Genomic DNA, 57,671 nt, shown 5'->3' with positions numbered 1-57,671 from the left:
ATACATACATCAATTTTACTATTTTTCACACATTTACAACTCAATCTGGAGTGAAGGTAATTCTAAAAGGTATAGCGGCAGGCCTGTTTGTCACCGCACTTGTTAACCCATTGGTTGGGTTTTCGCAAACCGGTCCAGTAACGGCCGATGAAATAAAGAATGAACGAGTCAGCGACAATCGCTTACAAAGTGGCTATCAAACCTCGGTGGCGGGTTGGGTCGTTAAGCTGGGCGATACACTGACGTTTGGTAGAGGCACCATGCCCACTAAAGCATTTGCCTTCATTTACGATAATGCTGGTGGCGTGGGTGGCAAATATGTCAATGGTCAATTGGTGCGTACCCACCTAACATCCGATTACGCCGGTAAACGAGGCATTGTTAAAGAGCTGGTGCAGAGCGGTACGCGCAAACAGGGGTTCAGCATGGGAGTCGTCGTTGGGGTGGGCACCCTGACACGTTACTACATTGAACTGGAAAACGCCATTGCCGAAGGTGAAATCGCTTCATCGGCTGGTGCCAGACCTAAATCAGCCGGTTCAGTCAGTGTGGCCGATGAATTACTCAAGCTAAAACAACTGCTTGACGCTGGCGCGCTCACGCAGAAAGAGTTTGATGACCAGAAGAAAAAACTATTGAATCAATAGGGGGCGATGCCATTCGGGCTTCTCAGCAAACAGCTTCTGCAACTCATTCAGACTGTTTTTATACTAGCCTGCTCTACGTACCCGGCCTTCGTTGGGCCGGGTATTTTATCGCTTTTCAGGACAGCCTTTAAACCTAATTAGTCAATTAGCCCTACCTTCGTTGATTAGTAGATGCAAAAAGACTATGACGTTTGATGAACTGAATCTGAACAAACCGCTCCTGAATGCGCTGAACGATCTCGGATACACGACACCGACAACCATCCAGCAAAACGTGTTTTCGGTCGTTATGTCGGGAAGGGATGTTTGCGGACTGGCCCAGACCGGAACGGGCAAAACGCTGGCGTATTTGCTGCCTTGTCTGCGTCAGCTTCAGTTCTCGAAGGAAAAACTTCCTCAACTGATCGTTCTGGTACCTACACGCGAATTGGTCGTGCAGGTGCTGGAAACCGTAACGCAATTGACAACCTACCTGAATCTGGTAGCTGTAGGTGTTTACGGCGGTGTTAATATGAAGCCCCAAATCGCTCAGGTTCAGCAGGGTTTGGATGTATTGGTGGCTACCCCCGGCCGTCTGGTCGATTTACTATCGAATGGTATTTTAAAGACCAAGGCAGTAAAAAAACTAGTTATCGATGAGGTCGATGAAATGCTGGACCTTGGATTTCGGACGCAACTAAAAACCATTCTCGACCTGCTACCACCAAAACGCCAGAATCTGCTGTTTTCGGCTACTCTTACACCCGATGTCGAGCAACTGATTAATACGTTCTTCAATAACCCCGTTCGGGTAGAAGCGGCACCGATGGGTACACCCCTCGAAAACATTGTCCAGACGGCGTATGCCGTTCCCAACTTCTACACCAAAGTAAATTTGCTAAAGTTGTTGCTGCATCAGGATGCGAATATGACTAAGGTGCTTGTCTTTGCGGCTACCCGACAGTTAGCTGATCAACTGGAGGAAGAACTTGCCCCCACATTTCCAGCGCAGATTGGCATTATTCACGCTGGTAAAGCGCAAAATCATCGATTCGAAGCCGTTGAGAAATTTAAGTCGGGCAGTACACGGGTGCTAATCGCTACCGATATTGTTGCCCGGGGTATCGACGTTACCCAGGTTTCGCACGTAGTCAATTTCGACATGCCTGACGTACCGGAAGTCTATATCCATCGGATTGGCCGAACGGGTCGGGCCGATCAGCAAGGCATTGCCATAACCTTCCTGGCACCTACTGACGACGAACGACGGGAAGCCGTTGAAGCCTTGATGAACTATACCATTCCGGTACTCCCTTCTCCCGATGATCTGGTTATTTCCGATGAGCTGACAGACGCTGAACGGCCTAAAGTACACATGAGAGCCGTTGAGGTAAAAGTCCCTAAACGTGAGGATGTGGGCCCTGCTTTCCACGAAAAACTAGCCAAGAATAAAAAAGTAAATGTCCGGCGCGATTATGCGGCCGAAAAACGAGAAAAATATGGTCGACCCATTAAGCGAAGCGGAAAAAAGTAAGGTCACCTTTGCCTCACTTGGGCTATCGGAACCCCTGCTGAAAGCCGTGGAGGAGCATCAGTACACACGCCCCTACCCCATTCAGCGGGATGCTATTCCGCCCATTCTGCGTGGAAAGGATATTCTGGGCATCGCTAAAACAGGGTCGGGTAAAACGGCCAGTTTTGTTCTGCCAATTCTGGAGTTATTTCACCGAACAAAAACCGTTGGTAGTCGCTATGCCAGCGTGCTCGTGCTGGTACCAACCCGCGAACTAGCGAGTCAGGTAGCTGATGTATTTCAACAACTGGGCGCGCATCTGTTCCCGAAAGTAAAAACGGTAGCCGTATATGGTGGCGTATCCATTAATCCGCAGATGCAGGCCGTACATGGAGCCGATATTATTGTGGCTACACCAGGCCGGTTGCTGGATTTGCTCGACCAGAATGCCCTGCGCCTATCAGACGTTGAGATCCTGGTTCTCGATGAAGCCGATAAGATGCTTGCCCTGGGCTTTGCCGATGAAATGAACCAACTGTTTGATCGGTTGCCCAAAAACCGACAGACGATTCTGTTCTCCGCAACACTGGGTGATGCCATTGACGAGATCAATCAAAGCCTTCTGCGCACACCCGTAAAAATTGAAGTGGTCGAAGAAGCCACCAACCTCGAACTAATCGAGCAGGTTGCCTACAAAGTTGACCCAACCCGCAAAGGCCCGTTGCTGCGCTATTTGATCAAAACCGAACAGATGCAACAGGTGCTGGTCTTTGCTTCGTCGACCCGAACGGCCGACAATCTGGTCGTTAAATTGGCAAAAAATGGCATTCAGGCGGCTGCTATCCACGGCCAGAAAGGGCAGCAGGTCCGTACCGATGTACTCCACAAATTCAAGGCTGGTAAGTTGCAGGTGATGGTAGCCACAGATCTGTTGGCACGTGGCATCGATATTCAACTACTACCGTACGTAATCAACTTCGATCTGCCACGGTCGCCCAAAGATTATGTTCACCGCATTGGCCGGACAGGTCGCGCCGAAGCAACCGGAAAAGCCATTTCGCTCATCACACCCGACGACGAGCACCATTTTAAAATCATTCAGAAGAAGATGGGAAAACGGGTAGAGCAAATTGACACCACCGACCTGGATTTACAGGGCTACTGATCGTTATGTTCATTGTCTGGCCCAAGCAGGCATCAGGGAAAATACGGATTGATTGTCTGAATCATACTTACAGCTCCGATCGTTGGCTAGAGTGTAAGGCTCTTTTCAGCTTTCAACCGAGTCAGCTCACCCAGAAGCCGGGTTTTATTCGCCAGAGCAGGCTGGCCCAGCCGATCGGCCAGACGAGCTACGGCCAGGTTCAATGAATCAATTTCGGTTTCGCGACCCTGGTTAATATCGACCAGGGTCGAAATCAGTTGTCCTTCCGATCGTTGACTGATTTGCAACAGCCGTTGCTCTACTTCCGCCCGATTCAGCACGACACCTACTTTTTTTGCCACGGCCAGGCACTCATCGATAACCTCACGCGCCAGAGTCAATGCCGATGCATTCCGATGAAAAATTCCGTTATCGACGTCAAGCAGTGGACAAATAGCATTGAAAACACAATTGGTAATGACTTTCTCCCAGATAGCCTGCTGGATGTCAGCTTCTGTACGAAATGGAAACTGGGTGGTCGAAAGATTCTTCACCAGCTCTGCCAGCTCCGATTCAAGACCTCGAACGATACCAATGGGAGAAGCAGCTACGGGCTTGTAGCGAACCACATAGGGAGCCTGCACCTGGCTGGTTGCCAGTAACACGCACCGATAGAGTCGGGGAAAACCAGCCTCTAAAAACGGTTCTTCGACATCCAACCCATTTTGAAGCAAAACAAGGGGGGACTGGCCCATTTTTCCGGTCAGTCGCTGGGCCAGCCCCCGGTTACCGAACGATTTACTGGTCAGCAACACAGGTCCATTCAACGTCTTTATTTCTTCCAGAGAACGAACAGGTACTGTGGCCGATAGGCTAATGCTGTCAATGCAGTCAACTGTAATGCTTGCTTCGTCCGTTTCTGCCGGGCTCCCTTGCCGACCGCGTATCAGCGTGACGTTTTTACCAGCCTGCTTCAGCAACACGGCTAAGGTCATACCAATGGCGCCAGCGCCAATAATGTAGATGGGGTTGTTCATGAGGGATGAGTAGAAGACGGTTTAATAGCCACAAAACGTAGACGTTTATAATCAGCGAACCAGTGCCCATTGCCATAATTGGTCGATCGAAGCTGGTCGTTTACGGTCGATAAAACGCGTTGTCGATCGCTGGCAGAAAGCGAGTTCAACATATCCCCCGAAACATGGCCAGCCAGTCACTTATTCCGGTTTCAGGGTCAGCCAGGGGCGTATTGCGGTCGAAATACTGCATAAATGCAATGGAGAAACCAGCTGTTTCCAACATCGTTGCATACTGCCCTAAACTCGGAAAGTAGTTCGGACTGGCGGGTTCATGTATACCTAACGCAGCCAGAGCAGTTGTAAACGCGGTCAGGATGCGCTGCACGTTGCCCTGCCCACCCATCTCTGCCACAAAACGCCCACCCGGTTTAAGCGCGGCAAACACATTGCTTAAGACCTTCGGTTGTTCAGTTTCAGAAATCCAGTGGAGGGTAGCATTGCTAAAAACCGCGTCGAAGGGTTGGTCTGCAACCCACTGCCGCGCATCCGCCTGTTGAAAGCGAAGATGCGGGAATGATTGACGGGCTTTTTCGACCATCGAAGCGGAGGCATCGACCCCTGTAACATCTGCACCATGTTGAGCGATCTGAGCCGTCAGTTCACCCGTGCCACAACCCAGGTCCAGAATTTGCTCGCCGGGTTGCGGTTCCAGTAAACGGAGCACATCGGTTCCATAGTGAAAGACAAAGGCGTGTTTTTGCTGGTAGAGATCAGCATTCCAGGGGTTTTGCGAAGAATTCATAGTCAACAGACGAGGTAGCGATAAACGTTGAAACAAAGAGGTACTATAAAAGCCAGCTATCCGGCCCAGCGTCCTGACGAGCGTTGTTTAGAGGCCCATTGATTCATACTGCCAGTTGCTGGTGAATAAGTTGTCCGATGGTTTGCAGCCCCCAGGCAACACGCTCATTAAAAGGCATACCGTAACTTAGCCGCATACAGTTGCCATACTGTGGCTGGAGGCTGAATACACTACCGGGAAGAATACTGATTTTATATACCGCTAGCTGATCGGCCAGAGCTAGTGTATTAATCCGGGCATCTACCTCGACCCATAAGGTAAATCCACCCTGCGGCTCGCTGATGCGTGTGCCCTCCGGGAAGTAGGTACGAATGGTCTGTTGATAACGCTGGCAATTACCTTTTAGCCGCTGCCGAAGTCGGCGCAGGTGCAGTTCATAGCGATCATTGGCCAGGAAATTAGCCACTGCCTGTTGCGTTAGTCCTGGCGAAAAACCACCTTGATACCGCTTTATCTGAAACAGGGCCTCATAGTAACGTCCCGGAGCTACCCACCCTACCCGATAGCCAGGAGCCAGTGTTTTGCTAAAGGACCCACACCATAAAACCAGCCCTTGCCGGTCGAAAGCTTTACAGGGCAATGGCCGGTCAGGAGCAAAATGCAGGTCGCCATACAGGTCATCTTCAATGAGTGGAATCTGGTAGCGCTCCATCAGCCGTACCAGTCGTTGTTTGTGTGTGGCTGGCATACAGCAGCCGAGCGGATTGCTAAAGCTGGGCACCAGCAAACAGGCCTGCACCTGTCCTACTTGCAGATGCCTTTCCAGTACATCCAGGTCAACCCCCGTCAGCGGATCGGTCGGTAGTTCGAGCACCTTCAGTCCCAGCGACAGGATGGTTTGAAGAATGCCGAAATAGACAGGGCTTTCGACCGCAACGGTATCGCCCGGCCGGGTAACGGTTTTCAGACACAGGGTTAGGGCTGCCGTACAGCCTTCGGTTGTAATAATTTCCTCGTCGGTCAATTGACTACCCCAGAATAGGGCATAGCGGGCAATTTGTCGGCGCAATGCCTGGTTCCCGGTCATCTGCTCGTATTCAATACCCCCATGCGGCAGTTCGCGCTGAGCCTGCTGGAGCGCCTTCGACAACTTCTTTACGGGCAACAATTCGGGGGCGGGTACACCCAGCGACAACGGAAGCCAGCCCGGCTCTTGCTGCTGCCGCACCCGTCTCCGTAATACCGACTCCTGATCGGACAGGCTCGTCTGATGGGCCATTGCCTGCGGCTCCGATCGGTGCGGCACAGTGTCCATCCGATCAATCAGTGTCCGAGCATAGTAACCCGACTGAGGGCGAGCCTCCACTAAGCCTTCTGCCTCCAGACAATAGTAGGCTTGCTGTACAGTGTTGATGCTAACGCCCAGTTCCTGACTAAGCATCCGAACCGAAGGCAGTTTATCCCCCTCAGTTAACACCCCCAGCCGCAACTTATCGCCCAACTGACGAGCGACCTGCTGATACTTGGGCATCGATCCATTCATAGCCGGTTACTGATTGCGAAAGAGGTTTACACAACAAAAGTAGCGTACCCATCTGTACGGATTACCATACAGATTTCACGAAAGTGATCCGTACAGTTCCTCTGGTTCACCTAACAATTAATAAAGCCATCTGTACGATCCAGGAATCAATAAAGTGTATCTGTTTCCGTACAGTCTGGATTCCGTTTTTTGCCCCATGCAAATTCAGACAACTTCTTTTCCAGATCTCACCCGATTGCGGGCCGATACGCCCGGCTGTAAGGACCATCTTTTTATGAATAGCGCCGGGGCCTCTTTAATGCCAGAACCCGTTGTGAAAGCCATGATGGAGTATCTCCAGCAAGAAACACAGTTGGGCGGTTATGAAGTCGAACGGTTACGTAGTACCCAGATTGCCCGATTTTATGACGAAACCGCCCGGCTGCTGAATACCAAACCGGGCAACATAGCCTATGCCTACAGTGCCACCGATGCGGGCTTTCAGGTTTTGTCGGCCATACCCTTTCGAGCCGGCGATACGATTCTGACGACCACGAACGATTACGTGTCTAACCAATTGGCGTTTCTATCCATGCAACAACGATTAGGCATCCGATTGTTGCGAATCAATGATCTGCCCAACGGTGACCTCGACCTGACGCATCTGGATGAGTTGATCCGCACGCATCGACCCGCCCTGGTAGCTATTACACACATTCCAACCAACTCAGGTCTGGTGCTGCCAGCCGAAGAAGTAGGCAGACTATGTCGGCAATACGGCGTCTGGTACCTACTCGATGCGGCTCAGTCGGTGGGGCAATTGCCGCTCGATGTCACTCAGATCCAGCCCGATTTTCTGATCGCAACGGGCCGTAAGTTTTTACGTGGACCACGTAATACGGGGTTTCTGTACGTTTCTGATCGCGTACTGGAGGCCGGATTGGCTCCGCTCCTCATCGACCGTCGGGCAGCTAGCTGGACGGCGCCGGATGCCTACACCTTACAGACAGGTGCCCGCCGATTTGAACCCCAGGAAATTTCGCTCCTTAGCGTCGGGCTGGCCGAATCCGTTCGGTACGCCAACGAAGTAGGCCTGGACGCCATTAGCCAGCAGAACCAACAGTTGATGCACCGACTCCGAACGAGCTTGCAACAAATCGATGGGCTGACTCTATTGGACCGGGGCGCCCGACAAAGCAACCTCCTGACCTTTCATACCACCCGCCAATCGCTGGCTGCGCTGGATGCTTCACTCAGACGTGAGCGCGTAATTTTTACCGTACAATATGCCGCTGCCGCCCTGATCGATTTCCAGCGAAAAGGCATAGACTGGCTCATTCGGTTGTCACCTCACTATTTCAATACGCAGGAGGAAATCGATGCCGTCGTCGATGTCATCGATCAGGCGGTCCGATAAGCGCTCATTACCTTTGTCAGAATCAGCGCCGATTTTGTCCATAAACCAAGCTACCCCATGCAAAAGGATTATCTGAAAAGTGTGATCAGTCAGTTTGAGTACTATAAACTATTGGGTGACAAAACGCTGGCTCAGCTTCCCGATGAAGCGCTTTTCCGGCAGTATAACGCCGAAAGCAACAGCATTGCTACGATAATCAAGCACCTGTGGGGGAATATGTTGAGCCGCTGGACGGATTTCCTGACCACCGATGGCGAAAAAGAATGGCGTGACCGCGATGGGGAATTTGCCAATGATCTTCAATCCCGAGATGATGTGATTCAAAAATGGCAGGAAGGCTGGTCCGTGCTGTTAGGAACGCTCAGAACATTGCAGGAAGATGATCTGGCCCAAATCATCTATATCCGCAATCAGGGCCATTCGGTTCTGGAAGCCATCAACCGGCAACTGGCCCATTATCCGTATCATATCGGGCAAATCGTTTTTATCGGGAAAATGATGGACACTGATTGGGTATCGCTCTCCATACCCAAAGGAGAATCCCGGCAGTTTAATACCGATAAATTCGCAAAGCCCAAACACCGCGAACATTTTACCGATGAATTTCTGAAGCCGGAGCAGCCAGGTTCAGAGACCTAACTAAAGCCAGGAAAACACCATGACGCAACAACTAGCAACTCGATTTGCTGATGAATGGCTCAGCGCTTTCAACGCACACGACCTGACCGCCATTCTGGAGCATTATGCCGACGAACTGGAATTTTATTCACCTTTTATTCCACTCCTGAACGTCAACGACTCAGGCTGTATTACCAGCAAACGTGATCTGGAACGCTATTTTCAGATCGGGCTGGACACGTACCCCGATTTACATTTCAGCCTGCACAACGTGTTTGTTGGCATCGACACCTTAACGATTTATTACACCTCCGTTCAGAACCGACTGGCTTGTGAAGTATTTCGGCTAAATGCCGCTGGGAAAGTTGATCGGGTCTTCTGCCACTACACGACGGGCGCACCCTCCGATCAAAAAACAGCGAACAGCTAACGGCCTTGTTTTTCATGTAAACAACGAGCTACTAGCCCACCATTAAGGCGTTAGCCTACCGATTTAGAAAAGCGACCCATGGATCAGCCGAACCGTTTGGCACATTTACGATCAGTACGCATACCCGAAGCCCTAACCAAATTATCAATCACATGTATGATCTGGCCGTTAAAACAAAGAGCCTGATTACTGTACTGAAGGGCATATTAATTGTCCAGCGCCCCCAGTTCTGGATTTTGCGGGGAAAACAACCCGATTCATTGCGGCATTGCCTGAACTGGTCAGCACGATAGATGCCGAAAATGAACGTGACGTTCCTGGCTCATCACCTTAGAAACCCCACGTTCATTCAACGGCTTATCTAAGGCTTACGCATAGTCACGGATGAGGCTATTTATGCCAGTTTGCTCTTGAAGAAATCGATGGTTCGCTGCCAGGCAAGCTCAGCGGCCGCTTTGTCGTATCGAGGGGTTGTGTCGTTATGGAAGCCATGATTGGCATTTGGATAAATATAGGCCGTGTAGTCTTTCTTATTCTCCTTCAGTGCAGCTTCATAGGCTGGCCAGCCAGCATTAACGCCTTTATCTAACTCACCGTAGTGTAACAACAAGGGCGCTTTTATTTTAGGTACATCGTCAACAGGGGGCTGACCACCATAAAACGGAACAGCAGCCGCCAGATCAGGTATACGCACGGCCATCATGTTGGAAATCCAGCCTCCGAAACAAAACCCTACCACACCCACTTTGCCGTTGCAGTTCGGATTGGTCTTTAAATAGTCCGCAGCGGCTATAAAATCTTCCAGCATCTCGTCCCGGTTACGCTTACTTTGCAGCTCACGTCCTTTATCGTCGCTACCGGGATAACCACCCAGGGGCGACAGCGCATCGGGAGCCAACGTAACAAATCCAGCCAATGCCGCCCGACGGGCCACATCTTCGATATGCGGATTTAACCCCCGGTTTTCGTGCACAACCACAATTCCCCCCAACTTCCCCTTCGTACCAGCGGGTTTCGACAGCAGCGCTTTGATTGTACCTCCCCCTTTAGGCGACGGATAATTCACGAATTCTGACGTCAGGCGTGGGTCATCAGCCTTAATTTGAATAGCGCCTTTGTAATCGGGCATCAAAAAACTCATCAATGACGAAACGGTAAGGCCACCTACAGCATAGGCTGATAATTTCTGGACAAAATCGCGCCGATCGATGCGGCTATGGGCATAATCGTCGTAAAGATCAAATACCTCCTGTTTAATGTCTTCTTTTCGGATGGGGTTCATGGTCGTTAGAATACGTGTTTGGTTTAAATGTACGCAATTCCCCGCTTTTACGGTATTTTCTTAATAGAAGCTTAGTTTACAACGTAGTAGCTCATTGACTACCACCACTCATTCCTATATCCGCCCTCATCGTTGATTGCCTTCAGCCAACTTATAGCCAGAATGTATCAGGCCTATAAGCGACTACTACCGCCCCTAGATTCAGAGGTCAATTCCACTTAGGTACGATTAGCTCAGTGGACCAATACGGGCAAAACCCGCTGTAAATTTCAATTCCACTCAGGTACGATTAGAAGGACAACTGCCAATGCTACCCTGGGCCATTGGATAGATTTCAATTCCACTCAGGTACGATTAGAAGGGGAGAGTCCGATATAGTGGTCACCCTGGCTCATATATTTCAATTCCACTCAGGTACGATTAGAAGTCTGTTGGCGGCAGCTAACAATAGCAATCAGATCAAATTTCAATTCCACTCAGGTACGATTAGAAGTCGAACACGCTGCGGCCAACGATGGCCCCTATGCCAAATTTCAATTCCACTCAGGTACGATTAGAAGACCGTTACCATCGTGATACCAATAGTTCGCGGCTGTATTTCAATTCCACTCAGGTACGATTAGAAGACCTGAAACAAACGTAATGGACTTAACAAATACACTATTTCAATTCCACTCAGGTACGATTAGAAGGAGTCCGGTCAGGTGATCATAAATGGCAAATCCCTATTTCAATCCCACTCAGGTACGATTAGAAGGCTACTTGAATTACCTAACCGGACACTGCATACCAAATTTCAATTCCACTCAGGTACGATTAGAAGTATAGAGTCCATACAGGCTGTCCGTTTGGGTCTGTAATTTCAATTCCACTCAGGTACGATTAGAAGGCAGCGGTTTTTGCTGAATCTGGTGCCCGCTACCAAGATTTCAATTCCACTCAGGTACGATTAGAAGTCGTCGGCATAAGTTAAGCCTTCCTCTACTTCAAATATTTCAATTCCACTCAGGTACGATTAGAAGCATTGATCTTACCCCGGTTCTGAGAGCCTGCTTTAATTTCAATTCCACTCAGGTACGATTAGAAGATTCCGGTTGATGGCGAGGGGAATGCTGATGCAGAATTTCAATTCCACTCAGGTACGATTAGAAGGACCTAACAACCGCGTTTACTGGACTTATCGGCTTTATTTCAATTCCACTCAGGTACGATTAGAAGCAAACCTGCCCAGAAAACTATGACCAATCGGGAGTATTTCAATTCCACTCAGGTACGATTAGAAGGCGCAAAACAAGTTTGTATACGTCCGCTGTCCCAAATTTCAATTCCACTCAGGTACGATTAGAAGAGGAGTTTTTTGCCTACATCACGGCACCGCACTACATTTCAATTCCACTCAGGTACGATTAGAAGCGTTCGACGCGTATATCGGTGATTTCTAGAAACAGCATTTCAATTCCACTCAGGTACGATTAGAAGGTTAAAGCGCGCTGCATAGGCCCATGTATCCTCTTATTTCAATTCCACTCAGGTACGATTAGAAGGTTGGTTCCCCATAGTCTGAAAACTTACCGGGAATATTTCAATTCCACTCAGGTACGATTAGAAGCTTCGCCTTCCGGTCCGTCCCATTCAACGTTTAAATCATTTCAATTCCACTCAGGTACGATTAGAAGGCGAAGGGTACACGGTGATAACGCTCTACGTAGAATTTCAATTCCACTCAGGTACGATTAGAAGACCGATTCGCTGGGGTACACGCACATTTTCGACGGTATTTCAATTCCACTCAGGTACGATTAGAAGTCATAGAATGCCCACTTTATCTGCTCACCAACTTTATTTCAATTCCACTCAGGTACGATTAGAAGGGTAGGCTGTTTGCCCCATATATACCCAACCCTTACCATTTCAATTCCACTCAGGTACGATTAGAAGTTTTCGGCTTTGAGGTACTGTTCAATCAGCCGGAACATTTCAATTCCACTCAGGTACGATTAGAAGGTGATCAGAAGTCAGTGGCTTGTAGCCGAACCCCTATTTCAATTCCACTCAGGTACGATTAGAAGTCATTGGCTTGTCAAATATTTTCTTCCCCCACCCATATTTCAATTCCACTCAGGTACGATTAGAAGACTTTAGCAACGTAGGCGGCAGCGTCAGGGATTTGGATTTCAATTCCACTCAGGTACGATTAGAAGACGAGTTTGTTGCCAAAGCCCTGCCGGGCCTTACCTATTTCAATTCCACTCAGGTACGATTAGAAGTCTATCCGATAGAGCGATGCTTAAACCACACATTTAATTTCAATTCCACTCAGGTACGATTAGAAGAGAGATCGACCCACAGGGAGACGAGTACTACCTGACATTTCAATTCCACTCAGGTACGATTAGAAGTCAGAACGCCAGGTTGATTCACTCTGTAGCTTTATCATTTCAATTCCACTCAGGTACGATTAGAAGGACCTAGCATCTTCTTCTCTATCTCTTCTTTTTTGTATTTCAATTCCACTCAGGTACGATTAGAAGCCTTCTTATTAAGGAACCTGTCGATACTACACCCTAATTTCAATTCCACTCAGGTACGATTAGAAGGCCGACACCTTTATAAATATAGTTCGCATTTGCCCTATTTCAATTCCACTCAGGTACGATTAGAAGAATAGCGTCAGGGCAAACTTTGCCCAAAAAATGCGCATTTCAATTCCACTCAGGTACGATTAGAAGACCTCGCCCAACCGCTCGACTCGGTAAACCATTCCTTATTTCAATTCCACTCAGGTACGATTAGAAGCCCCGCGTAACAAACAGCACTTTATTGGCAACGTATTTCAATTCCACTCAGGTACGATTAGAAGTAACGTATTATTGTGCCCTGTCGTCAGTGCCACACATTTCAATTCCACTCAGGTACGATTAGAAGTCTACAGCATCAGGTATGAGTCGCATCACTTCGTATTTCAATTCCACTCAGGTACGATTAGAAGAATGGCGCAACGCACCCGGCCCTCAGTTTATACTCTATTTCAATTCCACTCAGGTACGATTAGAAGCGAGCTAGGCGAATACTACACAAAAATCAACGTCAAATTTCAATTCCACTCAGGTACGATTAGAAGCCTAAAGACGGAACGCCAATTTTGTTGACCGTTGCATTTCAATTCCACTCAGGTACGATTAGAAGTCAAAAGCAGGCCCCTAATCCGTCTGCCTACAGGCCATTTCAATTCCACTCAGGTACGATTAGAAGGCCCTTCGTATGATGGTCACTGACTTTTGGGACAACATTTCAATTCCACTCAGGTACGATTAGAAGTCTCCTTAGAAATGAAGCGGGTCCAGCTAGCCAGGATTTCAATTCCACTCAGGTACGATTAGAAGTTTTCCAGAACCAGAACACATAGCCCTGCTGAAGTATTTCAATTCCACTCAGGTACGATTAGAAGAAAAGGCCCACGGATTCCCGAACGGGCTAAAAAAATTTCAATTCCACTCAGGTACGATTAGAAGTACACCCCGAAATGCTTCAAGTAAATTCGATATATCAATTTCAATTCCACTCAGGTACGATTAGAAGCCAGTAGGTGCCGGGCTTACCACCCGTTACCCCGCATTTCAATTCCACTCAGGTACGATTAGAAGACGAGCTGATCAAATCCGAGGAGGGCCTAAACTCCATATTTCAATTCCACTCAGGTACGATTAGAAGCCGTGAAATTACGACTAAAAAAAGGGCTTTCCTTCGCCCTATACCACTTTTTATCCGCTCGATTGGAAGATAATTATCGTCTATCAGCAATAGTAGGAAAATAGCCCGCGATCGACGACACCTATAAATCAACCAATTAGCTCCAATTATCCCCAATTTAGCCTATAAATACCAGCATGTCAAAGAACGCTTTGGCGGGATCGACGATACGAAGCACTACAGAAAATCGTCTGTCGATTGCCGTTCTACCCCTACAATTTGCTTGTCGAGCCACTTCTGGTCCCGGTTTTTAAACAGAATCAGACTGTCCTCTTCTTCGTTCATAATGCGCCTTGCCTCATACAATAGCTCTTTCAACTGCACCTCCGTCAGTTCCCCTTCAAATACTGAATTCTGAATCCAGTTCAAATAACGCCGACAGAGCTTGAGCATCTTCCCAACGCGCTTCTGCCCCATGTCGTAAACTAAAATTACATACATAATTAAAGAGCGAAAGAGTGAATGAGCGAAAGAGTGAAATTTTCGCGTCAGCCTTTCGCACTTTCGCTCACTCTTTCGCTCTTTATAAGGCTACCACCAGGCTTTGAAGGGTTTGTAGGCATCGATGCCGAGTAGATGCTTTTGTAATTTATAGCATTCCAGTTTGATCAGGTGTTTGTAGCTGACACTGCGTCCCAGCGATCGATGTTTGATGGTTTCCTTCAACGAGGCATCGAACTCCTGCAAAAACCGCTTGCGTGCGCCCTCTTTCATCAAACAGCCGCCCACTTCCATTCGAAAATCCGACGGTTGTAGCTGCCGCTTGTTCACCATCCGAAAAATGAGTCGGTCGACCAGAATCGGTTTGAAGATCTCGGCCATGTCCAGCGCCAGCGAGTATCGACGCGCCCCCGGCTCATGCAGGAAACTGATGGTCGGGTTCAGTTGTGTATGATAGATCATGCTCAGACAGGCCGTGTAACAAAGCATATTCCCCAGCGAGATCATGGCATTCAGTTCATTCTGCGGAGGCCGTTTGCTACGACCGTCCATACAGAAGGTCTCACCCAGAATCGCGTCGAAACAGCTATAGTAGGTTTGGCGGATATTGCCCTCAATGCCCATCAGCGTGGGAACATCTGGCGCAGTGGGCACCGACGCCAATAACTGCTCGATGGTCGCGATGGATTCGGGCAGGCAGTTAGCTTTTCGACGGTCGGCGCTCCGATTATCGTAGTATTTCAATACCCGCAGAATGTTGCAGGCAGCTCCCTCTACAAACGCCTGGGCAATGACCATGCGTTTTTTGGTCGATACATAGTGCTTCGTTTGCTCTACCTGCATCTTGCCCGCCAGCAGGTACTCGCGGGGCATAAACGAACCGGTATAGTGCTCGTAGTAATCGAAGAAGTGGACGGCAATACCTTCCTTACCCAGAAAATTATACAGAGCCGAATTGGCATCTAAACTCCCGAATATATACAGGTCAGACACCTGCTCGACCGGCAAAAATCGGGGCTGGCCTTCGTTGCCCTCCTCGTCCACAGGGGTAAACTTAAGGGTGTTGTCCTGTCGGCTCAGTCGCCCCGGATTCATCAGGTATTTAGTCTGTTTCATAACGCTTCTATAGGGATCATCGATTCAAAAAATAATCGCGAAACGTAGCCAGTTCCTCCCGCTCGATTTCGAGGTATTTTTCAAAAATACGGTCGCCCACCTGTGTCCGTAAAGCTGAAATCCCAACATCGATCAGCCGTAAGCCCTGTTCGGTGAGCAGGATATTATCGAATGCCAAACCATCAAGGTCAGACGGACGCTTCAAATCCCGATGCACAAAGCCTGCCTGATGCAGTTGAGCCAGTTCATCAGCAAATACGTCGTACCATAATTCTCGGCGCTCAATTTCATAGGCTCTGTAGTCAATCGGACGAATCCGCTCCATCACCAACATTTCAGCTTGTAACGCTTCATTATAGTCCAGACGAACAAACCTGGCGACCAGATCATTGACCGAATTGGCAAATTTCATTTTCTCGGCTTCCGACCCAATGTCCGATCGTGTATCGCCTGTAAACAGTTTCCCCACCTCGGTTTCGGATAAGGCAATGACCGCATTGTTAGCTCCTGCCGATAATTGACGTGGATATTTCATAAGTGTACATGTGAAAGTGAAATTGTACCGTCTGAACAGAGCGAAACGTGAACGAAAGATACCCGCTACAAGCGGAAGTCCACTCATGCATCCGATTCTTCGGCATAACAAAAATCGAAATAACTACACGACCGGCATTTGCTTTTCGCGATCCGATCCGGGCATTGTTCGGAATCCACTATACGTTCGATGTCCTGTACCCAGGCTTCTACCCTTGGTACGTCTTCGTCGTCCAGCCGGACGGGCTGTGTCTGACGTAGTTTCGGATACTCGATCAGGCCGGTGGCCCCTTGCACGCCATTTCGCCGGAGCAGATACAAATAGAACTGCACCTGCGCCACATGCGAATGCTCGAGCTTGTCCGACTTTTTGATCTCATGCACGACTTTATCCACTGGGTCGTAGAAATCAATTCGGGAACCATCCAGCAGAATTTCGCGGTATCGCTCAGCGCGTTGCGGGTATGACTTCCCACCGATAAACGACCCTTCGGCCACCAGTTCCGAGGTATGCTCCATCTCAATCTTGTGATGAAACAACCATAACTTCCGGTGACAGACTTTATAGTATTTAATATACGTGCCGGTGATAGTCATGAGTCAAAAATCGAAACCCGATGTATCTATCCATTCCTCCTGCTGGTCATATAGTAACCCAAGTTCTGAGTCATATTTCTTGGTTAGAATGAAATACTTAATTTCGAGAAGTGACCCATCTTTCTTTTCTATACTATACGACTTTGCTTGAAGATTTTGATCGTTCTCTCGCATTAATTGAGCAAACTTATTTTTACGAATTTGCACCTTAAGGCTTTCTGCACCAATAAAATCGAATTGGCTTAACCGCTCTATGTACGCTTCTTGAAGAACAACCGGCAATACTTTGATTCCGTCAAATTGCTTGTAGAAATCCTCCTCTCCAAGCTTTGAGCGGTACATAGGAACAAGTCGTTCTGCTGAAACAAACAAACTGTTGTAGATCAAGTCAAACTGTTCTTTCTGCTTAGGCTGCCAGTCTGAATAAACATAGTCAATGTAATACTGTAGTTTCGCTTCGTCGATTATGCCATCATTCTCCACATTAATTTCCTCAAAGGCTTTGATCGTTAAGGTTATAGTTTCAGCAGGATAAATGTACTGATCTGTTGGGTTGGACTCCCGAAAAACTACTACTGGACTTACCCCCTTTTCTCGCTTACGATTTACTCGACCAAATCGCTGTATCAGTGCATCAATTGGTGCGGGCTCGGTGAAAATGACATCATAATCAATGTCTAAACTTACTTCAATGGCCTGCGTACCAACCAACAATTTGATTGATCCATTTTCTTCTCCACGCTTTAACTCTAATTCGTAACTATTCCTATCTCTTCCATTAAATGCGCTATGGAGAAATACGGCGTTTTCAACTCGCTCATTTAGCTCATTGAACACCATCTGCGCATTTTTGACGGTGTTACAAACGACTAGCACCTTTTTACCTTCAGCCAAAGTCTGTCGAATCAGATCAAGGCTATTTGTTAATAATCCGTTCTGTAATTGGAGTCGATGACGAACGAATTGGCTATACAATTTAGGTGATGCCTTTACCTCTGTAAACTTACCAATAGCATCTTCCAATTCTTTTTTCAGAAACGTCGGCATGGTTGCAGTCATAATCATTACCTTGACATGCAAACAGTTCACAGCGTATTGAAGCAGCACCTTAATCTGAGCAAAGACATCAGGACTGTAAGCGTGAATTTCATCAAAAATGAAATAGCTACCCACCATCTCAAATAAACCCTGCTCAAAGCCTTTTAGACCGAATAGGTGTTTTAGAAGCTGAAACGGCGTCACCACTTTTACGGGCGTAACCAGCGTCTTGAACTTATCTCTCAGTTCGTCAATTTTCTCTTTTTTATGGCTGAGTGAATATTGAAAATCATCGAAATAGTCATACAAGTAATCGCTCAGCTTACCATGTAACATCCCGACGTAAGGTTGCCCCATTTCCTTACCCAATCGCTCGTACATTGCATTTATGGACGCAGTAAACGGTAGGATATAGAAAACCCGTCCTTGTCCAAAATGCTTCATCTGCTCACGCAGCCAGATAATAGCACTTTCTGTTTTTCCAGAACCTGTAGGTGACGTTAGAATAAGGTTGCCTAAAACGTTACCACAAGCCAGTTGATGATCATAAAAATCACGGCCATTAACCTGTAGATCAATGCGTTTCTGATCTAAAAACCAAAACTGCTCATCCGAAATATGTAAAAGTTCACGAACTCGGGCAGAGCCCAAATGGTCACAATGCTTTAGGCCACCAAACAACATTAGTAAATCAAAATACCCCGGATTGGTCGTATTCATTTTACTGACTTGCCCTTGATAAGACAAAATTACCTGTTCTGGGTGCTGAATCGAGAACTTGCCAAGCTTGACTCCATACTCATTATCAGCTAGCTTAATCAGTAGTTTGTCGCGTACATTTCTACGAAATTCATCTTCATATTCAAGACGCCCGTCAGCGCCTGGTAATCCAAAAGCACCCCCGTCAGACTGGTAGAAATCACAGATATAGCGCAGCCAAAGTTGTTCATAATCTTTATGATGCCCAGCAACGACCAATCGGATTAGCTCTTTAATGCGTTTGTCTTCGTCAAGTCCTTCAATAAATGGCAAGGAAAATAATTCATGTCGTTGTTTACGCCATTGATTAGATTCACCACGTAGCACTTTCTGAAAGTCAACATGACCTTTTCCGAGGTCGTGGCAAACAATAGCCAAACGCAGCACTCGCCAAAAATCATACGAGAGTCGTAACCTGCTGATTTGTGGAAAATTCGTTTGTAATATTTCCCAAATCAGCAGGCAATCATCGATATGCTCCTGTAAGGTGAGTTTGGGTTCTGACTTAGCTAGAATTTCATCATAAGGCTTAGTCATATTCCGAGAAATCTAATTGATGTATATAGATGTCAATCCCTTGTTTCCCCACCTGTTCATCATGAATAGCAGGAAGATTACCCTTTACTGGTGTGAGGTAGCTAATGATTGAATACGGCTCTGTCCCCACGTTTTGCCGAGGAAACGTATCTGTAAAGTATTTGGGCAGTGCCTGGATTTGGCCAGCTAAATGGTTTTCCTTAAATGGCACCACCTGACCAGCGATACGTGATGAATACGCAACTTCAGGCAAATCCATAGTCGCCACACTGTCGACGGTTGCTAAATCGTTCATTCGCCCGAGTACTAAGGAATAATACGGTTGCCGGAAAAAATCAGCCAGTGTTTTGTCTGTCAGATAAATTTTCAAACGTGCGTTATACAAAAACTCGCGCCGAATAATATTTGACTTGGCATTGTTTGTAGCTCTGCCGTTACTACTATCAATTTGGTAGATCGTTTCCAGATCAGACGCTTTTGCCTCAAACTGAAAATAATAGCCCAGTTCAAGCTTCTGGTGGTTCAGATACTGTCCAGCGGCTGCATTAATCAACCCCAATACGGTACTAACTGGCGGTACTTCCAGCGTTGGTTGAACACCACTAATAAGATTAGGATACCGAAAGCTTGCCGTCCAACTGCTTATGTCCACTACATGAACTTGCATCAGGGTAGCTGGTTTTCAAGTTGAGCGCAATACGCATCAATCGTTTCGTTGATTGTTCCAAGATGAACAGTCGGATAGCCTTCCCCAAGCGTGAGCAGTTCTTTCAATTCATCGTTATACTCATTCAGAAATCCGCTTCGCTTGCCAATGAAAACCGTACCAGTAAATTGGTCTTTATAATCTTTCAGAACTTCTTTTAGCCCTTCTAGATTCAAGGTAACTCGATCATTATTAATACCTTCGCTCGTAACGATATGCGAAAACGGATGATTGCCACTGCTTGTCGTCGCCAACACAATGAACTTCGGCGTCACATCGCCCATGTTGTTTGTCTGCATGGCTCCGCCTGAAATCGTCTTCAGTGCCTGAATAGTATCTTTGGCCCGTTGCAGACGTATATCTTTAGGTAGCTGAACCAGTTTTTGTGGATTGCCTTTACCATCTTTAACATACGGGTCATCGATTTCCACTGCACCTTGCTCAAGTGCTTCATTCTTTAGCTTTTGCGTAATATTCTTAAACCCTGTTTTGTTGTAGTTCGCAAACGTACCAAGCTGGGCTAAATCGAGCGAAAACATTCCCTTCATGATAGCACTGTATTCCTCCTTGCTGTACGGCACAGAATCACCATCCTGACGGGCCATACTTGACCAGTTTTCTACGGTTCGTGCAGAACCTACCGATACAATTGCCGAGTTTTTCAGCGGAGAAACACGAGTTACCGTAGCATCGACTTTTTTGGTCTTGCCCTTTTCATCAACGACTTCTTCTTTGACGGCTTTCATATAGCCGAAAACATCGTCGTCAGCATACAGAAAAGGATTAGCTTCCGTAAAAGCGATTTTGTTATCACGAGTAATTGGCGATAATGACCAACCTACGTTACGTTGCAACGCTTCACGCCACCAATACCGCCAGGCTTGGCCCGACACGTAGGTATGCGAACGACCATTTTTAGTAATCTTTTTCGTGGCGACAGCATTTTCAAAATTACTGCTGCTACTTTTTCCAGCGTTGTTTAGAGCTACAACGTCAACGTCCAGTAGGACAAATCCTTGGGTTTTAAGGTTCATTGTTATTCGTTTTCTGAGGTTTCTACTTCTTGTTCTTCTATTTCAGTCGGCACAATCATGTGATTATCGTGCAGTTTCTCATAAATCGCTATCAGCAACAGATCCCGGATTTCTCGCCAGCTAACCGTTTCTGGAAACAGATATTCCACATCCTCAAGCCGTATTAATGGCGTTGTAGGGTTTGTTTTATAATTGTCGTCAATCAGTTTTAGCAGGTACTGCCGTACTTCCTGAACGTACTTTGCCCGGTTAAGTCTGAGTATAGCTTTTTTGATACTATCCTCATCGCGACTAACTATGAAGCCCGCGACATCTTTGATTTTTTGAAGGGTTCGTTTATCCATATTTTTCACATAAAAAAGGTAGTTCTCAACAATCTGAAAGGGAAACTTGTGTTTTCGAATCCATTCCTTGAAATAAGGAGCTAGGGTTTCGCCATTGAGTAATCGCTCTAAAATGACATTACGCCATGTACTATATGAATCATAAGCAAGTTCTTCTTTAGCTGATACCCACGTATCAGAATCCTGGCTGTATTTCGCATCCTTATACTTTGAGTTTCGGTAATGAGCGGCTACAAACGGCCGCCAGTATTCAGAGTAAGAAATAGCTTGGCAAAGTGCATAAAAGCCAAATACTGTAGCTGGTAGCTGATACATAACCACCTCTGGCTTTGCTCCAAAATTGGTAAAGTGGTATAAGCTTAATGTTGTGTCATGAACTTCAACCACATTTTCATCAAACCGCGCAAATACAGCCTTTCTAATATTCTTGATACAGGAATCAGCAAAGGCAAAAAGAGCATTAGCCACAATCCCATAATCTGAACGCGCAACCCCACTGGCTAAGCCCCGACCAAGGGTAGTCAGGTGTCCATCGGGTCCGGTAAGCAGTTGTTGCACATAGTATTTAGCAACAATGTTATTATTACTGCTTATAAGTCCAATCTTATCACCCAACTGCATTACACCCAGCGGTACAAAAAAGAACCGAACTATTATCTCTTTTGATAAGTATAGCCCACTCTCAAAACCATGATGAAAATTGATAAACGTACTTGACCCGGAGAGAATGTGATTATCACGTCCAGCAGCAAACAGGTTCGTTTTGCGACCAGAAATACGACAATAACCAACCTGAGACGGAGCCGTCTCGTTAAGTATGCTCCGATAATAAACCATTGTCTCGGCTAGCTTACGCTTACTATCAAAAGCAGGTTGTGTGATCTTCGAGTTCAGAAAGAATGCGTGAAGATTGGCATTCCATTGGTTGATATACATGTTGGCTACATACTCAATCAATCCCAAAATGTCCTTATCCTTCAGGTTTGGGTCTTCCCAAAGCGTTTCGATGACGTACCCACCCACATCAGCGAAAGGATCACCTGTTGGTTGAATTAATGAGGTTATCTCTATTTGCTGTCCCATGCTCAACTTGTAAAAGTTTAACCGAATATTGTTTTTTGATACTTGTATTTATATATTAAATACAAGTAAATATTTTAAATTAATTTTTTTATATATTTATTTTGTGTTGCTCAGTTGTCATTCGGAATTGAAATAATATAGTTTTTTGATACTTGCTAATCGTACCCGGCATGCTGAGTCATTTCCATCCAAAGCTATATTCCAAAACTACCTTTTCATTGACGAATGCGGTGATCCTGAATTCTATGGCAAACGCAAGAAACTGTTAGTTGGTCAATCAGGGTATCAACCGCTGTGGAATTGACATATACATGCGAACCCGCCTGCTACCCGGTTAAAGAAGTTTTTAATCGTACAGAAAAATGTGATTTTCTTCATTGTCTGAGTTGATTTATGACCCACCCCTTCTACGAGTTTACTATTCATAATGGAGCTATTCGCTTCGAGTTTGTTAGTATCGGTCAACGGGTTATCCGTAAAGTCATTATTTATCAAAAACTGCCACTTCCCAACCTTTATAATCTAGCCTTGGGAGATATTGAAGTGGGAGGCAAAGCCGATTTTGAGATCATTAGTGATAACGGCGATCGCGATTATGTTCTAGCCACTGTTATCCAGACATTGATTACTTTTTTTCAGAATCATCCACAGGCATCTGTCTTCATTACTGGCAGTACACCAAGTCGTACCAGGCTTTATCAAGTAGTAATCGCACGTGAACTGACAGAGATTCAGAAACGTTTCGAAATCTCTGGGGTTACAGAGACAGGAAATGAACCCTTTCAAAAAGGAGTACTTTATCGGGCTTTTGTAATTTCCCAAAAATGATTGTAGTATTGATAAAAAGTACGGCATCATGGCGTCTGTAATAAAAAAAACTGATCATAAACTCCCTACGAATCATCCCTTGGCTCGCAAATTTGACACAGCGGAGGAAGGTGCTAAAGCAAAGGCTGATTATCTCATAAATACAGTCTTAAAGAATTTTGACTGGGACGCATTTATGGCGAAGAAGCAGGCTTCCAAGAAGTAGGTATTACAGTACCCCCACTGCTCCAAATCCCTCCGCATTATACCGACCAACACCCGCCAGTACGGCCAGTTCAAGCAATTCGGGTGGGCCGCTTAACTCAAACGTGAAGCCGTAGTAGCCCCGTACTTTCGTCTCCGCTCGCGAATCTTCTTTAATCGTTATCAAACGTGATTTAGGTTCACGATTCGGCAATAGTCGATACGTCACTGCCGACGTCGCAAAATCATCGTCAGCTATGCCACTGGCCGATACGGTTCTGGGTACGCTGTTCCACTTCGCCAGTAGGTTGTCGATCAGTAACGGTCCGTAGTGTACGTCGGCCGGGTGCAGATACTGGTCCATACTCCGCCCTGTGGTTCCTCGCTCCGATTTTTCGGCAATCACGACCGGAGAGAGCGTTCGGAGTTGAACGGTCGTTGCTGGTATCTCTACGGGTATGGCCTCGACCCGCTCAATAATGAACTCTGCCCGGTGTCTGGGCGTGGCAATTACACACCGCTGATCCTGAAACAAACCCATGATGAAATGCTGGGCCGCTTTATCGACATAGAAGCTAACAATCCATTCAATGTAGGGTGTGGTCACCCATAGGCCACCTGCTGCTGTATCGATCCGCGCTTTGGGGATGATCAGGTCCGAGAACGTAAAGAGCTTGAACCGACGTGTAGGCGAATATTCGTAGCCCTGGCTGTGCAGAAACGTAGCATACTTCGCGTCGGCTTCGGCCAATACGGCGTAGATGAACGCGCTAAGTCGGTAAGCGTAGTTGAACGGTACGAGCGTTTGTCTTACGGTGGGTCGAAGGGTAAGTTTGAATTGCATATCTATATCATCGGCATGGATTGTACAAGAAAAATGAAACTTATGCGCTTTTCTACTATTTTTTGGAAAGGCTTGAGCGAACGTTCAAAAGTATATGGGGTATCGTATAGCCTATCTGTTCGCAACTGCTTTTTTTGCAGAAAATTCCGCACTCGTTCTGAATCATGCCTATTGTCAAAAACCGTGAAGATCGTCTTCACGCTATTAACAGCCGTTTGAATCGCTGGGGAAACCGCCCCGCTCCTACCGAAGAACTGGCACGTCTGTGCGATGTGGCCCAATCGACTATCAAACAGGACATCGCCTATCTGAAAGATGTTCATGCTGCCCCAATCGAATACAGTCGCAAGCCAAAGGGGTACTATTACACGGAGCCGTTCAATCTGGCTGCGTCTATTACGTTTACGGAGAAAGACCTGGCGGCACTCCATGCGGCCGTGGCCACACTCAACCAGTATCAGCACCTGCATTTGTTCGATGGTCTTCGCGGCACGGTCGATAAGATCGACAAAGCGGTTCGGTTCCGCACCAGCCCCTCCGACGATTTCGGCCAGTACATCCTGTTCGAGTCGGTTCCGTTCGTCAAAGGAAGCACGTATGTAGAACTGTTTTTGCAGGCGATCCATGCGCAGCGGGTCGTCACCTTTGCACATCAGCGATTTGATACGGAGAAAACCAAACCCCATCGACTATTTCCGTATGTCATTAAAGAACATCGGAACCGATGGTACGTGGTCGGCTGGCAACTAGATTATGGCAAAATCCGGGTTTTCGGTCTGGACCGCATCATCGACGGCACCCTCCAGATTACCGACGACACCTACAATGCTCCTGCGTTTGATGCCAACCTGTATTTCCATAAAGCGCTGGGGGTAGCCGCTTACGACAACCCGCCCGAAGAGGTTATCCTATCGTTCACACGCCAGCAGGGTTTGATTTTTCGGGCACAGCCATTTTATCCCTTTCAGGAGGCCGATGTTCTGGCCGATACCGAGAACGAATTTAGGATCAAGCTGTCGATTATCGTCAATAAAGAACTGGTTTACGAACTAGCCCGCCTGGGTAATTCGGTTAAAGTGCTCTCTCCGCAAACCTTAGTCGATGACCTTATCGACTTTCATCGGCAAGCCCTCGCCCAATATCCGTAAACGTACTGGCCCCGTATTGACTCGCTACAAAGGCCTATCGCAACTCCTACCCTGGCTATGACCGTTTATTTGGTTAAATCAACCTGAATGTTGAAGGCCAGCCATGCCTCCGATCGGTCCCGGTAGAGGTTCGTGGAAGCCGGAAATTTGGTGAATGTGATGGGGTTTTTGATCTGAACATATTGCACCGGAGCAAGCAGGGTAGCATTGTCGCCCGTCGAGTAATTCAACTGAATCGTAAAACTGACCCGATTAGGCCGGGTCCCCGGCAATGGTAATTCAGGTTTGACATCAAGTTTTTTCACTACCCCCACTTCGCCCGGTGAAATGGGACTGCTCACGGTTGAGGTGCCAACTTCATAGAAGCCCGTTAGTAGTGGAGGGCTGGGTATGGGACTAGGCTTAGGTGAAAAACTGGGGGTATTAATCCGCTTAAAATCGAGCGATACATTGTAAAAATACGAGTCGCCACCAGATGAGTGGATGGTTTTGACAGCCTTGCTTTTTGGCAATTTCACGGACGTAGCGGTGGGGGTAAGCTTGCCCACAACCTCCTGGTTCTTGCCCAGGAAATAGAGCGCCTGGATTTGAAATTCGCAGGGAAACGGGCGCGGCTGGCCGTTACTCATTTTGCAGGGAACGGGTGCTGGGGGAGCAACCGGCAGATCGGGCCGGGCAGCTAGTAAACGGGTCAGGAGTATAGCAACCAGCATCATTTTCATGGATAGGTTTAGCATACGTTTTCAGGCGTAACGAAAATGGGGTTTAAAGAACTCGCCATCGGTTAGCGCAAAGTAGACAGGTGGCAGGTTAATGTGTTTCTGGAGTTCCTGTAACTGCCTGCCAATGGCCTTCCATAGGTTCAGGTAGGTATCGACAAACTCACCTTCGTAGGGTCGGCCTAAATTGCTAAGGTCACTTTGGTGGTGAATAAAATCCAGCCAAACGCCGACCGTTAATCCTTTATTGGCTTCCTCCATATAATTCGAAATGACCACCAGATCCAGTTCGCCATCCCGACACACTAGCTCAGCGTGGATACTATCTTCACCCAACAGATGGATCGGATAGTCAAATTCGCTGAGCCAGTCAATGATGGCTCCATCATCCACACAGAACAGAATGTTATCTTCCAGATGACTCAGGGTTAAGCCATTGTATTCAACGGATTCTATTTTCAGGAAAGCTGACATGATCAATCTTGAGCTTAAAGTATGTTCGATGACTTGCGGTACCGATTAGCCTGGTCGATGCATTAGTCGAAAAAGATAGAAAAAGACCTCATAGAACTGCGAAAGGCCTTTTTGGTCAACCTATGGCAATCACTTACCTAGAAATTCACTTCGTGGCCGCTATGACTTTCTCAAAAGCAGGCTTGGGCTGGTTGGCCCGGTCAAAGAGCAACGGGTAATTGGTTCGCCCACGGATAGGCCAATTATTCAGCCAGCTATTCCCATCGTTGACGCCCCAAAAGGTTACGCGGGTCACTTTATCCTTGTGCTTCAGCAATAGGTTGAACAGAGCTTCATAATCAGCCGCCAACTGCTGTTGCACCGTATCTGGCAACCCAGCCGCGTAGGGGTTCGACTGCTCATTGGCGGTCATCCGCTGGCTTACATCGGCTCCCTGAAAATTTCGCGGCAGGACATCAATATCCAGTTCGGTAATCATCACCTTCATACCCAGAGCCGCGTATTGGATGATGCTCTCTTCGATGTCTTTCAACGGGAGTTTTCCTACATGCCAATGGCCCTGAATGCCCACGCCATCAATCCGTACGCCAGCTTCTTTTACCTTTTTGATCAAGGCGATACAACCCGCCCGCTTGGCAGGCTGCTCGTTGTTGTAATCATTATAGTACAACTCGGTACCGGGAGAGGCTTCCTGTGCCAGCCGGAACGCGTCTGTAATGTAATTATCCCCGAGGTATTGAAGAAAAACGGATTTGCGCAATGTGCCATCCTCATTCAAGGCCTCGTTCACGACGTCCCACGAGAAGACCTTGCCTTTATAGTGCCCGGCCACCGTTTTGATATGATCCGTAAAGAAAGAGCGAATTGAATCCTGGCTGTGAATACCACGTATGAAGGGGGGTAATTGACTGTGCCAGATCAGCGTGTGGCCGTTTATTTTGATATTATGCTTCTTCCCAAATTCAATCAGCTTGTCGCCCATGGAAAAATCGTACGTATCCCACTTCGGATGAATCAGGGCCGACTTCATGATGTTTTCGGGCGTAGCCATGTTAAACTGCCGGGCAATAAATGCCGTCATCTGCGGGTCCCGTTCCTCAATCTGGGCGTTGTTAAGCGCCGTTCCGATCCCAAAATCCTTTTTAAACGCATCTTTTAAGGATGGGGTGGATTGAGAAAATCCAGGGGCAGCTCCTGTTATGAAAATGGCCGTGCTTACAGCCATGAATTTTCTTTTTGAAATCATTGAGGTATACTGTTGATTTTGAGCAGACTACTTAAATTAAAACTGCGAATGTTTCAGAACCCTTTTGTCATCCCGACGCAGGAGGGATCTTCGGACAAGGAGACTTTTACTAGCACCCGAAGATCCCTCCTGCGTCGGGATGACAAAAGCGTTGCGCAATTAAAGGGTACTATTTTCTTACTGCTTGGCAAGCTTCATTTCACCGCGCTCACTTTTTACAACAATCTCTTTATCAGAAACTAACTCACCAGTGTAGCTCATTTTACGGTCGTTAAATGTGATGCTGTACGAAATCTTTTTGCCATCAACAGTGCCTTCCTGTATGGGAGACTCGCCAAATTGCGTTTTCCAAGTTCCTGTTAATTTATTACCTTCTACTTTAAAGGTATAGTTTACTTCAAACGTACCGTTTTGGGTTTCACGGCTACCTTTCCAGTTGCCATCAATTGGACTTTGCGCAAATGCCACCAAGCTCACAATTGATAAGAATAGAGAAAACAATAACTTTTTCATGGTACTAATTGGGGGTTTAGCTAGAAATTTATTTAAAAAGTAATTGAGAAAACTTAAATAAATCGTGCCGCCAGACAGGCCAGGTATGCCCACCTGCATATTCGCTATATTGGTACTTGATACCCATCTCATCGAATTTCTTCATCATGATCTGGCAGTTCTGATACGCGATGTCTTCCTTACCCCCCATCGAAATCCAGAACTGTTTCAAGTTGCTGTTGATGGTGCTGGCGTTGTCTTTCATAAAGGCGTATTGCGGATCGGAGAGCTTGGGATTATTGGCAAACCAGCCCGAGCTGAACACGCCCAGACTTGAAAACATGTTTGTGTTTTTAATACCCGCATAGAGCGTCTGTAAACCACCCATCGACAGGCCCGCCAACGCCCGGTTCTTCGCGTCGGTTTCGACCCGGAAATTGCTTTCCACAAACGGAATCGCTCCCTGTTTTAGCTCATTTTCAAAGGAACGAAGCACGTTTTCGTTGAAGCCAGCGAGGCCGCCCTGCATGTTCATGTTGCCATCGAGCATCACAATCAGCATGGGTTTGGCTTTGTTTTCGGCAATCAGGTTATCCAGAATCAGGTTGGTTCTTCCCTGCGTGGCCCAGCCCCGTTGATCTTCACCCCCGCCATGTAGTAGATATAGCACCGGATATTTCTCGGTCGATTTGTCGTAACCCGGTGGTGTATAGACGTACATTTCGCGCCAGGAATTTGAGGCTTTCGAGAGGTAGCGTTTGATTCGGATGTCGCCGTGGGGAACATCTTTCAGGGCATAATACCCTTCGTCTTTATCGGGTATTTCGATGCCACTGGCCATACGGCTCATGCCGTAGAAGGTTTCGCTGGCGGGGTCGGCTACAGGCAGTCCATCGATCAACAGTGAATAATAATGAAAACCCCGGCTGATGGAATCGGTGGTTACGTTCCAGAATCCGGCGGTATCTTTCACCATGTCGTATTTTTTACCCAGATCGACCTGAACCTTCTGCGCATCCGGTGCTTTTACCCGGAACACGACGCGGTTGTCGGGCAGAATCTGCGGGTACTTGGCATTCCGTATGTTGGTGGATGCTGGCGTGCCCAGAATCGTGTATCTGGTCAGTGACGACCCATCGACCGGCTTAAACAGGAACTGCGAGAACATGTACAGCCCGTTTTTCCAGACTTTGAAATCATGTACGCCCGGCTCAATGTAATAGATATGCGGTACATCGTTCTGATACAGGTAGTCGTGGGTGCGTTTGCTGAACGTAATCAGGCCGTCGGCATCACCGCACGAAATCCAGAGCAGTTTCAGTTTCTTCCTGGCCTCGGCAGGATTGGGCACTAACTCCTGGGGTGGCTTCGTGTTGGGAGCCGACGAGAACCCACCTACCCAGGCAAATTTGTCCAGATTACCCAGCCCGAAATTCAGCGATTGTCCCCCACCCATCGACAGTCCGGCAATGGCCCGGTGGTCGCGGTCGGTCAGGGTCGGGTATTTCTTTTCGATGAACGGAATCAGGTCATTAAGCAGGTCTTTCTCGAAGGTTGCGAAGGCTTCGACTTTGTCTTTGTCGAAGATATTGCCAACGGCCCGGTCGTCTTTCATCGCCCGACCGTTGGGCATGACCACGATCATCGGCTCCAGTTTCTTCTGGGCGTACAGGTTATCGAGAATGACCTGCGGCTTACCGCCGTTCAGCCATTCCTTTTCGTCGCCCCCGATGCCGTGCAGCAAGTACAGGACCGGGTATTTCGTTTTCTTGTTGAAACCGGGCGGGGTGTACACCAACGCTTTGCGGGTCGTGCCAACCGTTTTCGATTCGTACCGGATGGTGTCGAGTTTGCCGGTGGCAATGCCCGTTTGTACCTGATCGAAGCCTTTCGGCATTTCCTTATCGATTGGTTGGGCGTAACTGGTAGTGCAGAACAGGGCTAAAACAGCTAGGAATGCGACGAATCGTTTCATTGCTTATATCGTTTTTTGATATATTGTAAGTCTTTTTGTCATCCCATTTCTGTCATGCTGACGAAGGAAGCATCTCCAGTAGCCGGAGGTATTACCAGCCTCACCCGAAGATCCCTCCTGCCGCACCGGCGGACCGGTCGGGATGACAAAAACGGAATGACAAAAAACAAAAACACAGGTTATTTTTTGAAAATCAGGCTTGCGTACTGGCGCAGTGAGCGTCGCCAGGTTTGCCATTCGTGCGACGTGCCCGGCGACTCGTAGTACACATGCCTGATACCCGCTTTTTCCAGTGCTTCATGGAAGCCTTTCACGCCGGTATACATCCGCTCAGGCTCCTTGGTGCCTATGCTCACATAAACCACTTTTACCTTTTTATTGAATGCGTCAGCATCAGCCCAGGCTCCGTCGTAGAGTTGTTTAATGTCGGCTCCGGGCTGCAAACGGCCCGCTCCGCTAAATCCACCGATATAGGCAAATTTGTCGAGGTTGGTCATCGTAGTCTGGAACGTCTGGAAACCACCCATCGACAGACCCGCCATCGCCCGGTTATCCCGGTCGGTCAGCGTTCGGAAGGTTTTGTCGATCATCGGGATCACTTCCTTGACCAGTACTTCGGGAAATACATTGCTGTTCATTGAACCGGGGCCATTTCCTGTTGTACTGACGGGTTTTGTAGGGTCAGTGGCATACCCACGCTCCATCACTACGATCATGGGGGTCGCTTTACCTTCCGCAATCAGGTTGTCGAGGATAAAATCCATTTTCCCCTGACTGGGCCAGCCGGATTCATCTTCGCCCGCGCCATGTTGCAGATACAGAACGGGGTATCGCTTTTTCGGACTTTCGTCGTAGCCAGGAGGTGTGTAGACGTTGGCCCGACGCCATGCTTTGGTGATATCGGAATAATAATTAACGGAACGAACCTGACCATGCGGAACATTTTTGGCCTGATAATATTCCATATCCTTGTCGGGAATATCGATCCCACTTGCCATTCGGCCCATACCATAAAACGTCTGACTAGACGGATCGCAGGTGGCAACACCATCGGCAATGAGCGAATAGTAATGGAAACCTTCAACGATGGGTTCGGTCGTTACGGTCCAGAAACCACTGGAGTCTTTCACCATATCGTACTTTTTCCCCAAGTCGATTTGTAGCTTGTGAGCATCCGGCGCTTTCACCCGAAATACCACCCGGTTGTCGGGCAGCACCTGTGGGTACTTCTGCCCCGGAATATTGGTTGTGGCCGGAATGCCGGTGTTTTGCGCATGGCTTTGTATGTACAGAGCAGCCACACAAAGGGTTAAGGCAAGTATTTTTTTCATGGGAAGGTCAAACAGATTAATGGGATCATTCGTCTGCGTTTTAGTTTTTAAACAGCAATGGGGCAAGCTCATGCAGACTGCGACGCCAGGTCTGGAATTCGTGGGCCGTTTTGTCGGATACATACGAAACAGCATTATAGCCAGCCGCTTTCAGGTCGGTAACCGATTTCTGGACACCATCGGGCCGTTCTTTACTGCCGCAGCTAATGAAAACCAGCTTTGGTTTTGCCTTATCCTTGAGATCTTCGGGCGCATACACGCCACCGCTGAGCAGACCATAATACCCAAATACGTCCGGCTTGTTGAGAGTAATCATTTTGGTTTCCATACCCCCCATCGACAGACCCGCCATGGCCCGATTGTCGCGGTTGGACAGGGTGCGGAAATTAGCGTCTACATACGGAATCAGCTCATCGACCATCACGGTCTGAAATGGATCGATTTTAAACTCGCGTATTTTGCCAAACTTCACCTCGTTGGTCATGCCGTAGGTCATTACGATAATAAACGGCTTGATTTTACCTTCGGCAATCAGATTGTCCATAATCAGGTTGGCGTGTCCCTGATTGCTCCAGGCCGTTTCGTCTTCGCCCCAACCGTGTTGCAGGTACAGCACCGGGTATTTTTTCGACTTCTCTTTCTCGTAGCCCGGTGGCGTATACACAAAAGCCCGGCGGGATGTATTGGTGCTTTTCGACGGGAACAGAACCTGCTGCACCATTCCGTGCGGTACATCCTTCAGCGCATAAAAGTCCTGATCGTGAGCGGGTATTTCAATGCCGCTCTCCCACCGAACCGATCCGTAGAAATTCAACGCACCGGGGTCGTTAAACTTGCCACCGTCAATCGTCACGTTGTAGTAATGAAAACCTTCGTCCATTGGTCCGGCTGTGGTTCCGGTCCAGAATCCGTCTTCGCCTTTGGTGAGGATGGTACCTCCTTTTCCGCCCAGTCCCAGGCTCACCCGGACACTATCGGCTTGGGGGGCCTTGATCTTGAATCGGGCGTAACCCTGCGAGTTTACCTGCGGGTACTCCTGCCCCGGCTGATTCAACGAAGACGGTTTAAAATCCTCAACGATAGCCGGTTGGCTACCCTGCGCAAGGCAAGTGGTGTTGATTAATGTGGTTGCGAACAAAGCCACTAAAGTTGTACGAATCATTTTGTTAAGGGGTTTAATTACTATTATTTTGATGCTGTTTCATCCCGAGGAACGACCGGGCCGCCGGAGCGGGGATCTTCGGGTGAGGCTAAAACCTCCGGCTACCGAAGGTCCCCGCTCCGGCGGCCCGGTCGTTCCTCGGGATGACAAAACGCTACTTGCTTACCTTGATAAAAAATTCATCATTGAAACAATTCCTGTAACGTCGTTGCCAGGTACTGCTTGCAGTTCATCCAGGTATGGCCACCGGGAACGATGTAGCTTTTCGTCTTGATTTTCTTCTCTTCAAACATGGCGATGTTCTTTTTTACGGGTTCGTACAGAAAGTCCTCCGTTCCCACGCTGATGGTGAATAATTTCAGTTGGCTGTTGATCTTGTTCGCATCCGGCGACCAGTTTGTGAAGTTTTTCTGAAACTCTTCGGTAGCCGTATAGGGTGCATACGAGCAGATGTAGGCAAATTTGTCGGTGTTGGTCATTCCGATGTTCAGCGTTTGGCCGCCCCCGACTGAGAACCCAGCCACAGCCCGGCCTTTGCTTTCCTTAATGACGGGATAATTGGCTTCGACAAATGGAACAATATCGTTTACCATATCTTTTGTAAAATCGGGCATCGGGGCAGGGCGAACATTACCATAGGGCATCACAATCAGCATGGGTTTGGCTTTGCCCTGCGCGATCAGGTTATCGGCAATCAGGTTGGCGCGGCCTACTTTGGTCCAGGTTTCTTCGGTGTCGGAGCCGCCGTGAATCAGGTACAGCACCGGATATTTCGTCTTGCCGTTCGGGTTAAAACCGGGTGGGGTGTAGACCAGCAACTGGCGGGTTGTTCCGAGCGTGCCCGATTTGTAGTAGCGATAGCTGATTTTGCCGTGGGGTACGTTCTGTAGCGAATGCACCAGCGGCTGATCGCCCGGCACATCGACAATGCTCCGTTTGAAGCGTTCGTTGGCAAAGATGTAGGTGTTATTCGGATCGGCCAGTTGCACACTATCGACCGTAAAGCTGTAGGGATAAATATCGGGTTTGACGGGCGGCACCGTCACGCTCCAGGTGCCCGACGTGTCTTTGGTCAGGGCGACGGGGGCTTTCAGAAATTCACCAGACAGCATGACTTTTTTCGCATTCCGGGAAAAATACCGAAACGTGATGCTATGGTCCGGGTGTACGTCGGGCGAACTGATGGCGGGTGGTCGTTGCTGAGCCAATACTGCACTAGCAGAAAAAAGCAAAGCGTATAAGAAAGAGTTGATATGTTTCATGGCAAGGGTTCAGTCTATTGGATGCTAAATCCTGAAAGTTTATTACACCAAACTACTCATAGTCAAATCGTTAAATTTTAGTTTTGTCATCCGGTTTTTGCCATCCCGATGAACGACCGGGCCGCCGGAGCGGGGATCTTCGGGATGACAAAAACCGGATGACAAAATGTGCACATCAGCGAAATAGCAGTGGCGTAGTGGCAGCAACGTAGGTTTTTACATTCATCCAGGTATGGCCACCGTCGGTAATCAGGCTTTTAAAATTCACCTGTTTCGCCTTCAGATAGTCCATAAACTCCACCGTCCCCTTGTATAGAAAATCATCGCTACCAACGCTCACCCACAACAGTTTCAGTTGCTTATTGGTCTGTTCGGGTTTGGCTACGATCTGGCTAAAGTTCCCATCCATCTCCTGGGGCGACAGGTACGAGCTATAGGCACACACCCACGCAAATTTGTCCATGTTGTTAAAGGCGGTTCGGAGCGTTTGTCCGCCCCCACGCGAAAATCCACCAATGGCCCGGTTCTCCCGGTTAGGAATGGCCCGATACGCCTTTTCGATGTAAGGAATCACGTTGCTCACCAGGTCCTCGGCAAAATCGTTGGCGCGTTTGACGGCATCGGCTCCATCCCGCACGGTTGGGTCGGCAGGTTTCGAGCCGCCCTTTTGTTCGGCTACCCGAGCAGCAATGTTTCCGTAGGGCATTACGATTATCATGGGTTTGGCTTTGCCTTCCGCAATCAGATTGTCCAGAATCAGGTTGGTCTTGCCGACTTTGAAGAAGGTTTCCTCCGTATCGGTTGTCCCACTGATGAGGTAATAAACGGGATACTTTTTCGTGGGTGACTGGTCATAACCCGGTGGCGTATAGACTACCAGCGAACCCGTAGTCCCCGCTATCGACGGATAGTATTCGTAATTGATGGAGCCGTGCGGCACATCGCGCATGGCGTGAATCAGCGGTGTATCGCCCGGTACGTCAACCAGACTGGCTTTGAACCGTTCGTTGGGGAAGAAAGCGACATTGGCCGGGTCCATGACCGTAACACCATCGACTCGAAAACTATACGGATAAATATCGGGCTTGACCGGACCCACTGTAACGCTCCAGATACCCTGCGCATCTTTGGACATGGGCACGGGACCTTTTTCAAACTGTGCGCTTAGTTGCACGTCTTTAGCCTGTGGCGCCAGATACCGGAACGTAACCGACTTGTCAGCGTTCACCTGGGGTGATACCACCAGCGGACCACGGGGCGGCTGGCCGAGTGCCCCCAAATACAGACCAAACAGACTCCAGAAAAGCCCTATTCGGCGGATTAATCGTTGGTTCATCTTTATAAAGGTTTAGGAGTCAATTCATTTTTTGTCATCCCGAGGAACGACAAACGCATACGTTTACTTAGTAATGACATCCACTTCGGCATAGCCTGACGCTGAGCCGTCCTGGGTGTTTTTCAGAGCCCGCAGGTTGATGTATCGGGCTTTTGTTGGTTCAAAGGTTTTGGTTTGCCAGAATGGACTGTTTTTAATGTTCGAAAATTCGCCCTCGCTGACCCGTTTCCAGGTCTGGTTATCCGTCGATACCTCAAACTGATAGTGGGTAATAATGCTGGCTTCCTCCCACCAGTTCTGGGCAGGCAGATACCGGAAACCGGTCAGCGTTTCTTCTTTACCCAAATCAATAACCAGGTCTGTTGGCATTGCTTGACTTTTCGGCTGATGCCAGGAGGTAGCAGGGTTCCCATCTAAAGCCTGATACGCTGCCTTGGCCTCCGTACTCAGGATTTTCCAGCTACTACGGGCGATGTCGAATTTTTCGTCGCTGGCCACGCTGCTTTGTTTCGTAAACGGATTGTAGGTGATCGCCTTCAGATCAACTTTACCGGGACTGGTTTTTACCGGAGCCGTGTATTTGTTCGATTTTGCCGTTGGCGTACTGCCGTCGAGGGTATAATACACCTCCGATTCCGTATCGCCGGATTTGATGTGGATATCGCCAGCCTGATCGCGTGTGATGATGGGGGGCGTCAGAATCAGGGGCGCTTTATATACTTCAAGATTTGAAATCAACGGGCAACCTTTGGCATCCAGAATGTTCAGACGCAGTTGCGTGGCTTCAACGGTCGGGAACCGCAGAATCCGTTTATAGCCGATTGTCGTTTCTTTGGCAATTTCCTTCCAGTTGCCATCCACCAGCGCTTCGACCGTAAATGATTTAACCCGTTGACCCAACCGAATCGGCTCCTGCACCAGAAACCGATTGAACGCCGTGGGTTTACTGAATTGGAGAGTCAGCGATGCGCTACGAGCCGCATCGTCTGTCGCCCAATAGCTTTCTTTATCGGCATCGATGGCTTTGCTGGCGGCATAGGTCGCGCTTTTGCCGCGTACCTGGTCAGCAGTGGCACGGGCGTTCCTGGCCAGATTCACGGCAAAAGCTTCCTTCGTTGCTTTGGCAAAGGCTTGTACGGCCTGTTCGTCTTTCTCGTGAATCAGCCCGTTGGGCATGATCGGGAAATTGAGCAGCAGCGTCCCGTTCCGACCAATGGAGTTGTAATACGTATCCATCAGTTGGGGCAGGGTCTTCACCTTTCGGTCTTCCCGTTCGTGATAAAACCACTCCGGCCGAATGGAGGTGTTTACTTCGCCCGGTACCCAGGCATTGCCATTTTCGACCCCATGACGAAGCATTTGCTCCGGTACATCGCCGGTCGCATTTAAGAGGCTCCAGTTGGTTTCGCCAACGTACCCCGCTTCGGTACCTACCCAGCGCAGGTCGGCCCGGTCGCCACCATCGTTCCAGATGACAATTTTGGGCTGGAGCTTTCGCACGAGTTTGTATGTATTGGGCCAGTCGTAATAGGTTTTAGCGTCAATTTTCCGCGTTTCGTTGGCTCCACCGTAATAGCCCGACCCACCATTGGCCCCATCGAACCAGACTTCAAAAATGTCACCGTAGCTGGTGAGCAATTCTGTCAACTGGTTGCGGAAATAGGTAATGTATTCAGGCTTTCCGTAGTCGGGATGATTCCGGTCCCAGGGCGACAGGTAGACGCCAAACTTCAGGCCGTATTCTTTACAGGCATCGGCCAGCTCCCGCACTATATCGGCTTTCCCGTTCCGCCAGGGAACATTTTTAACGGAATATTCGGTGTATTTCGAGGGCCAGAGGCAAAAGCCGCTGTGGTGTTTGGCCGTGAAAATGATGCCTTTCATCCCGGCTTCTTTGCAGATACGCGCCCACTGTCGGCAATCCAGTTTGGTCGGATTAAACAGCTTCGGATCTTCGTTGCCGAAGCCCCAGGCCATGTCGGTATACGTATTTATCGAAAAATGAATGAAGGCATAGTACTCCATGTGCTGCCAGCGCAACTGGTTGTCGCTGGGCAACGGACCAACGGGCTGCGGTGGCGTTGGCTGAGCTAATCCAATTGTGTAAAAAGCCAGACTCAGGAGCAGCCACAGATTAAAACGTTTTTGCCTCATTCTACTCATTTTGTTAAGATGGGAGTTGTCTTTGTCATCCCGAATCGAATCACATTTGGTCTTAGTGTTTTTGTCATCCCGAGGAACGAGGGATCTTCGGACAAGCCCATTGAATAGTCCGAAGATCCCTCGTCCCTCGGGATGACAAAAACACCAATGAAAACTCAATTAATCATTCTTTGATCCAGTTATTCTGCTGCATCCAGGCAAACAGCGGCTCCATCCAGCCGGGATGCCGGAAAATAAACCCGTGATCGCCCTTGGGGTAAATGTGCATTTCGACGGGTACTTTCTGATGCCGGAGTTTTTCGAAATAGACAATGCTGTTGTCGACATCGACCAGTTTGTCGTCGGCGGCATGAGTCAGGTAGGTGGGTGGCGTATTGGCCCGAACCTGCAACTCATTGGAGAAAAGCTCGACATCCGCCCGCGACGGATTTTTACCCAGCAGATTGTCGTGCGAACCGCCATGCGTCAGGCTGTCCTGCATACTGATAACGGGGTACACCAGTATCTGAAAATCAGGGCGTAGACTGGTATTATTACCGTTTTCTACATAGGCTTTTTCAAAATGTGTCGCCAATGTAGACGCCAGATGCCCACCCGCCGAAAAGCCTATGACGCCTACTTTACTGGCATCGACACCCCACGTAGCGGCATTTTCGCGAACCAGTTTTATGGCCTGTTGCGCATCCTGCAACGGACCAATTTTCTTATCGACCATGATGGCATCGCTGGGTAATCGGTATTTCAGGATAAAAGCGGCCACGCCTTTCTCAGCAAAGGCCTTGGCAATATTGATACCTTCGCCCTGATACACCACAACCCCATACCCACCGCCGGGAATGATGACGACCGCCGTGCCGGACGCTTTGGCAGGATTCGGTTTGTAATACTCCAGCGTGGGTTTAGTAATACCCTTGAAAACACCCGTTGACGCGCCTGTTTCCGGCAAGTCAGATGCTTTTGCATTCGGAACAGCCCCCGGATAGAGCGGCATAATTTCCTGAGCACTTGCGGGTAGCGATGCCACCAGCAACCAACCAACTAAAGCGGCCAAAATGCCTTTATTTATTGAATTAAAGCGTTTCATATAAAGGAATCGAATGCAGTCTAACGTGTGTTTTTGTCATCCCGACGCAGGAGGGATCTTCGGGTGCGAGAATGTATTGCTGTTAGCGAAGATCCCTCCTGCGTCGGGATGACAGAAAAAGTATTCCTATTCACAGCATACTTAGTTGGTTACCATCGGTTTATAACCCAGCAGCGTCAGCATTTGCGTGGCGTATCGTTTTCCTAGTTCTCTATAGCCAGCCGCATTGAAGTGCAGATTATCGGCCGAGTCGGTACAGCCTGCCGACGAAATCACATGCGCGTTTTTGATCGTTTGCGGAAGCGTAGCAATGATTCTATTCATGCTCGCACAAATCCCTCCCTGATCGGCATTGACGGTTTCGCCAGCCAGTAGGGGGACCTTTTTGGGTTTAAGGTCGAGGTCATGCATCAGGTTGTCATACACGACTTTTACTTTTTTCGTCCACAGCGTATCGTTGGTATTCGACTCGCCCTGATGCAACAGAACTCCTTTAATGACGCCATCCTTCTGTGCCAGCTTCGCCATTTCGACCAGACGGGCGTATGGATTTCCGCCGTATTCGTTGATGAAGTTTTTCATCCAGCCCGGCACATTAGCCGTGTACGACTGGTAATGATCTTTGTCGAACAGTTCGATTTTACAGCCGCCCACCGCCACATTGATGACACCAATGCGGACCTTTTCGGGCAGATTGGCAACTAACTCACGGCCAAAGTAATCGGCGGGTGTAAGACCGGTCCGGCAGCGACACAAGGGAGGCACTGCCGTATACCACTGACCCATTTTTCGATTCAGGCTGGGGCAATCAACGGCTTCCAATACCTGAAATCGGCTGTTCACATTGACCGTATCCTGTGGTTCTATTTTGGCATTACCTTCCATGTTCGACTGACCGAAGCAGAGGAAGATGTAAAAGTTTTTGTCCTGAGCCGAAGCCCTAAAGCCGATAAAGGCAAAGAGGGCTAGTAAACAGATTTTATTCATAATTCATTTAGTAAAGGCTAGTAAGTTTAAGCGCCGTTTTTGTCATCCCGACGAAGGAGGGATCTTCGGTAGTTAAAAAGAGTCTCACCCGAAGATCCCTCCTGCGTCGGGATGACAAAACAGCTCATATTTATACAAATTGCTGATAGTCAATAGTTTGACTCTGATCAATATTCCTTCGTCATCTTTATTCTTTCTTTATGATTTGGTCGGTGATTCGGAAATAGTCGAAATCGGCAAAACCGCCCGTTTGCAGAGTGGCGTAATTGACCAGACCGAAGCGATAGCCCATAAAATGCGGGATGGTGTATGGCATTTTCAGCGGTTCACCGATTTTTGTCCAGGCTTTACCGTCGAGGCTGTAGAAAAAATTGGCGATGTCCTTACGATCCCGAAAATCACATTCAGCTTTCAGATAAACCGTTTTCTGGCTCAACGACACCCGTTGTACCTCAACAGGTTTCCCGGTTGCTGCACTGACCATCAAGATGGCGTTTTGCCCATTTTCCCGTTTTACGCCGACCAGACCGTAATTCTTCTGCAACAGACTCAAGCCCGCAAAATCACCATCTTTCAGATTGGATACATCGAGCGCGGTAGAGCCCGAACAGGTCGGGCCGATGGTGCGTTGGGTAAGCGTGTTGCGAGCCAGTACAAACGAGGTGTCGACCCGTCCGGTTTTCAACCGCAGATAGCCGCTTCGTTCCGTTACTGACCAGAGCCTGTTGTCGGGATTGTGGTTCCATTGCCAGACCAAGGGCAAGGCGGGCTCCCCTTTTTTGCGGGTAAATTCGTCGGAATGCACAATGCCGGGAATTAAACCCTTACTGGCCGGAAGGTCAAGCGTTTCGGGTACTTTGCCATTAACGCCCAACACGGGCCAACCGTCTTCCCACTTTACCGGCACCAGATACGGAATTCGGCCCACGCCCCCAAAATCGCGAAAGAGATAAGCAAACCACCGACCGTCGGGCGTATCGATGAGGCCACCCTGCGCCACGCCCAAATCCTGCAAGGCGACTCGCCCTTCCCACGGCCCCGTAAGTTTGTCGGCCCGGTGAATAAGTACGGTTCGCATGCCCCCTTTGGGCCAGCTAATGTTGAACAGGTAATACTTGCCGTTGACCTTGAAAAGCTGTGACCCTTCGGCTGGTAAGCCACCACCCGTGCCTGAAGGGATGCTGGCGTTTTCGATCAACACCTGCCCGGTAGTACCGGGTTTTACGCCCGACGCATCGGCATTGAGTTCCAGTATGTTGAGTTTACCCGCACCATAGATCAGGTACGTTCTGCCGTCGTCATCAAAAAACAGACTGTGATCGTGATAGGATGGTTTGAAGGAAACTTCTTTCCAGGGGCCTTTTTCGATGTTTTTGGTCGTGTAGATATAGGTCTTGCCTGTCGTTTGGGCGAAGGTGGTTGCGTAGTACGTTCCGTTGTGATACCGCAAACTACTGGCCCACGAACCACGTCCGTAGGTGCTTTTGCCGTTTGTCAGATTCAGTGCATCAACACTAGCCAGTGTATCGTAGGCATAGCCGACCATCTGCCAGTTAACCAAGTCTTTCGATTTCATGATCGGTAGGCCCGGACTCAGGTGCATGGTGGTGCTGCTCATGTAGTAGGTGTTGCCCACCCGAATCATGGCCATATCCGGCACATCGGCAAAGATGATTGGGTTATGTGCCGTTTGTGCTTTTGCGGAGAACTGCGTCAGCAAAAGCATAACGGCCAGCAGGCCAGATTGAAAAGGGAATACTTTCATACAAATGCTTTATTATGAACTACTTTTGCCATTCGTTTATTTGTCATCCCGAGGAACGAGGGATCTTCGGGTGATATAAAAAAATACTCTACAGAAGATCCCTCGTTCCTCGGGATGACAAAAAATGCGATGACAGAAGAACGTGACAAAAAACGCTTACTCCACTGGGCCAATCAGTTCAATGAAATTGCCATCAGGGTCCTGCACGAACACAAAGTGCGCTTTGGCGTTCAACGGTGTCGGGGTGCTGCCCAGAAACGGCACTTTCATTTGGGTCAGACGCTCAATGATGGGTTTCAACGCTTTCACCTGAATGGTGATGTACTGCATCCCCGTATCGTCCTGAATGTGTTTGGGTTTCGGATGGGAGGGCTTGCTACCAAAGCTCATCAGTTTCCAGTCGGTGGCATCGGGGCTGTTTTCGAGTTTCAGAATGGTTACGTTCGTGGCTACGCCGTTGGTCAGGCCGGAGCGTTTGCCAAAATCTTCGTTGATGGTGAAGCTACCCGTTTTGACCATACCGATACCGTTGACGTAGAAATCCACCGAGCGGTCGAGATCGGCCACAACAACCCCCACACCAATAACTTTGCTGGTGAAGTTTGATTGCGCATAGGAGGCCCAACTCAGTAGCAGTCCTAACGTCAGAAAATGGATTTTAGCGATGAATTGACACATAGGTTTTGTTGTAAAAAGCATGTTTGGCACTTGTAATAGTGTTAGTTTGACACATTTATGGGTAGCGACAATTTTACCTTCTCTACTTAGGCTGCAATGCATCAAATTTTAGCGGATTAAAAGTCTGATCTGGTAAAACCGGGGGGTAGCGGCCCCGTTGTTAGCAACGATTTTTAGCTTAAGAACTTCGTTATCAATCGCTTTTAGTCGAATGGTTTTGCCTTCGCCGGAAATAACCTCAGCCGGTTGGTCATTAATCAGGAAACGAACCGCATCGGCCTTCAGACTATCTAAAGTACTGACTTCAAGAAATTTACCTGTCCGATTTGTATTTTGTAGCTGATAACTCATAAAGGAGCGGGTACTGCGCCAGAAACGCTCATCATCGTAGCCCGATTGCGTTTTTTCTCCCTGGAAAGCGTGATCGACTTCGGGCTGCTGTTCGCCACAATTCACCTTATCGACCGTTTGGGCTTCAAGGGCCAATGCCTCGGCTTCCTGCTGTTTCAACCGGGCCTGCTGTTGCTGAAAAGCCGCCGGACTGAACGTCTGAAAATACATCTGATACCGCGCATCGTGGATAGCGTAAAAGGGTTGCAACGTGAGCGAATCCAGTTGGAAGGTCAGCGGGGCAATGGGCTTTAGCTTAGCGGTGTAGGTAGTCGAATCGCCAACCAGCGCATACGCCTGATCGAGCGGGTACAGCTTTCCTTTGGTTTCGTGGCCCATGCGGCTATCGTCGGCAAAAAGACCATCCAGGTTATCGGTCGATGTTTTAGCGGCTAACACAATCGGCCCATGCACAAAAGCGGCCCAGTTAGAACCATCGGGCAGATACTCCAGGTGGGTTGATGTTTTAAAGCGAACAGTTACTTTATCGCCCGTTTTCCAGCTTCTGCGAATAGTTATATAACTCGATGGCTTGCTATCAACCGACTGCGGCTTGCCATTGACCAGCACCTCAACGGCGTCGGCCCATTTGGGATACCGAACGTTAAGCGCAAACGTCTGCGGCTTCGTCAGTTTCAACACCAGTTCGGACTGATCTTTATAGGGAAACTCGGTTGCCTGCGTAAGCTGTATTTTCTTATCGCTCCAGTTGACCGTCGACGGAATGAACAGATTGACGAACAGATCGTTGGCCGAATGACTGTAAATCAGTTCACCGTATTTGGTATGATTTTCCAGACCCGAACCCACGCAGCACCACATGCTGGTTTCGGGCTGCGAATACACGCGGTAGTGATTCGGGCGAATGGGCGTAAAATAAACAAACCCACCTTTCTGGGGGTGTTGGCTCGACAGAATATGGTTGTACAGCGTCCGTTCGTAGAAGTCCAGATAGCCCGGATCGGCCTTATCCAGAAACAGGGCTTTGCTCAGGCGCAGCATATTGAACGAATTGCAGGTTTCCGGCCCCTGATTCGACCGGAGCATCCGGCTGAAATCGTTGATGGGGTTGAAATGTTCGCGAACGCTATTGCCTCCGAAGGCAACACTGCGGGTTTGCGACACATTTTGCCAGAAATACATAGCGGCATCCGACCAATCGGAACGGCCCGTCAATGACGCAATCTTCTCGAAACCAATCACTTTCGGAATCTGCGTGTTAGCGTGAAGTCCCGTCAGTTTATCCTGCTTTTCCAGCAACGGATTCAGGAGCGAACGGTGCGATAGCCGTTGGGCGGTTTCGAGGTACTTTTTATTGTTGGTAATCAGGTAGAGGTCGGCGAAGGTTTCGTTGATGCCGCCATGTTCGGTACGGAGTATCTGCTGAATCTGCTCGTCGGACAAGGGTTTGATGAGGTCGATGAACCAGTCGCCCAAACCAACCAATATCTGCTTTGCCTGCTGATTACCCGCGTACTCGTAGGCATCGCGCAAACCGGCAAACAGTTTGTGAATGTTGTAGAGTGGTACCCACGTATTGTTCAGACCGAAACCACTGCCATCAATATCGCCTTTGTGAATCCGCTCCCAGAACACTTTACCCTGCGGAATACCGCCCACATAACCGTTTCCGTTTTTGGCCTGACACTGCGCCAGTTCTGAAATCATGTAATCCAGCCGTTTTTTGAGTTCAGCATCTCCGGTAGAGGCATACATCATCGCCAGTGCCGACAGATAATGCCCGCCAATGTGCCCATCCAGACCGGAGCTTTCCCAATTGCCATACCGCTGGGCTTTAAGGGGCAACCCGGCATCGATCCAGTATGGAGCCAGAAGCTTATCGGGGTTGAGCGCCAGTATGTACTTCAGGTCAACGTCCTGCGCATTTTTGAATGCTCCGCCGGTCAGTTTTACCTCCTGCAACGTAAACGGCTGCATCTGGGCCAGCACCGGGACGCTGAGCAAGAGGAAGGCGATATGTAAGAGTCGTGTTTTCAAGAGCTATGGCGTTTTTTGTCATTCTTTTTTGTCATCCCTTTTCTGTCATCCCGACGCAGGAGGGATCTTCGCACGATACAAAAAATTGCTCTACCGAAGATCCCTCCTGCGTCGGGATGACAGAAAAGGGAATATTACTTTTTATACATCGGGTCGTTACCCGCGTATTTCAGGTATTGGAACGAAGCTGAGTTGGTGGTTGGCTCGCCTGATGAGGTAGCATACAGGCCATACAGGCATCCGATAAAGCCCCCGGCTACTTTAGTACTCAGGAATTTACCGTCAACCTTGTCCTTGAGCAATTGCCAGTTTTTAGCGTCAGTGGCATAATAGAAACTGTAGCTGTCTCCCTTCGATTCAATCCGTAAGCCTACTTTAGTTGCTTTGGCCTCCAGCGGCACTTCGGTTAGCAACTCCATGTCTTTTGATCGGGGTTTGCTTTGGTAAAGTTGCAGCACGTCTTTATCCTGGGCTTTCGATTTACAGAGGAAATAGAAATGCCCTTCATCCTGTAAGATCACAAAACCGGCTTTCTCTTTGTCCGATTTTGGGGTAAACTGTAGTTCGGTTTCGGCGGTGCTGTACAGATGCTGCTGGCGTTTACCAATAAACGATGGATTACCCATTTCCATGATGGTTTCGGGCTTTAGTTTCAGCGTCAGGCCATCTTTCTTCGAAAGCGAGTAGGCGTTTTTGTCGATAGTGCGCATGAACAACAACGAAGGGTCAAGTTCCTTGTCAAAGTTGATCGTATAGGCAAAATTGCCCGATTGCGGTAATGCTCCTTTCTGTTTAACTTCTTTAAACGTAACCGGATAGCTATACGAAATGGCCTTTTCACCATGCTCGATCATGGGCCAATCATTAGTCCAGGTGAGGGGCGCAATGAAGGTTTCGCGTCCTGTATTGTAATAATCACCTTCGTAGGGCCGAACGGCCAGAAAAATCGAATACCATTTTCCGTCGGGCCCTTCCACAAACTGGGCATGACCTGCTGAGGTAATAGCGTCTTTCCGGTCGGCGGGCAACTCGCGCTGCGTCAGGATTGGATTGCCCTCAAACGGTACGTAAGGCCCCCAGACGTCCTTGCTCCGCAACACTACCTCGGAGTGATTGACCGACGTACCCCCTTCGGCTGCATAGAGGTAGTACCAGCCGTTATGTTTCAGAATGTGCGGTCCCTCAATCCAAACAGGCTTTTTCGACAGATCCACTCCGCCGTTGACCAACTGTTTTTCTTCGCCAACCACTTTCAGATTCTGATAATCAAACTCATACATCCGTATAGTTCGGTGGCCGGAGTATAACGGTTTGCGGTCAGGAGCATCGCTGTTGTAGATAATGTAGGCTTTGTCGGTTCCTTCATCGAAGTAAATTGATGGATCGATACCCCGGACCTGCGGCAGTTTAACGGGGTTACTCCACGGACCAGCCGGATTTTTGGCTGTAACAACAAAGTTGCCGTCGTGGTCGATGTCGGTGCAGGTGACGTAGAATGTGCCTTTATAATAGCTAATGCCCGGTGCAAATAGCCCACGCGTCAGGCGTTCGCCCATAAAATCCATTTGTTCGGGGCGGTCGATCACGTTGCCGATTTGTTTCCAGTTTTTCAGGTCTTTGCTGTGCATGACCGGAATGCCGGGGAAGTACGAAAACGTCGAATTGATCAGGTAATAATCGGGCCCAACCTTCACAATACTGGGGTCGGGATAAAACCCGGTCAGGATTGGGTTGACCAGGGTGGTTTGGGCGGACGCCAATCCGGTAAGAAAGGCGATTAAGCCACTGAGTATAAAGTATTTTTTCATGCGTTTTTGATGCTTTTTGTCATCCCGACGATAGGAGGGATCTTCGTTAGATAACCAATCGGACAAGCCTATTCCTGAAGATCCCTCCTATCGTCGGGATGACAAATACTAATCTTATTTATGATTGAATGTCATCATTTAGAAAGCGCCATTCAGGATTTATGGAATTGATTAATGCCACTTTCTTTTCTCTTCGCCAACTTTTGATCTCCTTCTCCCGGCTGATTGCGTTACGTACGTATTGGTGATGCTCCCAATAAATCAGTCGGTGGCAGTAATACTTGCCTGCAAACTTATCCGGCTGCCCACGCGACTCATAATGCTCCTGTAGCCGCCTGACCAGGTCATTCGTCATACCTGTGTACAGTACCGTTTTTTCAGGATTAGTAACGATATAGACATAGAAAGCATACCCATTCATAGCACTATATTTTTACGCATTGCAAGCTTCTCAATTTTTCGTTTTTATCATCCCTTTATTGTTTTTTGTCATCCCGAGGAACGAGGGATCTTCGGTAGCTACTGACATTACTCATCCCGAAGATCCCTCGTTCCTCGGGATGACAAAAAAAGGGATGACAGAAAATGGATAAACAAGCACCCTAATCCATCACCAGCGTATAGACCTTTCCCGGCTGGGTGGCCAGATCGTAAAGCTGAGTTGATTTTAGGGTTGGATTCATTACGCTGGCCTTGGTCGATATAATGGGGGCGGGCGTCTCTTCGATCTGGTAGAACGGATTGGGATTTTGCCCCGATGCCGATTTCAAGGCGGTTCCGTTGCTTACTTTCATAGCATTCGGTACTCGTAAGCGAAGGTTACCACCCAGGCTCGACTTAACGTCCAGCTTCGTGAGTTTCCCGTCTTTCCATTCCATGCGTACTACCTCAAACCCACCCCGCGCTCGTAGTCCGGTAATGCTACCCGTCGGCCAAACATCGGGAAGGGCAGGCAGCAGATGCATAGTCCCATCGCTGCTTTGCATGAGCATTTCGGTAATGCCCGACGTACAGCCGAAGTTGCCGTCGATCTGGAAGGGCGGGTGAGCATCGAACAGGTTGTTGTATGTACCTCCTCCTTCTTTTGTTACGCCCAATGGCGTCAATTGATTCTGAATCAGCGTGTAGGCATGGTTACCATCCTGGAGTTTAGCCCACCAGTTTACTTTCCAGCCCATGCTCCAGCCTGTCGATACATCGCCCCGGTGCGTTAGCGTCGTGCGGGAAGCATTGAATAAACCCGGTGTCCGATAGGCCGAGATTTGATTGGAAGGAAACAGGCCGTACAAATGCGAGACGTGCCGATGCTTATCGTTCGGATCGTCGACATCGTCGAGCCATTCCTGCAACTGACCATGTTGGCCGATGTGCATGGGCGGCAGCTTACTCCGCTTCTGTTTCAGCATGGCGGCAAAATCAGCATCTTTTTTAAGCAATTCAGCCGCACGGATCGCCGTACTAAACACATCGAACACAATCTGGTTGTCCATTGTCGTACCCGCATCCAGCGATGAGCCTTCGTGAGCTTTTGGCGCGTTCTCGGGCGATGTCCCCGGATTGACGACCAGCCAGTGGTACTTCGGATGTTCGACCAGAAAATCGGCATAGAACTGAGCCGCTCCTTTTAAAACTGGGTAAATCGAGGCCAGATACGTCTGATCGCCATTGTACAGATAATGCTCCCACAGGTGCTGACTGGTCCAGCCGCCACCGGCTGTCCACATCCCCCAGAAAGCCCCATCCACCGGGCCATTGATCCGCCAGATGTCGGTATTATGATGCGCCATCCAGCCCCCGGCCCCATACATGACCTTCGCGGTTTCCTGCCCCGTTTCCGAAAGCTCCCGGACCATCCGCAAAAACGGTTCGTGCAGTTCGGCCAGGTTCGTCTTTTCGGCTGGCCAGTAATTCATCTGGGCGTTGATGTTAATGGTGTATTTGCTGTCCCAGGGTGGCCGCATTTTGTTGTTCCAGATACCCTGTAAGTTGGCGGGTTGCCCCAGTTCGCCATCGCGGGCCGGTTGCGACGATGAAATCAACAGATAGCGCCCATATTGGTAATAAATCGTCACTAACTGCGGATCGTTGACTGAGCGGAAATTTTTCAGTCGCTCGTCGGTAGGGAGTTTGGCCGCTTCGGTGGTGCCTAAGTCGAGTTTAACCCGATTAAAGTAGTTTTGGTAGGCAGCTACGTGGGGCGTCAGAATAGCCGCGTAACTTTTGGAATAGGCTTTATCCAGGTACGTTTTTGCGCGGGCGTTTTCATCCCCACTAAGGTCTTTGTAGTTCTTGAAATTGGTGGCAATGGAAATATAAATTGTAGCGGTATTGGCTCCTTTTACCGTTAGCGTAGAGTCGTTGGCCGAGAGAGTACCACCCTGTGTTTTGATTCGGGCTATTCCCTTGAATTTTACCAGTCCTTTTACACCTTCATGGTCCGAGGTGGTTCCGGCGAGGGTTAACTCATTGCCCGATGCGGTAATGACGGGCTTGAGTTGTGGGGTGGAATAAGAAGCGGAAAATGACAGCTTACCTGGCTTGCTGGCCGTCAGTTGCATCACAATAACGCGGTCGGGAAAAGAGGCCAGTATCTCGCGAGTGTAGGTCACCCCATCGACGGTATACGACGTTTTGGCAACGGCCCGCTCAATATCCAGTTCCCGGTAATAATTAGTATACTGTTCATGCCCATCGAAGGTCAGATGCAGACTGCCAACGGGTTGAAACATTTGCCCATGCGATTTTTTGGTAATAATTGACTTGTTGGCCAGTTTCTCGGCTTCTTTCTGTTTGCCATCAAAAATCAACTGCCGGATTTCGGGCAAAGCGGCCAGCGCATCCGGGTTGTCGTTCCGGTTGGGGCTACCCGACCAGACCGTATGTTCATTGAGTTGAATGATTTCTTTGCCCACGTTGCCATATACCATTGCCCCCAGTCGGCCATTGCCAATGGGCAAGGCATTCTCCCAGGTTTGGCCCGAAGGCTTATCGTACCAGAGCGTTAACGGCGGTTTATGTTGCGAATAGCCAAACGTAGTTACGGTAATCAGAAAAAAAAGGCAAAGTCTCATCAGATTCGGTGAATTTGTATATGCTAAAAAGAAGCAAGAGGCTAAAATCTATTAGTCCTCTCGCTTCTAAACCTGTTTAAACTTTTGCCTCTATAGCTTATTCTGTCATGCTGACGAAGGAAGCATCTTCGGAAATTGCCTCTCTAATGGATTTGTCCGAAGATGCTTCCTTCGTCAGCATGACAGAATAAGCACCCAAAAAGAAGAGGTAAACAGGTTCTTAATCCACTTATTGCTCTTCCCGTTTTTGCCATCCCAACTACCGCTGCCACACCGACCGGGATGACAAAAAGCAGTTACGCTGATTAATACCCTGGATTTTGTGGGAATTTAGGTCCATCTACAACCCGGTCTATCTGCGACTGCGGAATAGGCCGCAGCATATGGAAATCCTGAATATAAGGAGCGGCTTCCGGGTTCCAGGCTTTTACCCGACGTACCAGCGAACGAGTACGAACCAGGTCATGCCAGCGTTGCCATTCGCCAAACAGTTCGCGGGTACGCTCATCCAGAATAAAATCGACGGTTACATTATCAGCCGTAATGGTCATGGCAGCCGCAGCCGCAGCGTTCTGAGCCGCTGTATTGGTTTTCCGATAAGCCGCCCGTTGCCGAACCACGTTGAGCAAAGAAGCCGCCTTAGCCGCATCGCCTGCTTTCAGATACGCTTCGGCACCTGTCAGGTACACATCCGAAAAACGGTACAGCACACAGGGGCGGGTCGATGGGTCGTTGAAGTTAGCGCCCCGGCTCGGGTCCATAAATTTCTTCAGAGCCGGGAAAATGCCGTTATCCCACATACTCGGAGGCACAACAATACCCTTGAATGGGCGTGTACCGATAAATTGTGGCGCTCCTTCTACCTCAAAATCGGGTATCCAAACGGCCGTATCGGCACCAACTACCGTCGTATAACTAATGCCCCGCTTGTTATTGGCCGCCGTGGCACTATTCGTAACCGAGGTATTGGAAATATAAACAGTATAAAACGAGTTCATGAACCGTGAATCGATAGTACGATTCGTAAAGGCCTGATCCAGAAAATAATTTTTACCGGCATTTGTCCCTGTAGTCCATTTGTAGCTGTTAGGACGCATCCGAACGTAGGGGCGACCGTATTGCGAATCCCGGATCATCAGCGAAGTACCGCTATTAACAAATCCCCCCGTGGCACTTTTGTAGGAGTTGACTCCGCTGTTGTTCGGATAGTTCCAATTTGTAAACCAGGGGCTCAGGTTTTGAGCCGCCCCACCACTAGCTGCTCCACCGACTGTATAGTAGCCATATTTGGGATCAAGCACGTGGTCGCTGACAAACATGGTTTCTTTCCCGTAATCATTGGCGGGCACGAACGCATCGCCAAAATCCTGCCACAAGTCGAGACCGTACGCTGATTTATTGGCGATAATATCCGCACAAATGGAAGCGGCCTGCGTAAAATCAGCGGCTGTATTGTTGAGCCAGCCACGGGTCAGGTATGCCTTCGCCAGCAGCAACTGGGCTACTGGTTTGGTAGCGGCTTTCCCCAGGAATGGAGCGGTCGGCGTATTGGGCAGATCGGCAGCGGCTTCCGTCAGATCCTTAATGATCTGTTCATATACCTGAGCCGCCGGCTGGCGAGATGCGGCCTGAGAAGCTACCGTAATAAAGGTGGTATTGAGTGGCACATCACCCCAGGTCTGAACCAGATAAAAGTACCAGAAACCCCGTAGAAACTTGGCCTGAGCCAGATATTGCTTCCGGGTTGCTTCTGGCAAATCAATCGTCTGTCCGTACTGAAGCACGCCATTCAGCGTATTGATATCCTGGAAAGCCGTGCCCCAGGCTGCACCGAAGTTACTCCCGTTCAGGCCGTTGTAGGTATAGGCAGGCCCACCGCCTGAGCTGGCTCCCTGCAAAAACTCGTCGGTTCCCGCCTGCATTTCAACAGTGAAGCCTTCCGTGCCCCACTGTGATCGAATGTCATTGTATACTCCGGCAATGCCGCCCAGCACCCCGGCTGCGCTGTTGAAGTAAGACGGAACAATTTGTGACTGTGGATTCTCCTCCAATATTTTTTCGCAACCCGTACTCATCAGAGCGGTCAGGCTAACGATAAATCCAATTTTTATTGCTTTCATGGGAATGTCGACAGTTAGAATTTAAGATTGACACCAAACGTAAATTGGCGAACGGGCGGGTTATTGAGGTTTATGGCAATCTGACGCTGCTGCGTGGCCGTATCCGCTCCCTGGGAACTTACGGTAGAGCTAGCATAGCCGTTCCCTTCTGGATCAACAGCCAGTTTATCGCGCACCAACGGCGAATACAGGATCAACGGGTTGGTGACGTTCAGGTACAGCCGGGCCGAGTTCATACCTACTTTTCTGAGTAACTGACCCGAAACGGTGTAGCCGAGATTGATGCTTCTGACTTTTATGAACGAACCATCATAATACCCCAATGTTGAGGCAAAGTAGGCAACCGCACTACCCGCGTCAGGTGCCGGGAAGGCATTGGTTGGATTGGTTTCGGTCCAGTAATCAACTTTCACCTGATTGGAACGCGCCTGGTTGAAGAAGGCAAATCCACCGCCACCGCCCGAATTACCGGTCAGGTAGGGAACCACGACTTTCATGCCCATGCGGGCGAACGTCACAATAGACAGATCGAAGTTTTTGTAGTTGAACCGATTGGTCAGACCAGCTTCAAACTTGGGCTGGAAATTACCCAGAATCTGCCGATCAGACGGGTCAATCTTACCATCACCATTGACATCTTCTACCCGAATCTGGCCCGGAAACTGAACCGGAGAGGTTTGTTTGGCCAATGTACCATTTTCTTTATCGGAGGTTTGCCAGATACCGATCTTCTTATAATCGTAGATGACCGATAGAGGTTGGCCAACAAACCAGCCTGCGCCTACGTTCGACAGTTCGGTTGGGGTGGTGAGCTGGGTGATTTTCTCGCGGTTGAAATAATAAACAGCATCTACGCTCCAGTTAAAGCCCTTGGGGTTTCGGAAAATGTCGACCGTCAGCGACGTTTCCAGCCCTTTTCCTTCTGTTTTGCCCAGATTTTTCAGCGTCGATCCGGCTCCATTACTAGCAGGTAGTGGCACAGACAACAGAATATCCTTCGTTTTCTGGTGGTAGTAATCAATCGAACCCGTAATGCGGTTGTTCAGCACACCAAAGTCAAGGCCAATATCGATCTGTTCTGTCGACTGCCAGCCTAGATTGGTCGCCGGAAGGCTGGTAACCGTATAGGCCAGTTGCTGGCCAGCGGTGCCCGTACCGAAATTATAATAACCGGCCGACAGCGCGCCGAGCGTTGCATAGGCTCCTACGTTCCGGTTACCCGAAATGCCCCAGCTCCCCCGTAGTTTCAGGTTCGAAATCGTTGGAACGCTTTTCATGAAAGGTTCCTCGATGATATTCCACCCTGCCCCAATGGCCGGATAGTTAAAGTACCGATTGGCAGGTGAGAGAGTCGACGACCCATCCCGGCGCAACGTCAGGGTCAGCAGGTAGCGGTCATTGTAGCTATAGTTTACCCGACCCATGTACGAAAGCAAACCCGTTTCGGAAAAGGAGTTTCCGTAATCGGAAGCTGCCACGGGTGTGCCGGAAGCCAGCGAGAAATTCCCCGTTTTAATGTAATCGGCCGGAACCCCCGTGATCGTAAACCGGCTACCCAGCGAGTGGTTTTTGGTATATTCGTACAGTGCCGTAGCGCCCAGTTTGTGTTTGCCAAACGTTTTATCGAAATACAACAAATGCTGGAGGTTTACATCCCAATATTCGGTATTGCTGATCTCGGCGTTGGACGACGACTGAACCGTAGCGGTGTTAAAATAGGTCAGCGGGCCATTATAGCCATTAAAATTCGACTGGCTGAAATTCAAACCGGCATTAAAGCGGTAGCGCAACCCAGGCAGCAGGTTCACTTCGGCGTACAGGCTGTTGAACGTCCGTATCGAACGTGTGCGGTTTAAATACGAATCTTTCTTGGTGATGATCGTCAGAGGGCTGATCCGGGCGGCATCGATGGACCCTTCTGCCGGGAACAGGTTTACCGAGCCATCGGCATTATAGGGCGATGCCAATGGGGTTAAACTAACCAGACCACCTGGAATCCCACCACCTCCTGGCGTATTGGTATAGGTGAGGGTATTGAGTGTATTCAAGCCAACTTTAATCCGCTTGCCAATGCGCTGATCGATAGTAGCCCGGATGTTGACCCGGGTAAAATCCTGGCCGGGAATAATCCCTGTCTCATTGAAATAGCCAAGGCCCAGCGAATACTGCGTATTTTCGACACCACCCGTCATGCCCAACTGGTGGTTGGTCATGAAACCCGATTTGTAAATCAAATCCTGCCAGTCGGTCGAAACACCGGCTGCCAGTGCGTCCTGCTCTTTCTGGGTAAGCGGATAGGCTGTTGTGCCGGGGGCCGTCCGATTGTATTTAATGGCATCGGCTTTAAACTGGGCGTACTCAGAGCCATTAAAGACATTGTATTTGCCCATAATGGTGGTTACACCATGATAGCCGTCATACGAGAATACAGGCTTGCCCACTTTCCCCCGTTTAGTAGTTACCAGAATGACGCCCCCTGAACCTCTCGATCCATAAATCGCCGTAGCCGATGCATCTTTCAGAATCTCCAGGTTAACGATGTCGTCCGGGTTGATATCATTCAGCCCGCCATAGGGTATCCCATCCACGACGACTAGCGGTCCATCCAGGTTATCGCCCGTACTTGGGTTTGTGCTGCTGGTCAACGTCCGATTACCCCGAATACGGATTTGGGGCTGCGCACCGGGTGTCGTTCCGTTACTCACAATAGATACCCCGGCGGCCCGACCTTTTAGCTGATTAAGCAGGTTAGGCGCGGGAACTTCCTTTAAGGTCGTCTCATTCACCGAAGCGACGGCTCCCGTAATGTCGCGTTTGCGCTGCGTACCATACCCAACTACCACTACTTCAGTAAGCGTTTTGTCATCAGCCGCCATCGTAATATTGACCACTGATCGGGTACCTACGGCTACTTCCTGGGTCGCATAACCGATGAAGGAATAAACCAGTACGGTACCCGCATCGTCGGGAGCCGACAGTCGGTAATTACCATTCACATCGGTGGTCGTACCCCGCGTCGTATTCTTAATCTGGATATTTACACCGGGTAATCCCTCGCCCGTTTCGGCCGTGACCCGGCCCGTGATTTGCCGATCCTGCGGCTGATCTAACTGAATTTCGCCAGAGGTTTTATCCTGCGGAATCGCAACAGGAGCAATGTCCCGCTTGATAACGATCTGCTGGCCAACCACCTCATAACTCAGATTGAGCGGAGACAAAATGCGGTCTAATACGAGAGAAAGCCGCTCATTTTTAGCCTGATAATTAATCTTTCGTTTTGACTGAATGATTTCCCGACTAAAGAGGAATTGAACATTCGCCAGTTTCTCGATTCGTTTGATCGTTACCTCAACATCCTCGTTTTGGGCCGAGATACTAACACGCCGAGTTAAAAGCTCCTGGGCTTTGCCATCGAGGGCTAAGCTTACATTTGTCAATGTAAGGACGAATAAAAGTTGTAGGCTTGAAATTCTCATAATCCTGAGCCATACATTACGGTTCAATAGACAAGAATGCATAGGTTTGTAATTGTTGTTGGTTTCTGGGAAGAACTGACAATAAAGCGCTGACCCCTGCAAGTAAAAGGGGAATGTGTAGGCAAGACACATTTAGGGCGTTCGAGCGATAGTGTTGGCAGCACTATCGCTTTTTTGTTTACAAAGCGATTCGTACTAATGCATAGCAATACGATGGGTTATGGGTTGATATATAATTAACTACAGCCGCTACTGTGGATAAGTATCTGATTGTCAACAACCTCGTAAGTTGACTCAGTAGCCAGGCAGATCAGCCTGATTTTTTCAAGAAAAGGTACATCGTTGAGTTGCCCGGTAAAGGTGCAGTCGCGAAGCAACTGCCGATCATAGTGGATAGGCATATGGTAGCTGGCCTCCAACTGGTCAAATACGGCTGGAATGGGTGTGTAGTTGTACGTAAACTGCTGGCTAACAATGGTAGTAGCCCCCTCTTCCGACACAAAATGATCGTGTTTGATCAGTTGCTTTGTGGCTGAACCGAGTTTAAGCTCCTGATTCACAGTCAGAAAAATAGGCTTATCGGGTGAGTTCGTCGGGGTGACTGTCACCTTCCCTGTTTTTACTTTCACATAGGCCGTTGTCTCTTTATCAAAGGAATGTACCTGAAAACTGGTACCCAAAACTTTGGTAGTCAGGTTGGTCGTATACACAATGAATGGCTTCGCTGGATTTTTGGCCACTTCAAAGAACCCTTCGCCCTGAAGGTAGACCTCACGGAGAGCATAACTGGTCTGCTTACGAAAACGCAGCTCACTACCCGTTGATAGAAGTACCGATGAATTGTCGGGCAGGAGTACGACCAACGATTGGCCTGTGACATTCTTTACAATCTTCCACTCCTTATCAGCTATGGGCTGTTTGGCCGGCTCGCTGGTTTTGGTCAGCGGATTGACTGAAGAGCGGCCCAATTGAAACCAGATAAGTAGTCCGATTACGGCGGCAGCACTGGCCCAGCGTCCCCAGTGCCAGCCAGGTAGTGGTCTGGTAACGGTAAACGTATTGGGCATTTGGTCTATAATCTCTGCCGTTTTGGCCTGTACCTGCTGGTCTGAGAGTTCGATGGTCTTACCCTGTAATGTTAACAAGGTGATCACCGCCTGTTCATATAGCTCTCTTTTTTCAGGATGCTGTGCAAGCCAGGTCTGCCAGCGTACCCGATCATCCGGCTGCCTTTCCAGCACCCACGCCCGAAACGCGTCGTTGTCTAAGAAATCCTCAACGGTTGACAGATTGTCGGGCAGGTGGTCCATTGGTACTTTTCTACTATTTTTATTGATAGTATGAAGAAGCTCCCCTACGATACCCTACTTAAAGCAAATTTTTTTAAAAAAAATACAAATTGTTGTTTAGCAGACCATTTACCGTTGATGCTGTTCTGTCATCCCGAAGAACGACCGGGCCGCCGGAGCGGGGATCTTCGGGATGACAGAACCTAATAGAAAAGACTGGTACAGCAAAAAATCAAGACAGTTCGCTTGTAGTAGGCTAGAAAAAGAGTCTGTTTACCAAAACACAGAAGGCCAGGAAGACTGGTGAAAGCCACCTGCTTCGAAGTTTATGAATGGCTTTCTGTATAAAATTGGATACGGATTGACGGTTAACATTCATGACCTCGGCAATTTCGGGTATAGACAGATTCTCGTAGTACCGCAGGTAGAGAGCCTCTCGTTCACGGGCTGGCAGCGAAGCAAGCAGTTCTTGTATCGTGTTCGTTAAACTGGTTAATGACTCCCGCTGAATCAATAACGTTTCAGAATCCGTCTCTTCCGCCACAGAACTATCCCAGTCCAATTCGTCAACGAAGGTCCGCTTTTGCGACCGCAGGTATTGAAGCACATGATGGCGTAAGGCTTTGAACAGATAATGTTTGACGGATTCCGTCGCATTGATCTGGAGTCGGTTTTGCCAGAGCTGCAAAAATAGGTCCTGAATACAATCTTCTACGACCAATTCATCGACCATAAATTTTAGCCCATAGTGTTTCAGCGCACGATAATAACGCTCGGCCAGCTGGCCCAATGCCTGCTTATCGCCATCACGATATAACTGCCATAACGCCTGGTCCTGAAGAGTCATAAAATTGTCAAAGCTATGCGTTGTTTGTTGATGAAACGTTGTTGTTAGAAGTTAACCACGCCCCAGAAGGCTTTCTTGGGCTGGTAATTCTGATCAAACAATAGTGGATAGTCCTTACGGCCGGCAACGGGAAAATTGTCCAGCCAGGTTGATTTATCCGAGACGTTCCAGAATGTAACGCCCGTTACTTTCCCTTTATACTTCCGGAATACGTCGAACAGCATCTTGTATTGATCCGCCTGCTTATCAGCCATTTCCTGAGTAAACTCCGACTTATCGGTCTCCTTTCGCGGCCGTCGCTCATGCTCTTTCGGGTAAACGGAAAGGTCAAGTTCAGTGATTTGCACGGCCAGGCCAAGGCTCGCGAACCGGTTGATAGAGGTTTCCAGTTCCTGAGCGGATGGCTCATAAATGGACCAGTGGCCCTGTAAACCAACCCCATGAATCGGAATGTGCTTGTCTTTCAACTTCTTGACGAGCTGGTAGATCCGGTCCCGTTTGGATGGATTTTCGGTGTTGTAATCATTATAAAACAGCACTGCTTTCGGATCGGCTTCATGAGCGTACAGAAACGCTTTTTCAATATACTCCTCCCCTACTATCGTGTAAAAGTTAGACCGGCGATAAATCCCGGTGCCGGTATCAGGAACCGCTTCATTGACGACATCCCAGGCGTAAATTTT

The 57,671-nt window shown here is 48.7% G+C and carries 44 protein-coding genes and 1 CRISPR repeat array (1 of these 45 running past the window's edge); of the genes, 8 read left to right on the top strand and 36 right to left on the bottom strand.

The genetic code is table 11. From position 1 onward, the window contains the following. Positions 1-50: 50 nt before the first annotated feature. The 3 genes from B5M13_RS10160 to B5M13_RS10150 all read left to right on the top strand — a co-directional run bounded on the left by B5M13_RS10160 (position 51) and on the right by B5M13_RS10150 (position 3,304). Positions 51-647, top strand: coding sequence for an SHOCT domain-containing protein (locus B5M13_RS10160; protein ID WP_218919488.1), 597 nt, complete (start codon positions 51-53; stop codon positions 645-647). A 184-nt stretch (positions 648-831) separates the two neighbouring features. Continuing rightward, on the top strand, positions 832-2,160 hold the full coding sequence (locus tag B5M13_RS10155) for a DEAD/DEAH box helicase (RefSeq protein ID WP_080055570.1): 1,329 nt from the start codon (positions 832-834) through the stop codon (positions 2,158-2,160). Further along, positions 2,126-3,304: a DEAD/DEAH box helicase gene (locus B5M13_RS10150; RefSeq protein WP_080055569.1), complete on the top strand. Its 1,179-nt coding sequence runs from the start codon at positions 2,126-2,128 to the stop codon at positions 3,302-3,304. Before B5M13_RS10155 ends, B5M13_RS10150 begins: the two co-directional genes overlap by 35 nt. A gap of 86 nt (positions 3,305-3,390) precedes the next feature. Here B5M13_RS10150 and B5M13_RS10145 read toward each other — a convergent pair whose 3' ends face one another. The 3 genes from B5M13_RS10145 to B5M13_RS10135 all read right to left on the bottom strand — a co-directional run bounded on the left by B5M13_RS10145 (position 3,391) and on the right by B5M13_RS10135 (position 6,647). Beyond that, positions 3,391-4,320 (bottom strand): ketopantoate reductase family protein, encoded by a 930-nt coding sequence (locus tag B5M13_RS10145; protein WP_080055568.1) that lies wholly within the window; start codon positions 4,318-4,320, stop codon positions 3,391-3,393. Between the two features lie 145 nt (positions 4,321-4,465). Beyond that, positions 4,466-5,104, bottom strand: coding sequence for a class I SAM-dependent methyltransferase (locus B5M13_RS10140; RefSeq protein WP_245859916.1), 639 nt, complete (start codon positions 5,102-5,104; stop codon positions 4,466-4,468). Between the two features lie 103 nt (positions 5,105-5,207). Next, positions 5,208-6,647 carry an aminotransferase-like domain-containing protein gene (locus B5M13_RS10135; protein ID WP_080055567.1) on the bottom strand — a complete coding sequence of 480 codons (1,440 nt, stop codon included), beginning with the start codon at positions 6,645-6,647 and terminating at the stop codon, positions 5,208-5,210. Between the two features lie 196 nt (positions 6,648-6,843). On the opposite strand from B5M13_RS10135, the gene B5M13_RS10130 reads away from it, so the two are divergent. Genes B5M13_RS10130 through B5M13_RS10120 form a run of 3 tightly spaced genes read left to right on the top strand, consistent with a single transcriptional unit; the run spans position 6,844 to position 9,091 of the window. Then, positions 6,844-8,043 carry an aminotransferase class V-fold PLP-dependent enzyme gene (locus B5M13_RS10130; RefSeq protein WP_080059871.1) on the top strand — a complete coding sequence of 400 codons (1,200 nt, stop codon included), beginning with the start codon at positions 6,844-6,846 and terminating at the stop codon, positions 8,041-8,043. A 57-nt stretch (positions 8,044-8,100) separates the two neighbouring features. Continuing rightward, entirely contained in the window at positions 8,101-8,682 is a 582-nt protein-coding gene (locus B5M13_RS10125) for a DUF1572 family protein (protein ID WP_080055566.1), read from the top strand. Between the two features lie 19 nt (positions 8,683-8,701). Beyond that, complete coding sequence (locus tag B5M13_RS10120; protein ID WP_080055565.1) at positions 8,702-9,091, top strand: nuclear transport factor 2 family protein; 390 nt, start codon at positions 8,702-8,704, stop codon at positions 9,089-9,091. Positions 9,092-9,485: 394 nt separating this feature from the next. Here the strand turns inward: B5M13_RS10120 and B5M13_RS10115 are convergent, their stop codons facing one another. From B5M13_RS10115 to cas8a1, 9 genes are all read right to left on the bottom strand, one after another. Next, on the bottom strand, positions 9,486-10,373 hold the full coding sequence (locus B5M13_RS10115) for a dienelactone hydrolase family protein (protein WP_080055564.1): 888 nt from the start codon (positions 10,371-10,373) through the stop codon (positions 9,486-9,488). Between the two features lie 205 nt (positions 10,374-10,578). After that, positions 10,579-14,084: a CRISPR direct-repeat array (repeat unit 30 nt; unit sequence ATTTCAATTCCACTCAGGTACGATTAGAAG). Between the two features lie 216 nt (positions 14,085-14,300). Beyond that, a complete protein-coding gene (gene cas2, locus B5M13_RS10110) occupies positions 14,301-14,564 on the bottom strand; it encodes a CRISPR-associated endonuclease Cas2 (protein ID WP_080055563.1) in 264 nt (87 codons plus the stop codon). A 90-nt stretch (positions 14,565-14,654) separates the two neighbouring features. Further along, a complete protein-coding gene (gene cas1b, locus B5M13_RS10105; protein WP_080055562.1) occupies positions 14,655-15,680 on the bottom strand; it encodes a type I-B CRISPR-associated endonuclease Cas1b in 1,026 nt (341 codons plus the stop codon). Between the two features lie 16 nt (positions 15,681-15,696). Next, a complete protein-coding gene (locus B5M13_RS10100; protein ID WP_080055561.1) occupies positions 15,697-16,215 on the bottom strand; it encodes a hypothetical protein in 519 nt (172 codons plus the stop codon). 83 nt (positions 16,216-16,298) lie between these two features. Next, positions 16,299-16,811: a CRISPR-associated protein Cas4 gene (cas4, locus tag B5M13_RS10095; protein WP_080055560.1), complete on the bottom strand. Its 513-nt coding sequence runs from the start codon at positions 16,809-16,811 to the stop codon at positions 16,299-16,301. Positions 16,812-16,814: 3 nt separating this feature from the next. Beyond that, a complete protein-coding gene (locus tag B5M13_RS10090; RefSeq protein WP_080055559.1) occupies positions 16,815-19,145 on the bottom strand; it encodes a CRISPR-associated helicase/endonuclease Cas3 in 2,331 nt (776 codons plus the stop codon). Further along, positions 19,138-19,812, bottom strand: coding sequence for a type I-B CRISPR-associated protein Cas5b (gene cas5b / locus B5M13_RS10085; RefSeq protein WP_080055558.1), 675 nt, complete (start codon positions 19,810-19,812; stop codon positions 19,138-19,140). The genes B5M13_RS10090 and cas5b overlap by 8 nt, the downstream gene beginning before the upstream one ends. After that, on the bottom strand, positions 19,812-20,885 hold the full coding sequence (cas7i, locus tag B5M13_RS10080) for a type I-B CRISPR-associated protein Cas7/Cst2/DevR (RefSeq protein ID WP_080055557.1): 1,074 nt from the start codon (positions 20,883-20,885) through the stop codon (positions 19,812-19,814). The genes cas5b and cas7i overlap by 1 nt, the downstream gene beginning before the upstream one ends. Positions 20,886-20,887: 2 nt before the next feature. Continuing rightward, entirely contained in the window at positions 20,888-22,312 is a 1,425-nt protein-coding gene (gene cas8a1, locus B5M13_RS10075; protein WP_080055556.1) for a type I-B CRISPR-associated protein Cas8b1/Cst1, read from the bottom strand. A gap of 393 nt (positions 22,313-22,705) precedes the next feature. On the opposite strand from cas8a1, the gene B5M13_RS10070 reads away from it, so the two are divergent. Further along, positions 22,706-23,140, top strand: a complete 435-nt coding sequence (locus B5M13_RS10070) for a DUF6934 family protein (RefSeq protein WP_080055555.1) — start codon at positions 22,706-22,708, stop codon at positions 23,138-23,140. 208 nt (positions 23,141-23,348) lie between these two features. On the opposite strand, the gene cas6 is transcribed toward B5M13_RS10070, so the two are convergent. Then, positions 23,349-24,167, bottom strand: a complete 819-nt coding sequence (cas6, locus tag B5M13_RS10065) for a CRISPR-associated endoribonuclease Cas6 (protein WP_080055554.1) — start codon at positions 24,165-24,167, stop codon at positions 23,349-23,351. Between the two features lie 164 nt (positions 24,168-24,331). On the opposite strand from cas6, the gene B5M13_RS10060 reads away from it, so the two are divergent. Beyond that, a complete protein-coding gene (locus tag B5M13_RS10060) occupies positions 24,332-25,315 on the top strand; it encodes a helix-turn-helix transcriptional regulator (protein WP_080055553.1) in 984 nt (327 codons plus the stop codon). 65 nt (positions 25,316-25,380) lie between these two features. On the opposite strand, the gene B5M13_RS10055 is transcribed toward B5M13_RS10060, so the two are convergent. The 23 genes from B5M13_RS10055 to B5M13_RS09945 form a co-directional block, all read right to left on the bottom strand. Then, positions 25,381-26,052, bottom strand: a complete 672-nt coding sequence (locus B5M13_RS10055; RefSeq protein ID WP_155297225.1) for a hypothetical protein — start codon at positions 26,050-26,052, stop codon at positions 25,381-25,383. Between the two features lie 6 nt (positions 26,053-26,058). Continuing rightward, positions 26,059-26,508 (bottom strand): hypothetical protein, encoded by a 450-nt coding sequence (locus B5M13_RS10050; RefSeq protein ID WP_080055551.1) that lies wholly within the window; start codon positions 26,506-26,508, stop codon positions 26,059-26,061. Positions 26,509-26,653: 145 nt separating this feature from the next. Next, positions 26,654-27,754 (bottom strand): endo-1,4-beta-xylanase, encoded by a 1,101-nt coding sequence (locus B5M13_RS10045; RefSeq protein ID WP_080055550.1) that lies wholly within the window; start codon positions 27,752-27,754, stop codon positions 26,654-26,656. Positions 27,755-27,931: 177 nt separating this feature from the next. Further along, on the bottom strand, positions 27,932-28,267 hold the full coding sequence (locus tag B5M13_RS10040; RefSeq protein WP_080055549.1) for a hypothetical protein: 336 nt from the start codon (positions 28,265-28,267) through the stop codon (positions 27,932-27,934). Positions 28,268-28,295: 28 nt separating this feature from the next. After that, on the bottom strand, positions 28,296-30,221 hold the full coding sequence (locus tag B5M13_RS10035) for an alpha/beta hydrolase-fold protein (protein WP_080055548.1): 1,926 nt from the start codon (positions 30,219-30,221) through the stop codon (positions 28,296-28,298). A gap of 179 nt (positions 30,222-30,400) precedes the next feature. Further along, positions 30,401-31,552, bottom strand: a complete 1,152-nt coding sequence (locus B5M13_RS10030; protein WP_080059870.1) for an alpha/beta hydrolase-fold protein — start codon at positions 31,550-31,552, stop codon at positions 30,401-30,403. A 40-nt stretch (positions 31,553-31,592) separates the two neighbouring features. Next, a complete protein-coding gene (locus tag B5M13_RS10025; protein ID WP_080055547.1) occupies positions 31,593-32,714 on the bottom strand; it encodes an alpha/beta hydrolase-fold protein in 1,122 nt (373 codons plus the stop codon). A gap of 182 nt (positions 32,715-32,896) precedes the next feature. Continuing rightward, on the bottom strand, positions 32,897-33,976 hold the full coding sequence (locus B5M13_RS10020) for an alpha/beta hydrolase (RefSeq protein ID WP_080055546.1): 1,080 nt from the start codon (positions 33,974-33,976) through the stop codon (positions 32,897-32,899). A gap of 175 nt (positions 33,977-34,151) precedes the next feature. Next, positions 34,152-35,312 carry an esterase gene (locus B5M13_RS10015; RefSeq protein ID WP_080055545.1) on the bottom strand — a complete coding sequence of 387 codons (1,161 nt, stop codon included), beginning with the start codon at positions 35,310-35,312 and terminating at the stop codon, positions 34,152-34,154. A gap of 63 nt (positions 35,313-35,375) precedes the next feature. Continuing rightward, positions 35,376-37,466 carry an alpha-L-fucosidase gene (locus tag B5M13_RS10010; RefSeq protein WP_245859914.1) on the bottom strand — a complete coding sequence of 697 codons (2,091 nt, stop codon included), beginning with the start codon at positions 37,464-37,466 and terminating at the stop codon, positions 35,376-35,378. A 172-nt stretch (positions 37,467-37,638) separates the two neighbouring features. Continuing rightward, a complete protein-coding gene (locus tag B5M13_RS10005; RefSeq protein ID WP_080055544.1) occupies positions 37,639-38,559 on the bottom strand; it encodes an alpha/beta hydrolase in 921 nt (306 codons plus the stop codon). Between the two features lie 141 nt (positions 38,560-38,700). Continuing rightward, positions 38,701-39,546 (bottom strand): sialate O-acetylesterase, encoded by an 846-nt coding sequence (locus B5M13_RS10000; RefSeq protein ID WP_080055543.1) that lies wholly within the window; start codon positions 39,544-39,546, stop codon positions 38,701-38,703. 187 nt (positions 39,547-39,733) lie between these two features. After that, the gene (locus B5M13_RS09995; RefSeq protein WP_080055542.1) at positions 39,734-41,311 is read right to left on the bottom strand and encodes a glycoside hydrolase family 43 protein; all 1,578 of its coding nucleotides are present in this window, start codon (positions 41,309-41,311) and stop codon (positions 39,734-39,736) included. A 156-nt stretch (positions 41,312-41,467) separates the two neighbouring features. Next, positions 41,468-41,989 (bottom strand): VOC family protein, encoded by a 522-nt coding sequence (locus B5M13_RS09990; protein ID WP_080055541.1) that lies wholly within the window; start codon positions 41,987-41,989, stop codon positions 41,468-41,470. A 108-nt stretch (positions 41,990-42,097) separates the two neighbouring features. Continuing rightward, positions 42,098-44,377: a glycoside hydrolase family 127 protein gene (locus tag B5M13_RS09985; protein WP_080055540.1), complete on the bottom strand. Its 2,280-nt coding sequence runs from the start codon at positions 44,375-44,377 to the stop codon at positions 42,098-42,100. 134 nt (positions 44,378-44,511) lie between these two features. Next, positions 44,512-46,185: a glycoside hydrolase family 43 protein gene (locus B5M13_RS09980; RefSeq protein WP_080055539.1), complete on the bottom strand. Its 1,674-nt coding sequence runs from the start codon at positions 46,183-46,185 to the stop codon at positions 44,512-44,514. A gap of 118 nt (positions 46,186-46,303) precedes the next feature. Beyond that, entirely contained in the window at positions 46,304-46,606 is a 303-nt protein-coding gene (locus B5M13_RS09975) for a GIY-YIG nuclease family protein (RefSeq protein WP_080055538.1), read from the bottom strand. Positions 46,607-46,787: 181 nt separating this feature from the next. Next, positions 46,788-49,256: a glycoside hydrolase family 95 protein gene (locus B5M13_RS09970; protein ID WP_080055537.1), complete on the bottom strand. Its 2,469-nt coding sequence runs from the start codon at positions 49,254-49,256 to the stop codon at positions 46,788-46,790. 305 nt (positions 49,257-49,561) lie between these two features. Next, positions 49,562-51,376 carry a RagB/SusD family nutrient uptake outer membrane protein gene (locus B5M13_RS09965; RefSeq protein WP_080055536.1) on the bottom strand — a complete coding sequence of 605 codons (1,815 nt, stop codon included), beginning with the start codon at positions 51,374-51,376 and terminating at the stop codon, positions 49,562-49,564. Between the two features lie 14 nt (positions 51,377-51,390). Beyond that, positions 51,391-54,852, bottom strand: a complete 3,462-nt coding sequence (locus tag B5M13_RS09960) for a TonB-dependent receptor (RefSeq protein WP_080055535.1) — start codon at positions 54,850-54,852, stop codon at positions 51,391-51,393. 236 nt (positions 54,853-55,088) lie between these two features. After that, positions 55,089-56,162 carry a FecR family protein gene (locus tag B5M13_RS09955; RefSeq protein WP_080055534.1) on the bottom strand — a complete coding sequence of 358 codons (1,074 nt, stop codon included), beginning with the start codon at positions 56,160-56,162 and terminating at the stop codon, positions 55,089-55,091. A 235-nt stretch (positions 56,163-56,397) separates the two neighbouring features. Continuing rightward, complete coding sequence (locus B5M13_RS09950; RefSeq protein WP_080055533.1) at positions 56,398-56,988, bottom strand: RNA polymerase sigma factor; 591 nt, start codon at positions 56,986-56,988, stop codon at positions 56,398-56,400. 44 nt (positions 56,989-57,032) lie between these two features. Then, on the bottom strand, positions 57,033-57,671 hold the 3' portion of the coding sequence (locus B5M13_RS09945) for an endo-1,4-beta-xylanase (RefSeq protein WP_080055532.1). It continues 456 nt past the right edge of the window; 639 of the gene's 1,095 nt are visible here — the last part of the coding sequence; its start codon lies off the right edge, out of view; its stop codon occupies positions 57,033-57,035.

Source organism: Spirosoma aerolatum (assembly GCF_002056795.1).
GTDB lineage: Bacteria > Bacteroidota > Bacteroidia > Cytophagales > Spirosomataceae > Spirosoma > Spirosoma aerolatum.
The sequence above is the reverse complement of the archived record's forward strand: the minus strand, read 5'-3'. Positions and strand labels throughout refer to the sequence as shown.

Coding starts and splice junctions, on each gene's coding strand:
- B5M13_RS10155 (WP_080055570.1), top strand. CDS start 832: ATGACGTTTGATGAACTGAATCTGAACAAACCGCTCCTGAATGCGCTG.
- B5M13_RS10150 (WP_080055569.1), top strand. CDS start 2,126: ATGGTCGACCCATTAAGCGAAGCGGAAAAAAGTAAGGTCACCTTTGCC.
- B5M13_RS10145 (WP_080055568.1), bottom strand. CDS start 4,320: ATGAACAACCCCATCTACATTATTGGCGCTGGCGCCATTGGTATGACC.
- B5M13_RS10140 (WP_245859916.1), bottom strand. CDS start 5,104: ATGAATTCTTCGCAAAACCCCTGGAATGCTGATCTCTACCAGCAAAAA.
- B5M13_RS10135 (WP_080055567.1), bottom strand. CDS start 6,647: ATGAATGGATCGATGCCCAAGTATCAGCAGGTCGCTCGTCAGTTGGGC.
- B5M13_RS10130 (WP_080059871.1), top strand. CDS start 6,844: ATGCAAATTCAGACAACTTCTTTTCCAGATCTCACCCGATTGCGGGCC.
- B5M13_RS10125 (WP_080055566.1), top strand. CDS start 8,101: ATGCAAAAGGATTATCTGAAAAGTGTGATCAGTCAGTTTGAGTACTAT.
- B5M13_RS10120 (WP_080055565.1), top strand. CDS start 8,702: ATGACGCAACAACTAGCAACTCGATTTGCTGATGAATGGCTCAGCGCT.
- B5M13_RS10115 (WP_080055564.1), bottom strand. CDS start 10,373: ATGAACCCCATCCGAAAAGAAGACATTAAACAGGAGGTATTTGATCTT.
- cas2 (WP_080055563.1), bottom strand. CDS start 14,564: ATGTATGTAATTTTAGTTTACGACATGGGGCAGAAGCGCGTTGGGAAG.
- cas1b (WP_080055562.1), bottom strand. CDS start 15,680: ATGAAACAGACTAAATACCTGATGAATCCGGGGCGACTGAGCCGACAG.
- B5M13_RS10100 (WP_080055561.1), bottom strand. CDS start 16,215: ATGAAATATCCACGTCAATTATCGGCAGGAGCTAACAATGCGGTCATT.
- cas4 (WP_080055560.1), bottom strand. CDS start 16,811: ATGACTATCACCGGCACGTATATTAAATACTATAAAGTCTGTCACCGG.
- B5M13_RS10090 (WP_080055559.1), bottom strand. CDS start 19,145: ATGACTAAGCCTTATGATGAAATTCTAGCTAAGTCAGAACCCAAACTC.
- cas5b (WP_080055558.1), bottom strand. CDS start 19,812: ATGCAAGTTCATGTAGTGGACATAAGCAGTTGGACGGCAAGCTTTCGG.
- cas7i (WP_080055557.1), bottom strand. CDS start 20,885: ATGAACCTTAAAACCCAAGGATTTGTCCTACTGGACGTTGACGTTGTA.
- cas8a1 (WP_080055556.1), bottom strand. CDS start 22,312: ATGGGACAGCAAATAGAGATAACCTCATTAATTCAACCAACAGGTGAT.
- B5M13_RS10070 (WP_080055555.1), top strand. CDS start 22,706: ATGACCCACCCCTTCTACGAGTTTACTATTCATAATGGAGCTATTCGC.
- cas6 (WP_080055554.1), bottom strand. CDS start 24,167: ATGCAATTCAAACTTACCCTTCGACCCACCGTAAGACAAACGCTCGTA.
- B5M13_RS10060 (WP_080055553.1), top strand. CDS start 24,332: ATGCCTATTGTCAAAAACCGTGAAGATCGTCTTCACGCTATTAACAGC.
- B5M13_RS10055 (WP_155297225.1), bottom strand. CDS start 26,052: ATGCTAAACCTATCCATGAAAATGATGCTGGTTGCTATACTCCTGACC.
- B5M13_RS10050 (WP_080055551.1), bottom strand. CDS start 26,508: ATGTCAGCTTTCCTGAAAATAGAATCCGTTGAATACAATGGCTTAACC.
- B5M13_RS10045 (WP_080055550.1), bottom strand. CDS start 27,754: ATGATTTCAAAAAGAAAATTCATGGCTGTAAGCACGGCCATTTTCATA.
- B5M13_RS10040 (WP_080055549.1), bottom strand. CDS start 28,267: ATGAAAAAGTTATTGTTTTCTCTATTCTTATCAATTGTGAGCTTGGTG.
- B5M13_RS10035 (WP_080055548.1), bottom strand. CDS start 30,221: ATGAAACGATTCGTCGCATTCCTAGCTGTTTTAGCCCTGTTCTGCACT.
- B5M13_RS10030 (WP_080059870.1), bottom strand. CDS start 31,552: ATGAAAAAAATACTTGCCTTAACCCTTTGTGTGGCTGCTCTGTACATA.
- B5M13_RS10025 (WP_080055547.1), bottom strand. CDS start 32,714: ATGATTCGTACAACTTTAGTGGCTTTGTTCGCAACCACATTAATCAAC.
- B5M13_RS10020 (WP_080055546.1), bottom strand. CDS start 33,976: ATGAAACATATCAACTCTTTCTTATACGCTTTGCTTTTTTCTGCTAGT.
- B5M13_RS10015 (WP_080055545.1), bottom strand. CDS start 35,312: ATGAACCAACGATTAATCCGCCGAATAGGGCTTTTCTGGAGTCTGTTT.
- B5M13_RS10010 (WP_245859914.1), bottom strand. CDS start 37,466: ATGAGGCAAAAACGTTTTAATCTGTGGCTGCTCCTGAGTCTGGCTTTT.
- B5M13_RS10005 (WP_080055544.1), bottom strand. CDS start 38,559: ATGAAACGCTTTAATTCAATAAATAAAGGCATTTTGGCCGCTTTAGTT.
- B5M13_RS10000 (WP_080055543.1), bottom strand. CDS start 39,546: ATGAATAAAATCTGTTTACTAGCCCTCTTTGCCTTTATCGGCTTTAGG.
- B5M13_RS09995 (WP_080055542.1), bottom strand. CDS start 41,311: ATGAAAGTATTCCCTTTTCAATCTGGCCTGCTGGCCGTTATGCTTTTG.
- B5M13_RS09990 (WP_080055541.1), bottom strand. CDS start 41,989: ATGTGTCAATTCATCGCTAAAATCCATTTTCTGACGTTAGGACTGCTA.
- B5M13_RS09980 (WP_080055539.1), bottom strand. CDS start 46,185: ATGAAAAAATACTTTATACTCAGTGGCTTAATCGCCTTTCTTACCGGA.
- B5M13_RS09975 (WP_080055538.1), bottom strand. CDS start 46,606: ATGAATGGGTATGCTTTCTATGTCTATATCGTTACTAATCCTGAAAAA.
- B5M13_RS09970 (WP_080055537.1), bottom strand. CDS start 49,256: ATGAGACTTTGCCTTTTTTTTCTGATTACCGTAACTACGTTTGGCTAT.
- B5M13_RS09965 (WP_080055536.1), bottom strand. CDS start 51,376: ATGAAAGCAATAAAAATTGGATTTATCGTTAGCCTGACCGCTCTGATG.
- B5M13_RS09960 (WP_080055535.1), bottom strand. CDS start 54,852: ATGAGAATTTCAAGCCTACAACTTTTATTCGTCCTTACATTGACAAAT.
- B5M13_RS09955 (WP_080055534.1), bottom strand. CDS start 56,162: ATGGACCACCTGCCCGACAATCTGTCAACCGTTGAGGATTTCTTAGAC.
- B5M13_RS09950 (WP_080055533.1), bottom strand. CDS start 56,988: ATGACTCTTCAGGACCAGGCGTTATGGCAGTTATATCGTGATGGCGAT.